47 protein-coding genes and 2 pseudogenes (1 of these 49 running past the window's edge) are annotated in these 57,671 nt (G+C 52.0%); 9 read left to right on the top strand and 40 right to left on the bottom strand.

The features are described from left to right. The 4 genes in view from argB to argC are tightly spaced (at most 28 nt apart) and all read right to left on the bottom strand, a layout consistent with a single transcriptional unit that may run on beyond the window. Window positions 1-319 carry the beginning of an acetylglutamate kinase gene (gene argB / locus OCV63_RS10750; RefSeq protein ID WP_158363800.1) on the bottom strand. 587 nt of this gene lie to the left of the window's left edge, so only the first 319 of its 906 coding nucleotides appear in the window; its start codon is at window positions 317-319; its stop codon lies off the left edge, out of view. A 21-nt stretch (window positions 320-340) separates the two neighbouring features. Beyond that, window positions 341-1,570: a bifunctional glutamate N-acetyltransferase/amino-acid acetyltransferase ArgJ gene (gene argJ, locus OCV63_RS10745; RefSeq protein WP_331485544.1), complete on the bottom strand. Its 1,230-nt coding sequence runs from the start codon at window positions 1,568-1,570 to the stop codon at window positions 341-343. A gap of 16 nt (window positions 1,571-1,586) precedes the next feature. Next, a complete protein-coding gene (locus OCV63_RS10740; RefSeq protein WP_158363799.1) occupies window positions 1,587-2,033 on the bottom strand; it encodes a GNAT family N-acetyltransferase in 447 nt (148 codons plus the stop codon). A gap of 28 nt (window positions 2,034-2,061) precedes the next feature. Then, entirely contained in the window at window positions 2,062-3,102 is a 1,041-nt protein-coding gene (gene argC / locus OCV63_RS10735; protein ID WP_158363798.1) for an N-acetyl-gamma-glutamyl-phosphate reductase, read from the bottom strand. Between the two features lie 298 nt (window positions 3,103-3,400). Here argC and OCV63_RS10730 point away from each other — a divergent pair, with 298 nt between their 5' ends. Next, window positions 3,401-4,633 (top strand): argininosuccinate synthase, encoded by a 1,233-nt coding sequence (locus OCV63_RS10730; RefSeq protein ID WP_158363797.1) that lies wholly within the window; start codon window positions 3,401-3,403, stop codon window positions 4,631-4,633. A 405-nt stretch (window positions 4,634-5,038) separates the two neighbouring features. Here the strand turns inward: OCV63_RS10730 and OCV63_RS10725 are convergent, their stop codons facing one another. The 3 genes from OCV63_RS10725 to OCV63_RS10715 are packed head-to-tail and all read right to left on the bottom strand — an operon-like array spanning window position 5,039 to window position 9,658. Then, on the bottom strand, window positions 5,039-6,940 hold the full coding sequence (locus tag OCV63_RS10725) for a sensor histidine kinase (RefSeq protein WP_158363796.1): 1,902 nt from the start codon (window positions 6,938-6,940) through the stop codon (window positions 5,039-5,041). 1 nt (window position 6,941) lies between these two features. Next, on the bottom strand, window positions 6,942-8,933 hold the full coding sequence (locus OCV63_RS10720; protein ID WP_158363795.1) for a hypothetical protein: 1,992 nt from the start codon (window positions 8,931-8,933) through the stop codon (window positions 6,942-6,944). After that, window positions 8,930-9,658, bottom strand: coding sequence for a LytR/AlgR family response regulator transcription factor (locus OCV63_RS10715; RefSeq protein ID WP_158363794.1), 729 nt, complete (start codon window positions 9,656-9,658; stop codon window positions 8,930-8,932). The genes OCV63_RS10720 and OCV63_RS10715 overlap by 4 nt, the downstream gene beginning before the upstream one ends. A gap of 322 nt (window positions 9,659-9,980) precedes the next feature. Between OCV63_RS10715 and OCV63_RS10710 the strand changes: the two genes are divergently transcribed. The 3 genes from OCV63_RS10710 to OCV63_RS10700 are packed head-to-tail and all read left to right on the top strand — an operon-like array spanning window position 9,981 to window position 17,641. Next, window positions 9,981-10,370 carry a hypothetical protein gene (locus OCV63_RS10710; protein ID WP_158363793.1) on the top strand — a complete coding sequence of 130 codons (390 nt, stop codon included), beginning with the start codon at window positions 9,981-9,983 and terminating at the stop codon, window positions 10,368-10,370. Continuing rightward, complete coding sequence (locus OCV63_RS10705) at window positions 10,345-10,719, top strand: response regulator (protein ID WP_158363792.1); 375 nt, start codon at window positions 10,345-10,347, stop codon at window positions 10,717-10,719. Before OCV63_RS10710 ends, OCV63_RS10705 begins: the two co-directional genes overlap by 26 nt. A 1-nt stretch (window position 10,720) precedes the next feature. Further along, window positions 10,721-17,641: an S-layer homology domain-containing protein gene (locus OCV63_RS10700; RefSeq protein ID WP_262670807.1), complete on the top strand. Its 6,921-nt coding sequence runs from the start codon at window positions 10,721-10,723 to the stop codon at window positions 17,639-17,641. Window positions 17,642-18,015: 374 nt separating this feature from the next. Here the strand turns inward: OCV63_RS10700 and OCV63_RS10695 are convergent, their stop codons facing one another. From OCV63_RS10695 to OCV63_RS10640, 12 genes and pseudogenes are all read right to left on the bottom strand, one after another. Beyond that, window positions 18,016-18,567 (bottom strand): Gx transporter family protein, encoded by a 552-nt coding sequence (locus tag OCV63_RS10695; protein WP_317245880.1) that lies wholly within the window; start codon window positions 18,565-18,567, stop codon window positions 18,016-18,018. A gap of 57 nt (window positions 18,568-18,624) precedes the next feature. Continuing rightward, window positions 18,625-19,023, bottom strand: a complete 399-nt coding sequence (locus OCV63_RS10690; protein WP_262670806.1) for a NusG domain II-containing protein — start codon at window positions 19,021-19,023, stop codon at window positions 18,625-18,627. A 57-nt stretch (window positions 19,024-19,080) separates the two neighbouring features. Continuing rightward, window positions 19,081-20,145, bottom strand: coding sequence for an FAD:protein FMN transferase (locus OCV63_RS10685; RefSeq protein WP_158363789.1), 1,065 nt, complete (start codon window positions 20,143-20,145; stop codon window positions 19,081-19,083). Window positions 20,146-20,168: 23 nt separating this feature from the next. Beyond that, the gene (locus OCV63_RS10680; RefSeq protein ID WP_158363788.1) at window positions 20,169-20,957 is read right to left on the bottom strand and encodes an RnfABCDGE type electron transport complex subunit B; all 789 of its coding nucleotides are present in this window, start codon (window positions 20,955-20,957) and stop codon (window positions 20,169-20,171) included. Between the two features lie 10 nt (window positions 20,958-20,967). After that, the gene (rsxA, locus tag OCV63_RS10675) at window positions 20,968-21,549 is read right to left on the bottom strand and encodes an electron transport complex subunit RsxA (RefSeq protein ID WP_158363787.1); all 582 of its coding nucleotides are present in this window, start codon (window positions 21,547-21,549) and stop codon (window positions 20,968-20,970) included. After that, complete coding sequence (gene rsxE, locus OCV63_RS10670; RefSeq protein WP_158363786.1) at window positions 21,550-22,227, bottom strand: electron transport complex subunit RsxE; 678 nt, start codon at window positions 22,225-22,227, stop codon at window positions 21,550-21,552. Between the two features lie 3 nt (window positions 22,228-22,230). Then, window positions 22,231-22,812 carry an RnfABCDGE type electron transport complex subunit G gene (locus tag OCV63_RS17640; protein WP_262670812.1) on the bottom strand — a complete coding sequence of 194 codons (582 nt, stop codon included), beginning with the start codon at window positions 22,810-22,812 and terminating at the stop codon, window positions 22,231-22,233. 45 nt (window positions 22,813-22,857) lie between these two features. Then, a pseudogene (locus OCV63_RS17635) lies at window positions 22,858-23,778 on the bottom strand (RnfABCDGE type electron transport complex subunit D); the annotation flags it as partial. Further along, window positions 23,775-25,139, bottom strand: a complete 1,365-nt coding sequence (rsxC, locus tag OCV63_RS10655) for an electron transport complex subunit RsxC (RefSeq protein WP_158363785.1) — start codon at window positions 25,137-25,139, stop codon at window positions 23,775-23,777. The gene rsxC and the pseudogene OCV63_RS17635, both read right to left, overlap by 4 nt. Window positions 25,140-25,460: 321 nt before the next feature. Then, on the bottom strand, window positions 25,461-27,329 hold the full coding sequence (locus OCV63_RS10650; RefSeq protein ID WP_158363784.1) for an ABC transporter ATP-binding protein: 1,869 nt from the start codon (window positions 27,327-27,329) through the stop codon (window positions 25,461-25,463). Continuing rightward, a complete protein-coding gene (locus tag OCV63_RS10645) occupies window positions 27,329-29,056 on the bottom strand; it encodes an ABC transporter ATP-binding protein (protein WP_158363783.1) in 1,728 nt (575 codons plus the stop codon). Before OCV63_RS10645 ends, OCV63_RS10650 begins: the two co-directional genes overlap by 1 nt. 32 nt (window positions 29,057-29,088) lie before the next feature. Then, complete coding sequence (locus tag OCV63_RS10640) at window positions 29,089-30,210, bottom strand: M20 metallopeptidase family protein (protein WP_262670805.1); 1,122 nt, start codon at window positions 30,208-30,210, stop codon at window positions 29,089-29,091. A gap of 282 nt (window positions 30,211-30,492) precedes the next feature. On the opposite strand from OCV63_RS10640, the gene OCV63_RS10635 reads away from it, so the two are divergent. Continuing rightward, a complete protein-coding gene (locus tag OCV63_RS10635) occupies window positions 30,493-32,316 on the top strand; it encodes a Na/Pi cotransporter family protein (protein ID WP_158363781.1) in 1,824 nt (607 codons plus the stop codon). Between the two features lie 109 nt (window positions 32,317-32,425). Here OCV63_RS10635 and OCV63_RS10630 read toward each other — a convergent pair whose 3' ends face one another. From OCV63_RS10630 to OCV63_RS10620, 3 genes are all read right to left on the bottom strand, one after another. Beyond that, window positions 32,426-32,659 (bottom strand): hypothetical protein, encoded by a 234-nt coding sequence (locus OCV63_RS10630; protein ID WP_158363780.1) that lies wholly within the window; start codon window positions 32,657-32,659, stop codon window positions 32,426-32,428. A gap of 111 nt (window positions 32,660-32,770) precedes the next feature. After that, a complete protein-coding gene (locus OCV63_RS10625; protein WP_158363779.1) occupies window positions 32,771-33,610 on the bottom strand; it encodes a DegV family protein in 840 nt (279 codons plus the stop codon). 148 nt (window positions 33,611-33,758) lie between these two features. After that, window positions 33,759-35,042: a M18 family aminopeptidase gene (locus OCV63_RS10620; RefSeq protein ID WP_158363778.1), complete on the bottom strand. Its 1,284-nt coding sequence runs from the start codon at window positions 35,040-35,042 to the stop codon at window positions 33,759-33,761. A gap of 204 nt (window positions 35,043-35,246) precedes the next feature. On the opposite strand from OCV63_RS10620, the gene OCV63_RS10615 reads away from it, so the two are divergent. After that, complete coding sequence (locus tag OCV63_RS10615) at window positions 35,247-35,750, top strand: DUF5721 family protein (protein WP_158363777.1); 504 nt, start codon at window positions 35,247-35,249, stop codon at window positions 35,748-35,750. 1 nt (window position 35,751) lies between these two features. On the opposite strand, the gene OCV63_RS10610 is transcribed toward OCV63_RS10615, so the two are convergent. Genes OCV63_RS10610 through OCV63_RS10595 form a run of 4 tightly spaced genes read right to left on the bottom strand, consistent with a single transcriptional unit; the run spans window position 35,752 to window position 39,584 of the window. After that, window positions 35,752-36,891: a DHHW family protein gene (locus OCV63_RS10610; RefSeq protein WP_158363776.1), complete on the bottom strand. Its 1,140-nt coding sequence runs from the start codon at window positions 36,889-36,891 to the stop codon at window positions 35,752-35,754. A gap of 12 nt (window positions 36,892-36,903) precedes the next feature. After that, window positions 36,904-38,295, bottom strand: a complete 1,392-nt coding sequence (locus OCV63_RS10605; RefSeq protein WP_158363775.1) for an MBOAT family O-acyltransferase — start codon at window positions 38,293-38,295, stop codon at window positions 36,904-36,906. A 21-nt stretch (window positions 38,296-38,316) separates the two neighbouring features. Beyond that, the gene (locus tag OCV63_RS10600) at window positions 38,317-38,802 is read right to left on the bottom strand and encodes a DUF4358 domain-containing protein (RefSeq protein ID WP_158363774.1); all 486 of its coding nucleotides are present in this window, start codon (window positions 38,800-38,802) and stop codon (window positions 38,317-38,319) included. Beyond that, window positions 38,799-39,584: a GDSL-type esterase/lipase family protein gene (locus OCV63_RS10595; protein ID WP_262670804.1), complete on the bottom strand. Its 786-nt coding sequence runs from the start codon at window positions 39,582-39,584 to the stop codon at window positions 38,799-38,801. The genes OCV63_RS10600 and OCV63_RS10595 overlap by 4 nt, the downstream gene beginning before the upstream one ends. A 293-nt stretch (window positions 39,585-39,877) precedes the next feature. Here OCV63_RS10595 and htpG point away from each other — a divergent pair, with 293 nt between their 5' ends. Continuing rightward, on the top strand, window positions 39,878-41,929 hold the full coding sequence (htpG, locus tag OCV63_RS10590) for a molecular chaperone HtpG (RefSeq protein WP_158363772.1): 2,052 nt from the start codon (window positions 39,878-39,880) through the stop codon (window positions 41,927-41,929). A 142-nt stretch (window positions 41,930-42,071) separates the two neighbouring features. Here the strand turns inward: htpG and xylB are convergent, their stop codons facing one another. The 5 genes from xylB to OCV63_RS10560 all read right to left on the bottom strand — a co-directional run bounded on the left by xylB (window position 42,072) and on the right by OCV63_RS10560 (window position 46,701). After that, a complete protein-coding gene (gene xylB / locus OCV63_RS10585) occupies window positions 42,072-43,559 on the bottom strand; it encodes a xylulokinase (protein ID WP_158363771.1) in 1,488 nt (495 codons plus the stop codon). Between the two features lie 340 nt (window positions 43,560-43,899). Next, entirely contained in the window at window positions 43,900-45,639 is a 1,740-nt protein-coding gene (locus OCV63_RS10575) for a recombinase family protein (protein ID WP_262670803.1), read from the bottom strand. Between the two features lie 55 nt (window positions 45,640-45,694). After that, window positions 45,695-45,856: a hypothetical protein gene (locus tag OCV63_RS10570; RefSeq protein WP_004797315.1), complete on the bottom strand. Its 162-nt coding sequence runs from the start codon at window positions 45,854-45,856 to the stop codon at window positions 45,695-45,697. An 80-nt stretch (window positions 45,857-45,936) separates the two neighbouring features. Next, window positions 45,937-46,287: a type II toxin-antitoxin system PemK/MazF family toxin gene (locus tag OCV63_RS10565; RefSeq protein ID WP_055200209.1), complete on the bottom strand. Its 351-nt coding sequence runs from the start codon at window positions 46,285-46,287 to the stop codon at window positions 45,937-45,939. A 21-nt stretch (window positions 46,288-46,308) separates the two neighbouring features. Beyond that, entirely contained in the window at window positions 46,309-46,701 is a 393-nt protein-coding gene (locus OCV63_RS10560; RefSeq protein WP_243006311.1) for a hypothetical protein, read from the bottom strand. A gap of 241 nt (window positions 46,702-46,942) precedes the next feature. On the opposite strand from OCV63_RS10560, the gene OCV63_RS10555 reads away from it, so the two are divergent. After that, the gene (locus OCV63_RS10555; RefSeq protein ID WP_049942440.1) at window positions 46,943-47,317 is read left to right on the top strand and encodes a helix-turn-helix domain-containing protein; all 375 of its coding nucleotides are present in this window, start codon (window positions 46,943-46,945) and stop codon (window positions 47,315-47,317) included. Window positions 47,318-47,376: 59 nt separating this feature from the next. Here the strand turns inward: OCV63_RS10555 and OCV63_RS10550 are convergent, their stop codons facing one another. The 7 genes from OCV63_RS10550 to OCV63_RS10520 all read right to left on the bottom strand — a co-directional run bounded on the left by OCV63_RS10550 (window position 47,377) and on the right by OCV63_RS10520 (window position 54,983). Beyond that, the gene (locus OCV63_RS10550) at window positions 47,377-47,802 is read right to left on the bottom strand and encodes an RNA polymerase sigma factor (RefSeq protein WP_025490813.1); all 426 of its coding nucleotides are present in this window, start codon (window positions 47,800-47,802) and stop codon (window positions 47,377-47,379) included. 466 nt (window positions 47,803-48,268) lie between these two features. Further along, window positions 48,269-48,640: a metal-dependent transcriptional regulator gene (locus OCV63_RS10545; RefSeq protein ID WP_055200208.1), complete on the bottom strand. Its 372-nt coding sequence runs from the start codon at window positions 48,638-48,640 to the stop codon at window positions 48,269-48,271. Between the two features lie 11 nt (window positions 48,641-48,651). Beyond that, a complete protein-coding gene (locus tag OCV63_RS10540; protein WP_008791595.1) occupies window positions 48,652-50,388 on the bottom strand; it encodes an ABC transporter ATP-binding protein in 1,737 nt (578 codons plus the stop codon). A 14-nt stretch (window positions 50,389-50,402) separates the two neighbouring features. Beyond that, window positions 50,403-52,148, bottom strand: a complete 1,746-nt coding sequence (locus OCV63_RS10535) for an ABC transporter ATP-binding protein (protein WP_008791594.1) — start codon at window positions 52,146-52,148, stop codon at window positions 50,403-50,405. Further along, on the bottom strand, window positions 52,145-53,659 hold the full coding sequence (locus OCV63_RS10530) for an ABC transporter ATP-binding protein (RefSeq protein ID WP_055200206.1): 1,515 nt from the start codon (window positions 53,657-53,659) through the stop codon (window positions 52,145-52,147). Before OCV63_RS10530 ends, OCV63_RS10535 begins: the two co-directional genes overlap by 4 nt. A 5-nt stretch (window positions 53,660-53,664) precedes the next feature. Continuing rightward, window positions 53,665-54,402: an energy-coupling factor transporter transmembrane component T gene (locus tag OCV63_RS10525; protein ID WP_008791592.1), complete on the bottom strand. Its 738-nt coding sequence runs from the start codon at window positions 54,400-54,402 to the stop codon at window positions 53,665-53,667. Then, complete coding sequence (locus tag OCV63_RS10520) at window positions 54,402-54,983, bottom strand: MptD family putative ECF transporter S component (protein WP_008791591.1); 582 nt, start codon at window positions 54,981-54,983, stop codon at window positions 54,402-54,404. The genes OCV63_RS10525 and OCV63_RS10520 overlap by 1 nt, the downstream gene beginning before the upstream one ends. A 195-nt stretch (window positions 54,984-55,178) precedes the next feature. On the opposite strand from OCV63_RS10520, the gene OCV63_RS10515 reads away from it, so the two are divergent. After that, window positions 55,179-56,171, top strand: coding sequence for a helix-turn-helix domain-containing protein (locus OCV63_RS10515; RefSeq protein ID WP_330375887.1), 993 nt, complete (start codon window positions 55,179-55,181; stop codon window positions 56,169-56,171). Between the two features lie 60 nt (window positions 56,172-56,231). On the opposite strand, the pseudogene OCV63_RS10510 reads toward OCV63_RS10515, so the two are convergent. Continuing rightward, a pseudogene (locus tag OCV63_RS10510) lies at window positions 56,232-56,357 on the bottom strand (TnpV protein); the annotation flags it as partial. A gap of 219 nt (window positions 56,358-56,576) precedes the next feature. After that, on the bottom strand, window positions 56,577-57,671 hold a 1,095-nt coding region (locus tag OCV63_RS10505; protein WP_158363828.1), incomplete at its 5' end, for a relaxase/mobilization nuclease domain-containing protein.

Below are 57,671 nucleotides of genomic sequence, written 5' to 3'. Positions count from 1 at the left end.
CAAGTACCATTTCCGCGATTTCCATGGTTTCCTGATCCGTAACCCGCAGGCCGTTGATGAATTTGGGCTCCATGCCGACCTTGCCCACCCAGCGGCTGATCTCCTTGCCGCCGCCGTGTACGATGATGGGCTTAAAGCCTACCAGCTTCAGCAGGGTCACGTCCTGAATGACGCTCCGCTTCAGGTTCTCGTCCACCATGGCGCTTCCGCCGTATTTCACTACGATAATCTTCCGGTTAAACCGCTGGATATAGGGAAGGGCCTCAATGAGAACCCTGGCTTTCTCCAGGTAGGTGTTCATCTCTTCTTCTCTGCTCATAATCTTCTACTCCTCTGTATCTTAAGAACGGTAATCCGCGTTGATTTTCACATAATCATAGGTCAGATCGCAGCCCCACGCGGTGGCTGTGGCGTCGCCCATCTTCACGTCCGCAATGGCTGTAACCTCCGGCTCGGAGAGGATCTTCGTGGCTTCCTCCTCGCTGTAATTCACTGCCACGCCATTTTCAATAATCTGAAGCTTTCCGGCCGCGCTCTCGAAGAACAGATCCACCTTCTCCGGATCAAACTGCGCTCCGGAATATCCCATGGCGCACAGGATACGGCCCCAGTTGGCGTCGTGACCGTAGATGGCCGCCTTAACCAGACTGGAGGTGACTACGGATTTACTTAAGATCACGGCCTGCTCCTTACTCTCAGCTCCCACGATTTTTACCTCGAACAGAGCCGTCGCGCCCTCGCCGTCGCCGGCCATCTTTTTCGCAAGCCAGGTGTTGACTGTATTCAGAGCCTTTGCAAACACCTTGTAATCCTCGTTTTCTTCCGTAATCTCCGGGTTCTCTGCCATGCCGTTGGCCAGCACCAACAGGGTGTCGTTGGTGGAAGTATCGCCGTCCACGGAAATCATATTGAAGGTGTCTTTTACATCATTGCTTACGCATTTCTGCAGCATCTCTTTGGAAATATTCGCGTCGGTGGTCACGAAGGCCAGCATGGTACACATATTCGGGTGAATCATGCCGGAGCCCTTGCACATACCGCCTACAGTTACCGTCTTACCGCCCAGCTCCACCTGGACCGCGATTTCCTTATTGACCGTATCGGTGGTCATAATCGCCTTGGAGGCTGCGGTTCCGTGCTCCAGGGTGCTGCCCTTGGCTTCCTTTAAAAGGCTGATGCCCTTTTTCAGGCGATCCATGGGAAGCTGCATGCCAATGACGCCGGTGGACGCCACCAGAACGGCATTTTCCGGAACGCCCAGAACCTTGGCTGCTTCCTCTGCGGTCTCTTTACAGTAGCCCATGCCCTCCTCGCCGGTGCAGGCGTTAGCGATACCGGAATTTACAATGACTGCCTGGGCATAGGGAGACTCCTTTACAATCTTCTGATCCCATTTCACCGGGGCTGCCTTGACCAGGTTGGTGGTGAAGGTGCCCGCCGCATGGCAGGGCTTTTCGCTGTATACCAAGGCCATGTCAGTCCGTCCCTGGTACTTGATGGCTGCCGCCGCTGCTGCTGCTTCAAAGCCCTTTGCCGCAGTGACGCCGCCCTTGATTTCTGTGATATTCATAATGCCGTCCTCCTCTTTATTCGTTAAACGCTTCGATATTTTCTTTATTTAAGACAAAATCATAGTAGTTCAGATCGAGCCTTTGTGTCCAGCCGATGCGGTTCCAGAAGGCGTTGCCGATGTCGTTCTGGGTAAAAGCGATCAGGGATACCTTGCTGATCTGCTCCTCTTTCAGGGCATTCATGGCAAATACTACCATGGCCTTGCCGATGCCCCGCATCCGGTAATCCCGATGGACACACACATGATAGAGACAGCCCCGGCGTCCGTCGTGGCCGCAGAGAATGCTGCCTACCACCTTGCCGTCTTCGATGGCCACCACGCTGGTGGTGGGGTTCCGTTTTAAAAACCGCTCCACGCCCACTTTGGAATCATCAATGCTCCGGATCGCGAAGCCCTTAATGGTCATCCAGAGGGCGTAGACGCCGTCGTAATCTTCTATGGTCATTGTTCGGATCGTCATATTTTCTTACCTCGCCAAGTGCTCACAGTCACGGGAACATGGGAACGAGCTCCAGGCCCTCGCTCTCCTTCAATCCGAACATCAGGTTCATATTCTGGACGGCCTGTCCTGCTGCGCCCTTCACCAGGTTGTCCATGGCTCCCATCATGATCACGCGCTTCGTCCTCGGGTCGATCTTAAAGTTCACATCCACGTAGTTACTGCCCTCCACCCATTTGGTCTGGGGGCAAACGTCCTTTTCCAGAACGCGGACAAATTTCTCATTCGCGTAATACTTATCGTAAGCCGCCTTCACTTCCTCATAGGAAACCTCTTTCTTCAGGGAAGCGTAGGCTGTGATCAGGATTCCCCGGTTCATGGGTACCAGATGCGGGGTAAAATTGATCAGCACCGGCTCGCCCGCCGCGTAGGACAGCTGCTCCTCAATCTCCGGGGTATGGCGGTGATTTGCCACGCCGTAGGCCTTGATGTTTTCATTGACCTCACAGTACAGGTTGTCCACTTTCGCGCCGCGGCCTGCGCCGGAGGTGCCGGACTTGGCGTCAATGATAATCGTGCCCGGGTCAATCAGCCCTTCTTTTAGTAAGGGATAAATAGAAAGAGTGCTGCAGGTGGGATAGCAGCCCGGGTTGGCTACCAGTCTCGCCTTCTTCACCGCTTCCCGGTTGATCTCACAGAGTCCGTAGACCGCCTCCGGGATAAACTGGGGCGTCGGATGCTGGATCTTATACCACTCCTCATAGGTGGCCACGTCCTTAATACGGAAATCGGCGCTTAAGTCCACAATTTTTACCTTGGACAGAATCTCCTCATTTACCAGAGACGCGCAGAGACCCTGGGGCGTCGCTGTGAAAATCACGTCTACCTGGTCTGCCAGCGCTTCCATATTATCGTCCATGCATTTGTCGTCTACGATCTGAAACATATTCTGGTAGACTTCCGCGTATTTCTTATCTATGTAGCTTCGGGAACCGTACCATTTAATCTCCACGTCCTTGTGTCCTGTGAGAATGCGGACCAGCTCGCCGCCTGCGTATCCGGTTGCTCCGATAATTCCTGCCTTTATCATTTCTATTTTCCTCTCTTTTTGTGGATATTTGTTCCTATTTTAGATCTGTTTGGCCAGTATTTCAAGCACTTTTCCGCTTGTATGCATTTTTATACACTTTCTTTGCATATATTATCACTTTTATGCATGTTATTCAAGTGCTATTTTATTTTTATTCATATTTCTGTGGAACTTTTTCTGAACTTCCGCTTGCATATTATATGGAAATGATGTATATTAGTTTTCAGTGAACAGAAACGGTATGCATAATCATTCATACCGTATAGAAATCATAAAACACTCAGGAGGATATTTGAATATGAAAGACAAAGTAGTACTTGCCTATTCCGGCGGACTGGACACCACTGCTATTATTCCGTGGCTGAAGGAGCATTTTGATTACGATGTAGTATGCTGCTGTATCGACTGCGGCCAGGGAAATGAGCTGGACGGACTGGACGAGCGCGCGAAGCTGTCCGGCGCTTCCAAGCTGTACATCGAGGATCTGGTAGACGATTTCGCTGAAAATTATATCATGCCCTGCGTAAAGGCAGACGCTGTATACGAGAACAAGTATCTGCTGGGTACTTCCATGGCGCGTCCGGCCATCGCAAAGAAACTGGTAGAGATCGCCCGTAAAGAGAACGCAGTCGCTATCTGCCACGGCGCTACCGGTAAGGGCAATGACCAGATTCGTTTCGAGCTGGGTATCAAGGCTCTGGCTCCGGATCTGAAGATCATCGCTCCCTGGAGAATGACCGATATCTGGACCATGCAGTCCCGTGAGGATGAGATCGCGTACTGCGAGAAGCACGGCATCCATCTTCCCTTCTCTACCGATTCCAGCTACAGCCGTGACCGGAACCTGTGGCACATCAGCCATGAGGGACTGGAGCTCGAGGATCCGGCCAACGAGCCGAACTACGAACACCTGCTGGTTCTGGGCACCACCCCGGAGAAGGCTCCGGACGAACCGGAATATGTAACCATGACCTTTGAAAAGGGCGTTCCCACCTCTGTCAATGGCAAGCAGATGAAAGTGGCTGACGTCATCCGTACTCTGAACGCTCTGGGCGGAAAGCACGGCATCGGTATCGTGGATATCGTAGAAAACCGTGTGGTAGGTATGAAGTCCCGTGGCGTATATGAGACACCGGGCGGAACCATCCTGATGGAGGCTCACCGTCAGCTTGAGGAGCTGGTTCTGGACCGCGCTACCATGGAGACCAAGAAGGATATGGCCAACAAGTTCTCCCAGATCGTATATGAAGGAAAATGGTTCACCCCACTGCGTGAAGCTATCCAGGCTTTCATGGAGGTAACTCAGGAGTACGTAACCGGCGAAGTGAAATTCAAGCTCTACAAAGGCAACATCATCAAGGCCGGCACCACTTCTCCCTACTCTCTGTACAATGAGTCTCTGGCGTCCTTCACCACCGGCGATATGTACGACCACCACGATGCAGATGGATTCATCACCCTCTTCGGCCTTCCGCTGAAGGTTCGGGCTATGAAGCTGGCTGAGGTGGAGAAGAACAAGAACAATAACTAATTTCCATAAGAATCACATAAGGAAAGGCTGAGAGGGTTTTATTTCCCTTTCAGCCTTCCTCTTTTTTTGTTTTAGGAGTGAGACGATCGTATTGGACGATGGTTTCACTGCACAACCCCTCTTGCAAGCTCCGTAAGGCATGCCTACCGGCGCACTCTCTTACCTCAACGCTTTGACAGACACACGCCGTTGCCTGCCTTGTACTATTGTTATACGCGGCAAACGAAAATATGTCAATTTCCATGCACCACCAAAAAAACTTTTGCTATGGCGGTGTCAGCCGCCATCCTTCCTGCGCGGATGTGCGGGAACAGCGACCAGCGGGAGTGAAAAAGCCACGCCGCGGGCAAAGTCTATCCATCAGGTCTTGCCTATGTTATCTGAATGTGCCTCAAAAAACAGTTTTTACATCTGTATTGTAATTCCAACAAGAAAGGATTTCTCACCGGGAACAAGATCGAGATCACCGCCATGGCCTTCAATGATTTTTCGGACAGAGGAAAGCCCGATTCCATGAGCATCAGATGTACCCTTTCGGGAGAGGAATGTTTTTCCCTCCTGCAAGGCCAGACCGTCGTAAGTGTTTTCAATCTTCAAAAAATACATATTGCCTCTGGTTTCGCCTGCAATGAAAACGCGGCGCACCCCTTGCTTTTGGCGGCTGCACGCCTCAACAGCATTGTCCAAAAGATTGCCCAGCACCGTACACAGTTCCACATCGGTAAGCGGCATCTGATCGGGAAGATCGAGCCGCACCTGAAATTCTGTCCCTTGTGTCTGCGCCATGCCGTAGTAGTATTCAATCAGTGCATTTACGACGGGATTTTTGCAGAACTGGGCAGGGGAGTGACCCGATGATGCCGCAACCTGTTCCTCAACCTGTAACAGGAAGGAGCAGATCTCCGTCTGCCCATGTTCAGAGGCCATGCGGTCTATGGTACGCAGATGGTGTTTGATGTCGTGGATCAGCCTTCTGTTTTCTGCCGCTGCCTCAGAAACCTGACGGCTGTATTCGGTCTGCATAGAAAGCTGACGGATGACCTGCTTGCGTTCTTCCTGGAAAATCAGGCTGTTTCCATACCCTTCTATCACATCGCGCCAGAGGGAATAACCGATGGCTGCTGCTATGAAAAAGCTGCCCCATTCCACAAACCAACCGCCGATAATCGGCTCATAAACCGGCAGAAGGCGATCCCATATAAAGGCGCAGGTTGCGGCTACCGCAGCATAGAAGATCGGCCTGCTCCGTTTTTCTCCTCTGTGAATGGCAAGCACAGCGATGATAAGCAGATAGAGCGCAGATGCCGCCTTATAACAAAAGACCGATGCAGAGAAAAAGCGAATGGCTCCAAGGGAGAGATGGGAAGCCATCATGCCATACAAAAACGCATATACCAGGAAGGCAGCGCCCACCCCGTTGCTGATGGCCGCAGGCAGGAAGCCCGGCCTGCATATCCGGTTTTGCAGAACTACGATCAGCCAGGTAACCAGATAGATACAGAACAGTTCCATCGTGTACCAGGGGAATATGGGAACAGCAGCCAGCATATGAAGCACAGGATAGGATGACAGGCCGCACATGGCAAGGCAGATCAGTCCGAACAGGAATGTATTTTTCTGTTTCATCCGGCGGCTGAAATAAAAGGACAGCAGCGCACAGACAAAGGTAACCGTACAGCCAAACAGGCAGAATGCAAACCGGATTCCTCTGGTTGTATTGACCGCCAGCATCGTTCCGAAAGCAGGCGGATAAACAATCCCTCCGTAAAAGTGGTCATAGTTGCTGACCGCTATGGTGAGTGTGACCGGTTTTCCGCCATGAAAAGTGACCATGCGGTTTTGAACCAATGGTGTCCCCTGTGCCGGTTCCCCCATTTGCAGGATCAGGTCATGATCCAGATAAAGGTTGTAAGCAGAAAACACTTCCGGGATTTCCAGCGCATATGTTTCCTTCCATTCCGGCAGAAAGAATGTCATCTGGTAAGTCCCGCAGCCATAGGGAGAAGGGTTTGCAGGGCTGGAGAAATTGGTCTGCTCTCCGATGGAAAGGTAGCGCATATAATGGCTTTCATCCTGTATTTCTTCCGGGGTCAAAAGCGCGTCAGGATAAAATGCCCAGCCGGATACCAGAAAGCGCACCGGTGACTTTTGAAGTTCTTCCTCAGAAAGCGCCAGAATCCCATTTGCCGCCTGGATTGTGTCCTGGCTATATTTATTATTAAACTGATACAGGCCAAGAAAAAACAAGGATGAGCACAGGCAGACCATACATAAGGCAGCATATTTTTTTACCGCAGAAGATACCATCTTATTTTCGCCTCCTCCTTAGGAAAAACACACCGGCAGACAGAAGAAGCAGACAGGCCGGAATCAAAAAGAATATGGGCGACCAGCTGTGCTCTGTGTCGGCAGCCTGTGCCAGGGAAGCGGTATCTTCCTTTCCCACAATGGTGTAAGTCCCTGTATGGCTGATCTGAAAGGAAGCGGCTTTCGCCGTATCGTCATAGCCGATCATGGGAGCTTCCACGCCGCTTTCATCACAAAGGAACCATGTGCCGGCTGCCGGGTCATTTGGATAGGGCAGCATGACAGAAACATCCGGCAGGGAGTTGAGTGCAGTTCCATTGATGGAAAACGAAAAAGAAAAACCGCCATCCGTATCCTTTTGGATGATGACTTCAATCTGATCTTCGTTTTGGATACCTTCCGGCAAGGCGTCTTTGGGTATGCTGATGGTGATTCCCTGTTTGGAAAAGACGGCTCTTTGCTCTCCTGTCTGCAGCATCATCAAAAAGCGTGTGCCGGAAATCCGGTCAGTGGTTTCATCGAAGAATTCTGAAAAAGCGGAGTTTTTGGAATCCGCATCTTCCTCTGTATCACCGTTTGCCTGTTCCGATGGGAAATCGTCTTTATCGATATCTATGGAATCATCCTTTCCAACCCGGGATGGCTCGGAAGGCTTGTGATCCGCAGAATCATTTTCTCCGCTGACCGAAGGTGCTTTTCCAGAATCATCGGAATCTATCCCACCGCCATTTGTTGCAGGCGATCTTAAAGGCTTTGTGGAGGGCCTGTCTGCGAAACCGTCATCCTGATCGTCGGTATCCTCAGGAGGCGGCTGAATGATGGTATCAGGTGGATTTCCGCCTGCATCCCCTCCATCCCGGTCGCCTTCATGATACCCTTCAAGGACAATTTCATCTGCGTAGGTAAAGGACAGGATGCCGGTCTGTCCGCCGTCATAATCAACCTGAAGGCGGTAACTGCTGCCCGGTGTCAGCAGACGGGTGGCAATCGAGAGCATTTCCTGACCCACATAAACGCCACTTTCCAGACGGTTCCATGAACCGTTGTTTTCGGACAGCCATACGCTGATCTTATCCAGCTCTCCCGGCGGTGTGACCCAGGGAAAATGAAGGTTTCCTCTGGCGGCCAGAAAACAGTTAATGTCTGGTCTATCCGAAGCCTGAACAGAAACAGGAATTGAAATTTCAGGAAAATCGACACGCTCTGCAAATATGGTATTTTCCGGCGCGGTCAGCCTTCCTGCTGCATGGTACAATCCCACAGTATTCAGATCAATACCGGAAAAATCCCATTCCACCACAGCGGTGTAGCTGGTTCCATTTTCCGCATAGCATTCCAGATAATACGGGGAGGCGGCGAATAATTTTTCCAGCGCTTCAACTTCGCTGCCCTGTGGGAGCGCAAATGCATTTGTATAAGGATACCATTGCTCTATGGAAGTAATGACAGCAGGCGGCATTTCTTCCACCCGGACGGAAATCTGAAGCTCCTGCAAGACAGCTTCACCAAAGGAATACCCCTCCGGCAGTTCAATCCGGCCTGCTGCGGCATATTCGCCCGGAGTGGTCTGGTCAATGGCCGAAAAATCCCATGCGACAGAAAATGTTTCCTGCCGGATTTCTTCACCTGCTGTTACAGTGGCGCAAACAGTTTGATACGGAAGGGCCAGCTGATAAATTTCCTCCAGGTCATCATCAGACGGTGTGGCTCTAAGGGGCAGGGTGAAATCCGGCAGGGAGAGCAGTTCGTCTTCCTTTTGTATTTCTGTGACAAGGACGAGGGATACTTCTTCCGATGCTTCCGGTTCTTCCGGGGTTCCGATCTCCAGTGTCTCCGAAGCCTCACTTTCTAAACCCGGCGGATTCTCCCTTCTTTCATCGGCATTGGCTGGGGTTGCAGTTTCAGCGGCAAATGCGGGGATGCTGCCGGTGAAGCAGAGGAGGGAGGCCAGACAGCCCCCCAGAATACGCCTGTGTATTTGCTTCATTCTCATACGATACCCACCATTCCAGGGAAAACATATTGACGGTAGGTTTCCCGCAGCTGTTTTCCATTGCGGAGGGCAATCGGAAGATTCTCCCCGTTTATCAAACGGAAGGTCTGACTGTCAACCTGGCTGATATAATCCATGTTGATTAGAACGCCCCGGTAGCAGGGCAAAAAACGCTTGTCCTTCTGCAATGCGGCAGTGACCTCCTGAAAACCTCCGCTTACCGGTATCACGCGTTCCGCCGTATGAATCCGTGTCATACGGTTTTGATAATCTATGTATAGAATTTTCTCTGTGGGAAGTTCCAGCTTTTGACGGTCAGCCATAACCGAAAGTGTCATCACTTCATAGGGCGGTTTTAGCTGGCACAGCTCCATCGCTTCTTCAAAATCTGCCTGATGGAGCGAAAGCGGCTTCAGCAGATAATAGCTGGCGGACAGGCTGTACCCCATCCGGGCATAATCTTCTGTAATGGTCAGAAAAACGATCTTACAGAGCCTGTTTTTCTGGCGCAGCCTTCTGGCGGCTTCAATTCCATCCATGTTCTCCATATAGATGTCCATAAAGACAAGCTGAAAATTGACCTGGGCAGCAGCTTTCAGAAAATTCTCTCCGTCCTCAAATTCTGTCAGCGTATAGTCCAGCTGATGCTTTTTCATATAATTTTCCAGGCAGGCAGACAGTTCTTCTCTGTCCTCTGCTCTGTCATCCACAATCGCAATCTGCATCGCGCCATCTCCTTTGCACAATCATCCAATATTAGTATAACATAAAACCGCAGGAAAAAACTTGCGTCTTAAACAGGAAACCTGCGTCTTAAACAAAGTCGGTTGCATTTCTCTTGACAAGATGCTATCCTAATTATACTACCAGACTTTCCGATGAGAAGGTCTGGTTTTTTTATGTGATAGGAAATTCCTATCACATAAAACGCTCCGCGAGGATCGCACTGCGGCGGTTAGGAAGTATGTCGCAGAAGCGACCCGCCGCAGGCGGAGAATCCTGCGAGCAGGATTCTTTTTTTATTTTTTTCAGGAAAGGAGGCTCAGCATGAAAATCGCACTTTGTACGGAGCTGAGAAATGTGGAATGGTTTGAAAGCAGGCTGCGCTCCCTTTTTGATGGGGATGGGCAGCTTGCGATTGACGAATTGTGGAATGAGAACCAGCTTGCTCAGGCGCTGCGGCGGAGCCGCTACCATGCGGTTGTCATCGCCATGACCGGGGCAAAGGGACTGGAGGCGGTCATACAGGCGAAGCGGCTGGCACCGGAAACACCGCTTGTCTGGTGGAGCGATGATGAAAACTTCGCCCTGATCGCGTATCACCTGCGTATCCCTGTGTTTCTTCCGGCAGACTGCTCCGATCAGGAACTATATGAGGCGATAAAACCCATCATGAAATGGAGGTGCGAAAATGCGAATTGCGCTATGCAGTTATAGCCAGAAAGAAAAAGAAACCGCTTTGCTGATGAAGCTGGGCAAAGTAGACCGCTTTGATAATGGTGTGTTTTGTACCTATGCCATGCAGCGGGATGGGCCTTATGATGCTGTGGTGGTCATGGAGGACGGAGCCAGGGGGATGAATTTCTGCATGAGCATACGAGGGTACAACAGGGATGTCCCTCTCCTGTGGATTAGCGACCAGGCAGAGTTTGAACCCCAAAGCCGCAGGCTGCAGGTGGACACCTTTTTGGTGAAGCCTGTGACGGAATATCAGCTGCGGGAGGCAGTATCCCGGCTGCTTCAGAAAACAACGAGAAGGAACGAACAACGTGAGGAGGATGAATAAAATGAAATGGAAATGGAAACGGCCGGCCGCATTTTTACTGGCGGCGGCAATGATTTTTACGATGCCGGGCGTTCCGGCATCTGCGGTGGAAGCGGGTGTGTCCGCTGTCCATACGGGCTTGTGTGAGCATCACCCGGAACATACAGAGGACTGCGGATATACGGAAGGAACCGAAGGGGCAGCCTATGAACATGAGCATAAGGTGAATGGCGGCGAAGCCGACAGAGAAGATCCCCTGGGGGATACTGAGGATTGCTACACCCTTGTGAAGAAGTGTGTCCATGAGCATGACGAAAGCTGTTATCCTGTTTTGGAAGAAAGCATATCGGAAAATACGGCGACCCTATCTGAAGCAGAGGAGGCCCAGCCGACCGCGTGCACCCACGCATGCAGTGAGGAAAGCGGCTGTATCACAAAAGAATTAAGCTGTCCTCATGAACGCGGCGAGCATAACGATAGCTGCGGCTACATTCCGGCCACAGAGGGGACGCCCTGTGGGTATACCTGTGAGCAGTGCAATTCCCAGGACAGCGGGCTTGTGTCCGCCGTGTCCGGGAATGCTCCGGCGGAGTGCATCTGCGAGACCCACTGTGAGCAGGGGGCGGTCAATCCCGACTGTCCGGTCTGCGCTGCGGAAGATGCAGACCTCTCTGCCTGCAAGGGAACAGAGCAGGCAACGCCCCTGATGGCAGCTGCGGCAAGCACTGAAGAAACCATCTCCGGCAATGTTACCTGGGAGAACCGGACCATAACTACCCCGGTGACGGTGAAGGGCGACACAACAATCACGCTGAAAGGCGAGAATACCCTTACGATTGCCGATACCGCATATACCGCCGCTCTGGATATGTATTCCGCCAATCTGACCATTCAGGGAAGCGGCAGTCTGACGGTCAATGTTCCTAAAGGGAAAGGTGGTATTGAGGACGGCAGTTGGAGCGACACCGCCGGCGGGACGCTTACCATAAAAGACGGGGCAAAGATAACCACCAACGGCGGTCGGAACGGCTTGAGCGCTAAAACCATCGTGATTGAGAATGGAACGCTGAATCTAAATTCCGGTTACGGTATTGACACTGCATCCCTGACCATGAACGGAGGAACCCTTTACGCCACCGGAAAATATGGTGCGATTTCGAATAGTCAGTATGGAAACGCCCGAAACATCAACAGCAAGCTGACCATTCTGTATTCGGAAAATCAGAATGCAAAAACAGACGATATGTCGGTCGGCACAGCGGACGATACGAAAAGAGACGAGGGCGTCAAGACCATCTACATCGCCCAGATGGCGCCCCGCGCAAGCCTGATTGTCGGTCCGCAGCAGGGAACCCTGCAGGAAGGCTTGGGCCGTCAGACGGCGACCTTCTCCGTGAACGGCAGCAAGGTCAAGATGAATACCCTGAACGTGGAATGGGATGGCGCGCACACCGGTCTGACGGCGGAAAAATCCGCTGACAACCAGACCATCACCGTTACCGCCGACAGCACCGTCAAGGAGGGCAGCTATAAGCTGAAGCTGACCGCAGACAGCGAAAATGGTGTCTCTCCCGCTAGGGCGACCGCCACCGCAACGGTCACCGTCGCCGCCGCGCCCAGAAACCCCATTACCATAAGAACGCAGCCGCAGGTCAGCGATAAGAAAGGCGATGGGCAATTTAAGGCGGATGTCTGGGTAAGGGCCCAGCTGGAAGGCGGTACGAGTGGTAATATCACCTATCAGTGGTATGTGAACGGAAAGGAATTTACAGGCACAGGCAGCGGCAGCAATAGAATCACCCTGACCCCATCCGACCTGACCACAACGGCGGGCAAGAACTGGGAGTACAGCGGCCAGGTCTACTGCAAGCTGTCCTATCAGAGCTATACCCTAGATACAAACACTGTCCCTGTTACCTTTAACACCTGCCCCCATGAAAAATACACCAACGAGGGCAAATGCCAACAGTGCGGCGAACCGTGCAGCAAGGATGTGCTCTTTATTCGCAACGGTATCCCCTATACGTTTGAAGGCGATAACCCTGATGTTGGGTTCATTCTGTTCTCCGGCGGAACCGCTTATTTTGTGCGGGATACTAACGCAACCTTGAAAGCGGGGAACGGCGAGCCGGCGAACAAAATGGACATTACGCTGGATCTGCAGGGCCACAAGGTCAAGACGCTGGATCTGCAAAATTTCCCGTACAACAGCGTTACCATCAAAAACGGCACGATAAATGACATTGCCACCAGCGCCCCCGCGGTGTTGATATTAGACAGCGTTACAACAAGCGCGGAATACTTTAATAACCAGTTTACCCTGACGGTAAAGGGCGACTGCGTGTTTACACATCAGATGACGTTCGTCGGGAACACCCAGCTCCATGGCGGCACCTTCCAAGGGGGCATCAGTGTGGATACCGGCGCGCCGGCTCTGGCTCTGCTGGCGGAGGGATATGCCTTTGCAGACACTGATGACAGTGAAATTTTGAATGTTTCCGAAGTAAGCATCCAGAGTAGAAGCGTCAAAGTGGTCGAGCATACCTGCCAATATCAGAACGGTAAATGTGTCTGCGGCAGAAGCTGCGACCATGCGGGCAAGGTGGACAGCGCCGGTTACTGCACCTTCTGCAAAGCGCTGGTGGAGGCATTTGAAACCGGCGGCAAGCGATACACCAGTCTGGAAAACGCGCTGAATGCCGCGCAGGACGGTGACACTATCACGCTGCGGGGGCCTTTGGAGATTGAGAACGCAGAACCTATCGAAATCAGCAAAAATATTACACTGGACCTGAATGGATTCACCCTGAGCAAATCCCGTGAGGAGGCGCTTCTTTGCATCCTCGGCTCCAATGTAGCCATAACAAACGGCAAGGTGCAAAGCACCTGTGTCTCCAAGTCCGCTAATGCGGTGGAAGTTGGAAAATTTGACCACACAGGCGCAAAGCTGACGCTGGACAATGTCACCCTGGAGGGAAGCGTAGGCGGCGGAACTGGCGTCCGTGGATTTGGGCTTTTCTTCCTTACCGGGAACGAAGCCGTGGTAACGAGCGGCACGTTCACCGGCGGCATCTACACGGAGGGAACGCTGACCATGTCCGGCGGTAGCGCGGATCTGCTGAAATTGGGATATAATAGCGGTATTCGTGTGATCCTGTCCGGCGGCTCCTTTGACAGCATCAAAATCGAGAATGGCGCAGATTACCAGTCCCTGCTGGCAGCGGGCTATGCCTATCAGAAGCAAGACGGCGCATGGGTCAAGCTGTCAGAGATGAATGCGAATACTGCCGTCACCGTTGTGGAGTGCAGCCACCCGGATGACCCTTCCGGCGGGAATGTTTGCCCATACTGCGGCTATGCCGCTGAGGTAACAAAGACGGACGGCAGCACTTCCTACCATCTGACGGTAGACGCGGCCATCGCGGCAGCCGGCGGCGGTACGGTGAAGTTGCTGGCAAATGCAGGCGAACTCACCATCGGCAGCCCGCTCAAGCTGGATTTGAACGGGAAAACGGCGGCAAAGCTGACCGTCACCGGAGATGTCACGCTGGCATCCCTGCTGCCGGAGGGCTGCGCCTTCAAGAGCGGCACCACCTGGATAACCGACCTTACCGGCAAGGAGCTGACCAATGTTTCTGTGGCCAGGCTCCCCATCCAGAGCATGAACTATCCCACCGAGATGAGCATGACCTATGGCGGCACGGGGACGCTGATTGTCAATGTGAGGGGCACCGGCGCTGTAAGCTTCCAGTGGTACAAGGTGGAGGACGGCAAAGAGACAGCCGTTGGCGGTGCGACAACAAGCAATCAATTTAATCTCGCCGCACAAAAGCTGTCCGCAGGCAAGCATATCTTCCGCTTTTCCGCCACCTGCAACGGCTACAAGAAGACGAGCCAGGATATTGTTGTAACGGTACAAAAGGCCGACATCGGGTCAAACCGCATCACGCCTCCCACAGCGCAGGAAAACCTGACCTATACCGGCCAGGCGCAGGCACTCATTACCGCGGGCAGCGTGACCAGCGGCGGCACCATGCAGTACAGCCTGACCGAGAACGGCACATACAGCCAGGACATCCCTGTCGGCACCGATGCCGGAGCATATACCGTGTGGTATCGGGTGATTGGCGATGCAAACCACAACGATACCACACCCGCCAGCGTGGCGGTCAGCATTGGGAAGAAGCCGCTGACGCTCTCTGGGGTAACGGCTGCGTCCAAGCCCTATGATGGCACGACAAACGCGGACATCTCCAGCGTGACCTTCGACAAAGTGACCTTGAACCGAGGCACAGACTACACCGTCACCGCCAGCTTTGACGATGCCGGTGTGGGCAGCGGCAAGAGCATCACTGCCACAGTGACCCTGCTGGGGCAGACCGCGAAGAATTACGCCCTGGAGCAGAGCAGTTTCATGACCACTGGCAGCATCACCAAGGCCGCTGCGCCTGACTTCACCAAGGAAACTGCGCTCGTCATTGTAAACGGCCACGAAAAGACCTACACTGTGACGCTCCCCGCCCTGCCCACGCTGGAAACGCCCAAAGAGTACGGTGCACCCACCTATGAGCTTGGCGAGATCAAACTCAATGACGGCTACTACACCAGCGGCGCGAAGGTGGAAAACGGCGAGCTGACCCTGCCCATTCAGAAAAATGACGTGAAGACCACCGGCTCTGTGGGCACAGTGACCGTAGTGATCAAGAGCGCAAACTATGAGGACATCACTCTGACCGTCAATGTCAATGCGACCAACAAGCTTGTCTCCACTGTTACGGCACCTACGGTCAATACACTGACCTACAATGGTGCAGAACAGGCTCTGGTTACAGCAGGCAAGACCACTGGCGGCACAATGCTCTACCGGCTTGGCGATTCTGAGTGGAGTGAGCAGATCCCCACAGCGAAAAACGCCGGGGAATACACTGTTTGGTATAAGGTTCAGGGAAACGCAGAGTACGCAGATGTGGCAGAACAGAACGTGACTGTGACCGTAGCGAAGAAAGCGGTCACCGTTACGGCGCTTGACAAGAGTGCCTACACCGGCAGCACCGCGCCCGATCTGAGAAGCCCGGAAGCAGATAAGGATTACAAGGTGGAAGGTCTGGTTGGTGCAGACACCCTGAGCGGCACGGTAACATTGACTTACGCGCAGACACCGGATATGAGCAAACCCGGCAAAACTGCAATCAACATTGCGGGTACGCTGTCAAATGACAACTATGAGATCACCTATGTTTCTGGAACACTGACCGTTTCCGATCGGCCTTCCAGCGGCGACGGCGGCTCCTCCTCCGGTGGCTCGTCCAGCGGCGGCGGCTCCTCCTCCGGCGGCTCGTCCGGCGGCGGCGGCTCCTCCTCCGGCGGTTCGTCCTCCGGCGATTCCGGTAACTCTGGAAATGCCAGTCAGCCGGACACCGGCAAACCGAACAAACCGGACAAACCGGACAAACCGAACAAACCGGGCAAACCGGACAAACCGGATTCTCCTGTCACCAGAGAAACCAAGCCAGTTAAGCCGGATAAAAACGGTAATGTATCGGTGGACAACAGCTCTGTCCAGTCCGCCATCGGCAAGGCCAAACAGGATGCGAAAAAGAACGGCATAGCCGAAAACGGGATTGCCGTTACCGTTCCCATCACCCCGGCGGCAGGCCAGACCTCTTTTAACGTGACCATCAAGGCGCAGACATTGGATCTGCTGGTTAAAGAAAACGTCCGGCAGTTTACCGTAGCAACAGACCATCTGGTTTCGGTTAATATCGGGCTGGATACTCTGAAGCAGCTGGATACCGCCTCCGCTGGAGGGGACATCATCCTCCGGGCAGATAAGGTGGATGCGCTGCGTTCTACCGAGGCCAAAGCCGCCATAGAAACAAGACCGGCCTATGACCTGTCGCTGGTGTACCTCTCCGGCGGCAAGGAGACGCCGATTACCAACCTAAACGGCCATACTGTCTCGGTGCGCCTGCCCTACACCCCAGCAAAGGAAGAAGCTGCCGGAAACCTGTACGCAGTCTATGTAGATGACGCTGGCAAGGTGGAATGGATCACCAAATCCAGCTACAATGCCAACCTGAAAGCGGTGGTTTTTGAAACCGGTCATTTCAGCGTCTATGGCGTGGGCTACAAGAACCCTGCCCCGGCCTTTACCGATATTCATAACCATTGGGCTGCGGACAACATCCTCTTTGCAGCCAGCCGGGGACTGCTCTCCGGCACCAGCGACACCACCTTTAGCCCGGGCACCGGCATGACCAGAGGAATGTTCGTCACCGCCCTGGGGCGGCTGGCGGGCATCAACCCGGACAGCTACCAGACCGGGAAATTCAACGATGTGAAAGCCGACGCTTACTATGCGCCCTATGTGAACTGGGCGGCGCAGACCGGAATTGTGGGCGGCGTTACCGCCACCACCTTTGCGCCGGATACCAACATCAACCGGGAACAGATGGCGGTCATCATGGCAAATTACGCCAAAAAGCTGGGCTACGACCTTCCGAAAACCCTCCAGGCGGTGACTTTTGCGGACAACGCAAAGATCAGCAGCTGGGCGAAAGATGCGGTCAAGTCCATGCAGCAGGCAGGCATCCTGGCCGGGAAGAATGGAAATAAATTCGACCCCAAGGGAACCGCCACCCGCGCCGAGGTCGCCACGGCCCTGCGGCGGTTTGTGGAAATCGTCATTGACCCGCAGGCCGCAAACGGCTGGCAGCAGAATGACAGCGGCCAGTGGAACTATTACAGAAACGGGGAGCCGGTGAAGGGCTGGCTCTCCGATGAACAGAAGTGGTACTGGCTGGATAAGACTACCGGAATGATGTTTGCCGGCGGCTGGAAGCAGATTGACGGAAAGTGGTACTACTTCTACCCAGACGGGACGATGGCGGTGAATACCACCATTGACGGATATACCATCGGCTCGGATGGTACAAGAAAGTAACCTACAATAAAAAACGATTTGCCCGTATATCAGCGGACAAAAATAAACGCGGTCGGGGATCAAGAAACCCCACCGCGTTTATTTTTTCTCTTGTGTGAGCGACAAAACCAGGCTGCGAAACAGGTGTGGCAGCCTGTGGGCGAGGATGCACAGGCAGGATAATGAGACTCCCGCGTTGAACGCCCTCAAAGCATTGCGCTGCGCACCCATCAGCATGGGCCGGGGTGAACAGGCAGACAGAATTTTCTGCCCGATTTCTTCCACGTCCATACCTCACTACTACCACATAGTCCTGAATTCTCTTCTTTTATGGGTATACTCTTTTATTTTTTTCATTATTTTTACACTAATTTTCACTATTTTTACAGTATTTTTTACTGTCTCCCAAGCCGGTTCAGCACCAGCTGGGCGCACAGGCCCGTAAAGGCTCCTGCCACACAGCCGGCCGTCATCAGAAAGGGCAGGTAAAACAGCATGCCTTTTCCGGCAATTGCCACTGCCACCAGCATCTGGCCGGTGTTGTGGAGGACGGCGCCCAGGACGCTGGCCAGCCAAATGGCGCGGCCGCTGACCATGTGACGGAGAAGCAGCATGCCAAGCAGGCAGAGCAGGCTTCCGGTCAGGCTGTAGAGGAAGGTCATCATGCTGCCTCCAAAGAGGGAGCCTAAGAAAATGCGGACCAGTACCACCATCAGCACCTCGCCGGGGCGGTAGCGGTAGACTGCGTAGACCGTCACGATATTGGCCAGCCCCAGTTTCGCGCCTGGAATCGGGATGGGATTCGGAATCTGGAGCTCCACCACATATAAAATCAGAGCTGCCGCTGTCAGCAGCGCCAGCTCAGTGAGTTTTCCGGTTGTCATTCTTTTTTCTGATGGATGATCCTTCATGACGGCCCTTTCTTTTTTAACTACTAAAATATTCATACCTGCCTAAAGATTATATTATATCTTTTCATCTGGCATTACGAAATATTTACATTTTTAGTTCGCCACCGCGTCCAGCCCGGACGCGCTCTCTCCGTCCGCGTACTGAATGCTCAGCCGGTTCGGCAGACATACGATGGGAGCGGCCTCCAGCCAGTCCATGTGGACACAGATCTGGTCGGGGCAGTCCGCTGCTTTCACGCGGATCTGGTGATCCCGGATCTCGATTTCATTGCTTCTGCCCCCGTAGGTCACGGTAAAGGTCTGATCCCCCGCCTGAGCCAAATCCAGTGTATACAGGATTTTCCCATCCTGCAGAATTTCCACCTGTCTGCCGTGGCTTCGGGTCAGATTCCAGATCATGCCGCCGATTCCCCCAAGGAAGATCAAAGCGCAGAGCGCCGCCACGATGTAAACTGCTTTTCGATTCTGTCCCGTCCGCATCTTCTCTGTCATTCTGAACCATTATCCTTTACAATACTTTCTGCCCACTCTTTTTCACTGCGCAATTCTCTAGCGCTCCACGATCTCCAGCCTCTGCGCCGCGTCCCTCATCTCTATCTTATCACGCAGCCCTTCCGTTGCATAGACCTTTCCGGAAGTATCCACCAGAACCAGCTCAAAGCTGTTCCCTTCGTCATTTCCATGGATCCGCCAGTACTCTGCCGCATCTGCCTCGCCCATGATATAAAGAGAAGTAGACAAAGCGTCCGCCAGCATACCGTTTTCCGATACAACGGTCACGGAAAGCAGGCCGGAATCTGCCGGGTAGCCGGTGCGGGGATCCAGGATGTGGATATAGGTCTCCCCGTTCTCCTCAAAATAGCGCTCATATCCGCCGGAGGTAATCACGGCCTGATTCTCCACCTCCAGCGCCAGCAGCACGTCCTCAGTCCCGCTTCCGGATCCGGACGAAATCTCCGGATTCCGAATTCCGATTTTCCAGTCTGTCCCGTCCGGTTTCGTCCCCAGGGTCTCGATATTGCCGCCCAGGGACACCATACCCGAAGTCACGCCGTACTCCCGGTAAAGCTCCATGACCCGGTCGGAGGCGTAGCCCTTGGCGATACCGCCCAGATCCACCTGCTGCCCCTCGCCCAGAGTCACCTGCGCGCCTTCTATCTGAATCTGCGCAGCGTCCACCAGCGAAAGCGTGCTGGAAATTTCTTCCTGTGTCGGCACCCGATAGTCCCCGGCAGGGAATCCCCAGAGCTGCATCAGCGGATAGACCGTCACGTCAAAAAGACCGCCCGTGGACTGCAGGATGCTTTCCGCTTCTTCCAGTAATTTCAAAGTATCCTCAGATACCAGAAAAGATCCCGCAGCATTCAGCTGCGAGATCTCACTGGATTCATTTCCTGTGGAAAGCAAAGCATCCAGTCGTTCGATTTCCTTCATGGCTGCGTCCACAGCCTCCTCCGCCTTCGGTCCGTAAGCGGTAAAGCTCATAACCGTATCCATGGCGAAAAGCTGTCTGGTACAGGCTGTTCCCCCGTCTTCTTTTCCGTATTGCCGAATACAGAGCGCCGCAATCAGAAGACCCAGTGTTCCCAGAATGACTGACATGATTCGCTTCATTATCATAACCTCAAATCCATATTTTAAAACATTTCGATGATCTTAGCCGGGCACTTCTCCGCGCACTTGCCGCAGCCCACGCACTTGGTATAGTCGATATGGGCCAGATTACCATCCACGGTGATGGCCTCGTGCTCGCACTGCTTCGCGCAGACGCCGCAGCCCAGACAGCCCGCGGTGCAGGCCTTCTTCACAGCAGGTCCACGGTCGCGGCTTGCGCAGCGCACCGCTATCTTCTTGTCCGCCGGTACCAGCTCAATGAGTCCCTTGGGACAGGCCTTGGCGCATTTACCGCAGCCGGCGCACTTGCTTTCGTCTACGATGGCTACGCCGTTTTCTACACGGAGCGCGCCGAACTTACAGGCTTCCACACAGGAGCCAAAGCCCAGACAACCGTAATCACATTCCCAGACAGATATTCCTGACAGGACAGCCGCCCTGCAGTCGTGAATTCCCACATAATTGCACCGGACAGAGGTTTTATCACAGGTTCCCGCGCAGTGAACGTAAGCAACCTTACGCTCTGCAGCTTCCGCCTGCACACCCATGATATCGCCGATTTTCTTCACTGCTTCCGCATTGCACACCGGGCAGGCATTGACCGGAGCCCTGCCCTCCACGATGGCTGCCGCCACTGCGTCGCAGCCTGCGTAACCGCAGGCTCCGCAGTTATTACCCGGAAGACTTTCTCTTACAAGGCCGACGCGCTCGTCGGTCTCCACTGCAAACTTCTTGCTGACTGCCACCAGAGCTACGCCGATCAGAAGTCCGATTACGCCTACTACCAATGTCGCTATAATAACTTCCTGCATATTCTCCTCCTTATGACAGCGCCAGACCGCCAAATCCCATGAACGCAATCGCCATCAATGCCGCGCAAATCAGCACAATGGGCGCGCCCTTTAAGGAAGCCGGCAGAGCCTCATCATCAATACGGCTGCGGATACCTGCCAGCAGAACGATGGCAATGGTATAACCCACTGCGGTACCGAATCCGGCCAGTACGCTCTCGATGAAATTATAACCGTCCTGCACATTGGTCAGGGCTACGCCCAGAACCGCGCAGTTGGTGGTGATCAGCGGCAGATAGATACCCAGTGCCTTATAAAGGGGCGGAGAAGTTTTTTTCGTAAACATCTCTACCATCTGCACCAGAGCCGCGATGACCAGAATAAAGACGATGGTTTTCAGATAATCCAGATTCAGGGGCGTCAGTACGTAAGTATACAGAAGGTTCGCCACTGCGGAGGCTACCGTGATAACGAAGATAACCGCCGCGCCCAGGCTGAAGGACGTCTTGATATATCTGGATACGCCCAGGAAGGAACAGATTCCCAGGAACTGGCTTAATACCACGTTATTAACCAGCGCTGTTGTAATGATAATCAGAAGTAGTGATTTCATTTATTTCTGCGCCTCCTTTCCTTCTTTCTTCGCATGCGCGCAGGTCGCGCAGCAGCCGTCGCAGCCCTGTACCATGGCGTCCGCCCGGTTCTTAATCTTCAGGGCGTTCATGATAATAACCAGAAACGCCAGAACCAGGAACGCGCCCGGAGCCTTGATAAAGATAGCGATGGGCTTATAAGCAGCCGGCATCACCTGCACTCCGAATACGGTACCCGCGCCCAGAAGCTCCCGGATGAAGCCGATGATAGAAAGGGAAACCGTAAAGCCAAGGCCCATGCCCAGTCCGTCCATGGCGGACAGCAGAGGCGGATTTTTGGAAGCGTAAGCCTCCGCGCGGCCCAGAATAATACAGTTTACAACGATCAGCGGAATATAGATTCCCAGTGCGCTGTAGATGGACGGAACATAAGCTTCCATCAGAAGCTCTACCACCGTAACCAGAGAGGCTACGATGACAATATAAGCCGGCAGACGGACGTCGTCCGGAATCATCTTCCGAAGCGCGGAGATAACCAGATTGGACATCACAAGTACCACCAGTGTGGATACACCCATTCCAAATCCGTTGACAGCCGAGGTGGTAACTGCCAGTGTGGGACACATGCCCAGCATCAGAACCAGAGTGGGATTTTCTTTTATAACACCATTATAGATGCGTTCTGTACAAGGTTTCATCGTTTAATTCCCTCCCTGTATATCATTTTCAAAGAAGTCTACGGCCGCGTTCACTGCGTTCACCACAGCGCTGGAGGAAATGGTTGCGCCGGAGACACCGTTGATCTCGCCGGGGGCAGAAGCTCCGCCGGACTTGAACAGGGTGAACTTATCGGTCTTCACGCCGTTAAACTGACCCTTGAAAGCGTCCTCGCCTACCAGGGAACCAAGACCTGCGGTCTCATTCAATACCGTGAAGGAAATACCGGTCACGGTTCCGTCTGCCGCCATACCTACCGATATGGTGATCTCGCCTTCCATACCGTCGCCGCTGGAAGCGCTGATAACATAGCCTGCCACTTTGCCGGAAGCGTCCTTTCCTACGATGACTTCATTGATATAAGCCTTTCCGAAATCAGTGCCGTATACCTCGCCGTTCAGAGCGTCCACCTTGGCGGTCAGTGCATCGTCATAAGTAAACTCTGCCGCATCCGGGCAAACCTCCCGGTAGGAAGCTGCCTTGGCTGCCAGCTGCTGCTCGGCAATCTTGCCTTCCGTCATCTTGTATACGCCGCTTAAGGCCACGCCTGCAATCAGGGTAATCACACAGAGGGCTATGGCTGCGGCCGGAATCTTCTTTCCACCCTCTTTCTTCTTCCGATAGCCGAAAGGAACCGGAATAGAAATCTCGTCAATCAGCGGAACAAACATATTGCAAATGATGATGGCGTAGCTTACGGAGTCTGCGGAGCTTCCATATACACGGAAGACTGCGGCCAGAATACCAAGAACCACACCGTAAATCAGCTGTCCTTTGGAAGCCAGCGGACAGGTAACCGGGTCAGTCGCCATAAAGAAGGCTCCCATCACAATGCCGCCGCCTGCCAGCTGCAGAAGCAGGTACGGAACATCAAAGCCGTGACCGCCGAACAGGGCGATAAACGCAGTAAAGGATACCAGCACGGACGCCGGGATCTCCCAGGTGATGCCGCCCACGATCAGCAGATAGATACCGCCAAGCAAAAGTCCCGCTGTGGAACAGCCAATGACGCCGTTATTGGAGCCTAAAAAGGTCTGTACCAGGCTCACTGCATTGCCTGCCGCCAGTTCTGCCAGCGGCGTAGCGCTGCTGACGCCGTCTACCGTATAGGTGGACATGGCGCTTGCAAAGGAAATCAGCAGAAAACAGCGTCCGGACAGGGCCGGGTTCATAAAGTTATGTCCCAGTCCGCCGAAGCAGCACTTGGTAAACAGGATCGCAAATACGCTTCCGAGAACCGGTATGTAAAGGGGAACGCCGTTCGGAAGGCAAAGCGCCAGGAGAAGTCCTGTGACAATCGCGCTGCAATCTGTAATCGTGTTCTCTCTTCTGGTTGCCTTATCAAATAAAAACTCTGTCAGAACCGCCGCCGCGATGGACACCAGAATCATCATCAGCGCGGAGCTTCCAAAATGATAGATGCCCATGGCTGTAGCCGGTAAAAGCGCCAGAATCACGTCGCCCATGACCCGGCTGGTGGTCAGACGGCTCCGTGCATGGGGGCTGGAGGATACATTCATCAGTTTACTCATTTCTTCGCACCTCCCTGCTGGGCCTGCGCGGCTCTCTTCCTGTTCATAATCTCAGCCTTCGTCTCCTTGAAGGTCTGCATCAGAGGCTGCTTGGCCGGGCAGACAAAGGTACAGGATCCGCAGGCGATACACTCCAGGCCATACAGCTTCTTTTCATAACGGACATAGCGCTTTCTCTTGGCCGCATCCATCATTTCCTGGGGGGACAGTCCCAGAGGACAGACTCTGGTACAGCGTCCGCAGCGCAGACATGACGTCGCCTGCTTCTCTGCCAGTGCCACCGGATCCTCGCCCAATACCGTCAGCGCATTGTTGTTCTTGCAGATGGGAACCTCCAGATCTGCCAGCGCCATTCCCATCATAGGGCCGCCGCTTAAGTATTTCTGCGCTTCTTTTCCTTCCTGTATGCCGCCTGCGGCCTCCAGAACCTCTGCCATATTCGTTCCGATTTTCACAATCAGGTTACAGGGCTCCTTCACCACATCGCCGGACACCGTAAAGCCTCGCTCCATCAGCGGTGTGGACTTGCATACAGCCTGGTAAATGGCATAAATGGTCGCCACGTTATCCACCACGCAGCCCGCGTCGGCCGGAAGCATGCCAAGCTTCAGATCGATGCCTGCGATCACCTGGATTATGGAACGCTCGCCGCCCTGGGGGTACTTGCATTTCGCAGCGTGAACCTTCAGCCTGTCGTCGCCTGCGCAGGCTTTTTTCAGCGCCGCGATGGCTTCCGGCTTATTTTCCTCGATCAGGAAGACACCCTCTGCAGCCGGGAACAGCTGAAGCAGAATTCTCATGCCCTCTGCCAGCTCCATGCTTTTTGTGCGCATCAGCTGGTCATCACAGGTGATGTAGGGCTCACACTCCGCGCCATTGGCGATGACATAACGAATCTCGTCCGCGTTCTTCGGAGCCAGCTTTACATGAACCGGGAAACCGGCTCCTCCCATTCCTACAATTCCTGCTTTCTGTATACTTCCGAGAATTTCTTCTTTACTGAGCGCCTTGTAATCGCGCTCCGCGCCGATGCCCTCTGCAGGTGTGTACTGTCCGTCATTCTCGATCACGACAGACAACACCTTCGCACCGGATGCTGTTCTTCTGTTCTCAACAGCTTTTACCGTACCGGAGCAGGAGCTGACAATATTCGCTGATACGAAACCGTCCGCTTCGCCGATCAGCTGTCCCGCCAGCACCGTATCGCCCTTTTTCACCAGTGGCTTCGCCGGCTTGCCAATATGCTGGCTCATGGGAAATACCAGATCGCCCTGGGGAAGATAGGTACGGTAAGACGCATCCTTGGCGTACCGTTTTCCATCGTCCGGATGCACGCCGCCTTTAAATGTCTTCTTGAACATAAGCTTTTTCCTTCCTTCATGCTTTTGTAGCATTTGTCTCATATTCACTTTATCACACTTATTATTGGGATACAACTTTAGATAAAAAATAGACAATCTCCGAACAATTCCGAAAATTTTTTGACAATATTGTTAAATTTGTGTCGATAGACTTGTATTTGCGATCACTTTATTCTATCGCAGAATTGAACTGTATTCCAGTATTTTTTTCAATACAATCCGGATTTTTCGGACAAAAAACAGGATTTTCGTCCTCCGCGCACTCCAGATTTCGGAAATCCTGTTTGTATACAATTTATCTTTCTTCCAGTTTATTACAGATCATTCCAGCTCAAATTGACCGGTATATAGCTGATAATAGCGTCCTTTCTCCGCAAGTAGCGCCCCGTGATCGCCCCGCTCGATGATTTCCCCTTTTTCCAGCACCATGATGGCCTTGGAATTGCGGACCGTGGAGAGCCGATGGGCGATGACAAATACAGTCCGGCCCTCCATGATGGCGTCCATGCCCTTCTCGATGAGCCGCTCCGTCCGCGTGTCGATGGAGCTGGTGGCCTCGTCCAGAATCAGCACCGGAGGCTTCGCGATAGCAGCCCGGGCAATGGCGATAAGCTGGCGCTGACCCTGGGACAGATTGCTGCCGTCGCTGTAGAGCATGGTGTCGTAGCCGTCCGGCAGACGGCGGATAAAGGAATCCGCGTTGGCGATCCGGGCCGCCTCCCGCACTTCTTCGTCTGTGGCGTCCAGTTTTCCGTATCGGATATTATCGGCGATGGTTCCGGTAAACAGGTGGGTCTCCTGGATCACCATGGCCAGGGAATGGCGCAGATCGTCCTTCCGAATCCGACGGATGTCAATGCCGTCGTAGGTGATGGTACCCGCCTCGATCTCGTAAAACCGGTTAATCAGGTTGATAATCGTGGTTTTTCCGGCTCCCGTACTGCCCACGAAGGCGATTTTCTGACCGGGCTTCGCATACAGGGAGATGCCATTTAAAATATGTTTCTCCGGCACATAGCCGAAGACCACCTTGTCGAATTTCACATCACCCCGGAGTTTTCGCAGTTCCGCCGCGCCGCCCTGCTCCGCCGCCGGAAGCTTCCAGGCAAAGTGTCCGGTGCGCTCATCAGTCTCTTTTAATTTTCCATTTTCTACCATCACATTGCAGAGGGTCACATCGCCCTCGTCCGCCTCAGGCTCGGCCTCCATCAGATCGAAGATCCGCTCTGCCCCGGCCAGAGCCGTCAGAATCTGGTTGATCTGAGCCGTAAACTGGTTCATGGGCAGGGCGCTCTGGCGCACAAACACCAGATAGGATGACAGGCTTCCGATATCCAGAAAGCCGTTCAGGGTAAAGATACCGCCCACACAGGCCGATACCGCGTAATTCAGATAGGAAAGGCTGACCACGGTGGGCACCTGCATCCCCGTGTAGGTCAGGGCATCTGTAGATTCCTTTCGGAAATTCTCATTGAGCCTGCAGAAAATATCAAAATTAATCTTCTCATGGTTGAAGATTTTCTCCACCTTCTGGCCAGCCATCATTTCCTCTGCGAAGCCATTGATTTTGCCAAGCTCCGCCTGCTGCCGCTGATAATATTTCCGGCTTCTCTTGCTGTTGGTCCGGATAAAAATGCCCATGAGAATCAGAAATACCATGACGATCAGGGACAGCCGCACGCTCAAGACCATCATCATGACAATGGTGCCCACCAGGGTCAGAAAGCTCTGGATCGCCATGGCGAAGCTGTTGTTCATGGCCTCCTGCACCGTGTCCACATCATTGGTGAAGCGGCTCATCAGTTCCCCGTGGGTATGGGCGTCAAAATACTGTAACGGCAGGGTCTGTACGTGGGCAAAGAGATCGCTTCGGATCTCCTGCACCACAGTCTGGGCTGATTTGATCATAAGCTGATTGTAAGCCAGGGTTGCGAGAGCACCGCAGAGGTACATGACGCCCATGGCTGCCACGGCACTGACCAGACCCTTCATATTCCCTGGCATGATAAAGCGGTTGATAACCGGCTTCAGAAGATAAGTTCCCATGACACTGGCCCCGGTGCTCACACACACCAGAAGCCCCACCAGCAAAAACATCCACTTGTGGAGGCCCATATAATGAAGGAGGTGCTTCAGCGTATTCTTCGTATTCCTGGGCCGCTTATAACCCACATAACTGTACTTCGCCATTAAAGCTCCACTCCTTCCTTCTGGGATTCGTAAATCTGCTGATAGATTTCGCTGCGGGCCAGCAGCTCCTCGTGGGTGCCGATGTCGCTGACCTGCCCATCGTCCAGAATGATAATCTGATCCGCGTGCCGGACAGAAGAAATCCGCTGTCCGATGATGATTTTCGTCATATCAGGCAGGGCTTTTCCCATCCGCTCCCGGATCTTCGCCTCGGTGGCCGTATCCACAGCGCTGGTGGAATCGTCGAGAATCAGGATCTTCGGCTTCTTTAAGAGTGCACGGGCAATGCAGATCCGCTGCTTTTGGCCGCCGGACACATTGACGCCCCCCTGACCCATCTCAGTCTCATACCCCTCTGGCAGCCGCTCCAGCACCTCGTCCACGCAGGCGATACGGCAGGCTTCCTCGATCTCTTCCATGGAAGCGTTCTCCTTTCCCCAACGCAGATTGTCCAGGAGACTTCCGGAAAACAGGGTATTTTTCTGCAATACCATGGCAATGGCCTCTCTAAGATGCGCCATGGGGTACTCCTGCACCGGAACGCCGTCCACCTTCACCACGCCTTCTGTGGCGTCATAAAGTCTCGGGATCAACTGCACAAGCGTGGACTTGGCCGCGCCGGTCTGACCGATGACGCCCACCGTCTGGCCCGCTTCTATATGGAAGGAAATGTCCGAAAGCACATATTCCTTCGCCTCTTTTTTATACTTGAACCACACATGCTCGAAGTCCACGCTGCCGTGCTTCACTTCGATGTCCCTGGCCTTTTCATCCGTCAGATCCACCTTTTCGTCGATGACCTCCAGAATCCGCGCGCCGGAGGCCATGGAGCGGGTCAGCATCAGAAACACATTGGAAATCATCATCAGGGAATTCAGAATCTGCAGTACATAGCTTAAGAATCCCGTGAGCTCGCCCACCTTCATGCTGCCCTTCTGAATCAGATAGCCGCCAAAGAGCAAAATCGAAAGAATCGTGCCGTACATGACAAACTGCATGGCGGGCATGTTCAGGGCGGCTAACCGGAAGGCTGTCTCCGACTCCTTGCGGAGATTCTGATTACCCTCCTCGAACTTCTCCACCTCGTAACCGCCCCGGACACAGGCCTTGACCACCCGCACCGCCGTCAGATTTTCCTGGACAATCCGGTTCACCGTATCAATGGCGGTCTGCATCCGGGAATAGAGCGGGCCTACCTTCATGGTAATCACAAAAAGGGCCGTCGCCAGCAATGGCAGCGCCACAAAGAACACGATGGCCAGCGTATGATTGATGGAAAAAGCCACGCCCGTGGCCACCACCAGCATCATAGGACCACGGCAGAAGGGGCGCATACCCATGGACACTGCGTTCTGAATATTCGTCACGTCGCTGGTGAGCCGCGTCACCAGGGATGAGGAGCGGAAATGGTCGATGTTGGCAAAGGAATACCCCTGAAGCTTCTCATACTCGGCCTTCCTCAGCTCCGCGCCCAGTCCCTGACCGGTCAGTGCCGCGAATCGGGCGCTTCCCACGCCCAGCATCAGCGCTGTCAGCGCGCAGGCCACCATCTGTAAGCCCTTCCTATAGATGTAGATCCTGTCGCCGTTCGCCACGCCCACGTCGATGAGATCCGCCATGATGAGCGGAACCAGAAGCTCAAAGACGCCCTCTGTCATAATGCAGACCACCGCCAGGGCAGCGTATTTTTTGTACTGCTTCATATAAGAAAATAAGCGTATCAGCATCGTTATGTTCCTCCGAATGTTGTCCTTCTATCTTACAGGAGCTTTAAAAAGCTCTCCGCCGTCCGCATAAGCAGCCCGTCCGGGTACTCGTAAGTCTCTGTGTGAAGCCCCGGATACTCCACACCTGCTCCGATGCCGAAGAACGCCCCCCGGCAATGATTCAGGTAATGGCCGAAGTCCTCACTCCAGCGCATGGGCTCCTGCAGGATGCGGCCGCCACAGACTTTTAATACCTTTTTGGCGCAGGCGCTGTCATTTTCTGCGGCAGGGAAGACGTCCTGCTCCTCTGTCTCCAGGATAAGGCCGTCCTGTACCGCCAGTTCTTCCGCACGGGTCAGTACCATTTGACGCAATTTTTTCAGATCCGCGCCCCGCTCCGCCCGGAGGGTCAGCCAGACCTCCGCTTTCTCAGCCGCCGCGCCGAAGGCTTTTTCTCCCATCTGTACGCCGATGACGGTGCAAAGAGCCATACCGCTGTAGCCGTGTTCTTTCTTATTTAAAAATGACGGAATCCCGGTCAGAATCTGTCCCACAGCCGGGGCCGGGGAGATTCCCAGCTCCGGATAGGCTGCGTGGGTGGGTTTGCCGATAAAACGTAAGGTCAGGCCCTCGGAGCCGCAGGCAAAGGTTCCTTCCTTTGTATACACTTCGCCGAAGGCAAAACCCGGCAGATTATGCGCGCCATAGATTTCTTCGATCTCTTCCTTATCAAAGAGTTCACAGCAGGGCGCCGCGCCCGCGCCGGTCTCCTCGGCGGGCTGAAACAGAAAGTATACATTTCTGCCGGGATCCCGGCCCTCTTTTACCTGCTGCTCCAACAGAAGCACCGCGCCGCAGAGGGCCGACGCGTGGCCGTCGTGGCCGCAGAGATGAGCCGCGCCGCCCTCCGGTAAGGCCAATGCATCATAATCAGCCCGGAACGCGACGCCCTTTTTCGCCGAATCCGCCGTGCTGCTTCGGTAAACCGCGTAAAAACCTCCGCCACAGTCGTGAAGTTCCAAATTGGTACTTTCTTCCAGGAATTGCTTTAAGGCAGCCTTCGTCTTCCGTTCCTGCCCCGAGATCTCCGGGCAGGTATGGAGCCGATGCCGTAGTTCCTTTATCTGATTCTCGATCCGGCTTTTTGCAGTATTCCATTCTTCTGTCTGTTTCATTGCTTCACTCTTCTCTCTTTTTATCCCCTGTCCATCCCGTTTTGCCATGGACTTTTATTTCTTTTCTTCTGATACAGATTTATTTTAGCAGACCCATTTTTCCTTTTCAAGTTTTTAGAGGCTGCGCCTGTTCTTCGGCAGATCCTCCTCATCCTTCCCTGTTTTTGTAAATTTTACATTGAATTTTCATAAAAATGCAGTTAAGGGATTGTAAAACTCGCGTAAACTATCATATAATAGAAATGTTCGTGTAAATGAAAAAAACACTTAGGAGAAAAAACAATGAATGGAATATCAATTATCCTGACACTGTTAAGCGGAGTCGCTCTATTCCTTTTCGGTATGTCCATGATGGGCGACGGACTGAAACGGGTGGCAGGAAATAAGCTGGAGCTGGTGCTCTACAAGCTCACCAGCACGCCCTTAAAGGGTATTCTTCTGGGAACTGCCGTGACCGCCATCATCCAGTCCTCCTCAGCTACCACCGTCATGGTGGTCGGATTTGTAAACTCCGGTATGATGAAGGTGGCCCAGGCCATCGGTATCATCATGGGAGCCAACATCGGTACCAGTGTGACCGGCTGGATCCTCTGTCTGTCTTACATCGACGGCTCCAGTGGCATCGCCCAGCTTCTGTCCACCGCTACCATTTCCGCGGTAGTGGCTATCATCGGTATCATTTTCAAGATGTTCGTGAAGAAGACCACTTATAAAAATGTGGGCGACATCATGCTGGGCTTCTCTATTCTGATGGTAGGCATGCAGACCATGAGCGGCGCTGTCTCTCCCTTAAAGGAGAGTTCCTACTTCGTCAATCTGCTGACCACCTTTGAGAACCCGTTCATGGGTATTCTGGTGGGTATCGCTTTCACCGCCGTGCTACAGAGCGCGTCCGCTTCCGTCGGTATCCTGCAGGCCCTGTCCATGACCGGCAGCATCAGCTTTGCGGCGTCTCTTCCGATTACCATGGGTATCGGCGTCGGCGCGGCTTGTCCGGTGCTTCTCTCTTCCATCGGAACCAACAAGAACGGTAAGCGTACTGCCCTGATCTATCTGCTGAACGACCTGTTCGGTATGATTTTCTGGTCCATTGTATTCTACACGGTCAATGCTTTCGTGCATTTCCCGTTCATGGATATGACTATGCGGCCTGTGACCATCGCGCTTATGAACTCCGTGTTCCGTATGGCGACCATTCTGGTATTGGTGCCCTTTATCGGACTCATCGAGAAATTCGTCTTCTGGCTTGTGAAGGATGACCCGGAGGAGCTGGAGGATCAGGCAGACTTCGATCTGCTGGAGGAGCGTTTCCTGGCTTACCCGGCCCTGGCTATCACCCAGAGCCATACCGCTATGAACGGCATGGCCAAAAAGGCCCGCAAGAATCTGAGCCGTTCCTTCGCCCTTCTGAAGGATTTCTCCCAGGAGAAATACAACAAGATTCAGGAAAAGGAAAACCTCATTGATAAATACGAGGACAAGCTGGGAACCTACCTGATGCAGCTGACCGGTCAGCCCATGAACAGCACCCAGACCCAGCAGGTATCCGAATTTCTGCACACCTTAAGCGACTTTGAGCGTCTGGGCGACCACGCCGTCAATATTTCCAAGGTGGCCCTGGAGCTGGCCGAGAAGAAGATCAGCTTCTCCGAATCTGCCCAGTATGAAATCGGCGTGCTAAGCTCTTCCATCCGGGAAATTACCGACCTGACGGTAGACGCCTTCTGTACCGACTCTCTGGAGATGGCGAAAAAGGTAGAGCCTCTGCGCGAGCTCATCGGTATGCTCTGTAACGAGCTGAAGAACCGTCACATTACCCGTCTTCGGGAGGGCAAATGTGAATTCCAGCAGGGCTTCGCCTTCAACGATCTGCTGACCAACCTGGAACGTGTGGCAGCCCACTGCTCCAACGTGGCCGTAGCCATGATTGAGACCAACAGCTCTGAGTTCGATACCCACGAGTACGTTAAGAGCGTCCGTCATATGCGGGATGAGGCTTATCAGGAGTGTTTCAATGCTTATGCGGAGAAGTATAATATTGCAGCTCCGGAAAAGAACGAGAAGAGCGAGAAGAAAGAGAATAAAGAAGCTAAAAAAGCCAAATAATTTTACCCAAAAGATTCGCACAAAAGTGTGCGAATCTTTTTTTACGCAAAAACCGCATGTCGGAATGGCATGCGGTTTTCTTCATCTTCCATATACGAATATTCTGTCCCTACTGCTGCAATGTGTTCATATACTCATCAATCGCCGTAGTGGTGATCGCTACATCTGATGTATCCGGTTTGTTAGCGCTATCGTAGATGGAATAGCCAAGCCAGCATACCAGCGCCAGCGCCACCAAGCCTGCGCAAAGCTTCACAAGAAACTTTTCCCGCTTTTCCTTCGCCATAATCTGCTTCCGGTTGGCTTTCTGCTCTTTGTAACGATCTACTTTTTCCTGACTCATAATCTCGATTTCCTCTCTCGCTTTTTCACGGAATCCAGTCGGACTTCGTTCTGCTGCTTTTTATTATAGCATAACTTTGTGAAAAAGCTATGAAAAAATTATTCTTTTTCCTTACGCCACCACAATAATGCCGCCGTCGCTGGCATAGAGGCTACTGACTCCGGCTGTATCCAGAATCAGGAAATCCTTCACAGAAATCCGTTTTGCAATCTCTTCTTTCACAAACTGCGCCCGCTCGGGACAATTGCAATGGGAAATCGCCACAATCTTCTCTGCCGGATTCTTTATCTCCTCTGCCACGTAATCGGCCATACGCTTCAGCGCCCGGTTCATGCCCCTGGCCTGATCCTTCTGGCAGATGGTTCCCTGGGGGGTAGCTCCCATGACCGGCTTGATATTCAGGGCATTTGCCACAAAGGCCTTCAGATTGCTCAGACGGCCATTCTTCCGGAGGGCCTCCAGCGATTCCAACACAAAATACGTATGCTGATCCGCAATGTACGCGTCCACGGCAGCAATCACGTCCTCAAAGCTCATGCCGGCCTTTTCACAGGCTTCAATCTTCAGGGCAATCAACGTCTCTCCGATGGAGGCAGAGCGGGAATTAAAGATATGGATTTTCTTTTCCCCATATTCCTCCTCGTACAGCTTCTTACCCAGCTCTGCGCTGTTATAGGAGCCGCTCAGCTCTGCGGAAAGCGTCACCGCGTATACGTGATCCGCGTCGCAGGTGTAGGCTTCCATGTACCGGTGCGGAGACGGACAGGAGGACTTGGGACAATTGGGGCTGGCAGCCACTCTTTTCAGAAAGTCTGCCTGATCAAAGGTCTCATCGTCCACAATCAGATGTCCGTCAATATCCAGGGTCAGCGGCACACGTTCAAAGTGCCCGTCCTTCTTATAGCTTTCCGGCAGTTCTCCGCAGCTGTCCATGACAATCTTATAACTCATAACGTTCCCATTCCTCCACTGTCTCTATTTTCAACCGCTCAACATCTTCACGGTTTCCATACAAAATCTCATGATCTCAAAATTGTTTTATGTAGTTTTAAATACTACATTACATATTAGCACAACGCTATGAGCTTTTCAATACCTTTTATGATAAACTGTAAAATGCCTGCACCAGCCGCACCAGACTCTCCTGATCTGCGGTTCCCATCAGTTCCCGGCTGGAATGCATGGCCAGAAGCGGAACGCCGATATCCACGGTCCGGATGGGCAGAATGGAGGACGCAATGGAGCCCAGGGTACTGCCGCCCGCACTGTCGGAGCGGTTCACAAACTTCTGACAGGGAATCTCCCCGCTGTCACAGATCTGCTGGACGATGGCCACGGCCTCGCTGTCGGTGGCGTAGGACTGACTGCAGGCCTCCTTGATGCAGACGCCCTTTCCCAGCACGTTCTGATTGGTGGGATCATGCTTGTCCGTATGATTGGGATGGATTCCGTGGGCCACGTCCACGGAGAGCAGCATGCTGTCCCCGTAGGCTTCCAGAAACTGATCGCGGCCTCCGTCCAGAGCCAGCAGAATCCGCTCCAGCACCGCCGACAGGAGGGTGGAACCTGCGCCCTGCTTGGTACGGCTGCCGATCTCCTCGTGGTCGAAATAGGCAGCCACGTTGATTCCCCGCTCCCGACCGCCTTCTATCATAGCTGTAGTAATGGCCTGGACGCTGGTCAGATTGTCCAGACGGGGTGAGGAAATAAATTCCTCGGAAAGGCCCAGATAATCGCCGGTATCCGTATTGTAAAGTCCCAGCTCGTACTCCAGGATATCTTCTTTCTTCACCTGCAGCCGCTCCGCCAGACGGGTCAGGAACTCCTCGGAATCCTCCAGGCCGAAGACCGGAAGCATATCCTTCTGGCGGTTCAGCTCCACGCCCTTATTGACCTCCCGGTTCATGTGGATAGCCAGGTTCGGGATGGTCAGGAAAGGTTTTTTAAAGTCCACTAAGCGCATCTGGGGATGGAAGACGTCGTCACTTCGCAGCGCCACCCGTCCGGAAGCAGACAGGGGACGATCCAGCCAGGTATTTAAAATGGCGCCTCCGTAAACCTCCACATTGAGCTGGCGGTAGCCCGCCTTCTTCACCTCCGGCGAGGGCTTGATCCGCAGTCCCGGGAAGTCTGTATGAGCCGCCGCCATGCGGAAGGCGTCACCGGTCCGGTAGCATTTCCCGATGGCAAACGCCACCAGACTGGTTCCATGGTGAACCAGATAGTAACGGCCTCCCTTTTCCAGTTTCCAGTTTTTTCCCAACTGCACTTTTTTAAAACCTGCCTCCTGAAACTGCCGCTCCACGCTGGCGGTCACATGGAAGGGCGAGGTCCCCTCCTCGGTGAGCTGCAGGAGTTTTTCGGCGTGATCAATTTTATTCATAGGGATGTTCCTCCTTTGTCATGTTTTTCTATCTCACAGTATACATGAATTTTTACTTTCTGTGAACTATTTATCGAAAGCTCTGCTACCTATAAAACGAGTATAAAACGATATTTTCAAATCCAGGCTCTGTTTTCATTGAATTACCGGTTCGTTCTGTGTATACTAAAAACAGACTTTATTCTATTTTCACAGGAGGTTTCTATGATTTCTTTTCAGATGGAAGACGTAAAGGCTTTCATGAACCGGCTTTTACTTTCCCGGACCTTCGATGCGTTCCATGTGGTGGAGGGCAGTATCATCACCTACAGCACCTTCCATTTCGACGGGCATCTGCATCCGGACTATTATACAAAAGAAGAACAGGAAGCCCTGGGGCTTTCTGCGCGCCGTTTCGCGCGTTGGCAGGAATTAAAGCCCTTCTGCCTGGAGCTTATCAAGGGGAAACGGACGCCTCTGGGCTTTCGCTTTACCTTCCAGCTCTCACCGGAAAATACGGAAAAATTACTAAACCAGACCGCTTCCCCCTTTTCTGTGGGAGATGTAAACGGTCTGGCCTTAAATATCCGTTATGAGGAGGGTAACATCATCTGTACTACCGCCCTGTCTTTAAATCTCTTTACCATGGATAAATCTCTGGAGCACGCCTGGGATCAGATGGTTCAGCGCTTCTTCCTCACGCAGGATCTGGCCTTTCATCTGCTGTAGCCTATTCCAGTACATAGTGCAGTACATCGTCCTCCAGAAAGGTATTCAGGTTGTACAGAAACAGTACATCCGTAAAGCCATACTGCTTCATCAGCTTCTCTGCGCTGTCATAATAATATCTGGGATCCACCAGCACGATTTCTTCAAAGTCACCAGTCAGGAAGGGAACGAAGCAGTTGGCGTAGGAATCCTTTATAAGAAGCAGCTTCCGTCCGGTAGAAGCCATGGTCCGGATCTCCGTCAGCGGATGATTGCCGTTTAAAAACATTCCATACTTGTCCCTGGTTTTCAGCTTCTCTGCCGCGTACAGAGAGGCTGATTTTGTCTGCTCCTGCACATAGGTGACCACCAGTTCCTCTTCCTGATCCGGCCAGTACACCTCTATGGTATCGTCCGGTACCCGGTATCCGCTCCGGGCGGCCAGGGTTCCCTGAAAGCTGTCCGACACCGGGTACAGCTTCTTTTCCTCCCCGTTTTCCGCGCCCGGAAGTCCCATCTGTCCGGCTGCGCTCTGGTAGGCGTACCGCGCCCCCAGGGTCGTCCAGTGATGATCCGTCCGGTAATAGAGGGATTCCTCCCGGTGCTCCCGCAGCATTTCATACAGCGGGATTTCGGTCACCGGATTTTCCTTTTTCTCAAGATAGCTTCGGATTTCCTCCAGCTGTTCCGCCTGATCCGCCACCGGCGCGTACGCCGGAAGCTTCTCCCTCTGTACCGACGCCGCATCCGGCACCAGCATCAGATAGCATTTCACGCCCGTCTGTTTCCGGCAAAAAGCGCCTATGGCGTCCAGATTTTCCCAGACATTTTCCGAAAGCTTCGACGGCTCCTCCAGAAGCTGTCCCTCGCCCAGATAGACATCCCCGGATTTATTTTTTCCGAGCAGACGATCCGCTGCCGTCTGCAGCCTGATCCACTCTCTGCGGAAAATAAACTGATCCGTCTGATATTTTTCAAAGTTCCCCATAAAACGGCCGTCTGCCAGATCCGCCCAGCTAAAGACCGGCTTCTGCTGCAGCATCCGGTTCTCTGTATCGGAAAATGCCGTATCCTTATGAAAATAATTGGCTGCGGTAAATCCGGCCAGCAATACTGCAAAGCCCAGTCCCAGCAATTGATTCATACGTCTTCTGTCTCTCATACGCAAGCTCCTTTAAAACCGGAAATACAGAAACGGATTGTAGGTATCCCGGATAAGATAGGCCACCGCCAGTAAAAACAGCGCCAGATATCCGGCCAGGATCAGTCCGTCCCACCACTCATTTTCTTCCAGCTTTCTTAAGAGTCCAAAGGGCAGCGGCGTGGAAAAAAGCACCGCCAGAAGGAACAGAACGAGACCGGTCGTCAGATAATAAAGTCCCGCTGTATCCACCGCGCCTGCCGCGCCCTGTCCGAACATCACCGCCAGATACTGTCCTGCCGCGGACAGATTCGGACGGAAGAAAAATACCCAGCCAACCATGACCAGGAACAGGGTATAGAGATGTCCCAGAAGTGGCAATTTTTCTATCTTTCCTTTTAATACATATTTTTCAAAAATCAGCAAAATTCCGTAATACAGACCCCAGACCACAAAATTCCAGCTTGCTCCGTGCCAGAGTCCCGTACAGAACCAGACCACCAGCAGGTTGAAGATATGCCGCCCAGTGGTTACCCGGTTGCCGCCCAGCGGAATATAGACGTATTCCCGGAACCAGGAGCTCAGGGAAATATGCCATCGCCGCCAGAAATCCGTAATGCTTTTAGCGCAATAAGGATAATTGAAATTGGGCCGGAAATCGAAGCCCAGCATTTTTCCGAGGCCGATGGCCATATCCGAATAACCGCTGAAATCAAAATAAATCTGAAGCGTATAGGCAAGAACTCCCAGCCAGGCTGAAAGCACAGACAAGGAGGATAATCCTGTGAGCTCCTGATACATCATGCCCAGGTTGTTGGCCAGGAGCACCTTCTTAGAAAGTCCCGCCACAAAATACCGGACGCCGATTCCAAACTTATTCCAGGACATGTTCCGCTGCTGAAGCTGGGCGTCCACGTCCGCGTACTGAACGATGGGTCCCGCCACCAGCTGGGGAAACATGGAGATGTAAAGGCCGAAGGAAATCAGGTTGGTCTGCCGTCTGGCCTTTCCCCGATACACATCCGCCAGATAGGAAATAGACTGGAAGGTGTAAAAGGACAGACCAATCGGCAGGCTAAAGCTCAGATCCGGAAGCTGCAGGGCGAACCAGTGATACAGATTCTCCGCCAGGAATCCGTAGTATTTGAAAAATCCCAGAATCAGAAGATTCACCAGAATCCCCAGGGTCAGGCTTCCCCTTCCCTGTCTTCCCTTCTCCCGCTGCCTGGCAATGTCCAGACCCATCACGTAATTCCAGAGGATGCTGTAGATCATCAGGCCGATATAGACCGGCTCTCCCCAGGCATAGAAAATGAGGCTCGCAGCCAGCAACACCAGATTCCGGAGTCTTGCAGGCGCCAGATAATACACCGCCAGCACCGGCGGCAGAAACGCAAATAAAAATACAATACTGCTGAAAACCATAGTATGCTCCTAAATTCTCGTCTAGTCTGTCCGAAACAAGTCCTTCCGGTAGGCCTTTTTTATCTCGGCAGCCTGATCGGATACGGCGAACAGCACATAGACGCCATCGCTTCGAAGAACGCTCTGATTCAGAAGCTGCACCTGTTCCGGGCCATAGCCCTCAAAGTTTTTTATCTGGGTGTCCTTCCGCTCCCGGGCAGCCTCCAGCACCTGTTCCGCCTGGCTTTCCGAGCTGCATTCCACCAACAGAAGCTCCTCTACGGACATATTGTCCTGGGCTGTATACAGGATCCAGTGAACCAGTTCCCCGGCGTTCAGTCCGTAGAACCGCCGCAACAGCTGCGCGTTTTCCTGATTTAACCCCGATACCTCCGCGGCAGCTTCCACATCTGCCTGCAGCTTCCCGAAATCCACCTGTCTGGCGGTTCCCTTTACCGCCAGAGAGCCGCCCCCAATCAGGAGCGCCAGCAGCAATAGCTTTGCCAGCTGTAATATCCCGTCTCTCATAGGCCTGCCGCCTCCTCCATATGCGCGAGCCAGAGCGGATAGGGCGCGCTTTTCAGATGCACCGCATCCTTCTGATACCAGTCCTCATGTCCGGCCAGCAGCTGACTGTTGTCGATGTAGGTCAGCTTCCATTTTATACACATCTGTTTCAATGCCTGATTAAAGGTATCCACATCTGCCAGCGCCTGCTTTTTCTCTACCGCCTCCGGCAGCACGGGCAGAATGCCGTTGATGTAGATGGGCAGATCCGGATCCGCATCCCGGATTTCCTGCAGCCGTTCTTCGTAGCGCCGGATAAAAAGCCCGCTGTCTCCCCGGCAGTATTCCAGATCGTTTAAACCAATGGATAAAAACAAAACCTTGGGAGTCAGTTCCAAAGCCTTTTCTATCTCCTTCCCCGCCGTATCCGTCCGAAGCCCCCGCAGTGCCACAATGGAATCCGCGTCAAGAATCTGGTAATCCAGAAAGCCTGTCGCCACCGAATCACCCACCAGAACCGCGCCCTCAAAGCGCTCCACCACCGAGCCTTTGTCTGCCGTTCCCGCTTCGGTCTCCTGTTCCGCCGTTTCCTTTGCCGCCAGCTTCGCCTCTATTGCTTTTACATTTTCCTTTTCCTGCGCCTCAATCCAGGACACTGCCGGGTACTCTTCCGTTTTCTTCCCACTCCCTGCCTGTCCGCTGTATATCAAAATACCGCCTGCCGCCATTACCAGCAGCAGCGTATAAATTCCCCTTATCCTTTGCCGGTGCATTCTTCTTTTCCGTCTCTTTCTTCCTGCCATCTGCCGCATCGTCTCCGTCTGTTTTCTATATAAAATGTTACTTGTTTCAAATTTTATTTATGTATCACAGATATTTTTTTCTTCCTATAAATAGACGGATAACGACATCATTTAGTTTCATCTTTTTTATTATAACATACCCATCTTCTCTCTGTTTATAGATTTTTAAGAAAGTTTATAAATTTTTGTTAGCACTCACCTTGTAAGAGTGCTAATTTTCTATTGACTTTTCAAATCCGCGGCGGTACAATATCTATCAGTATGAAACATCATTATAAAAGGAGTGAATTGCAATGGCAAATACACATGGAAGCCTTTCCATTAACAGTGAAAATATTTTCCCGATTATCAAAAAGTGGCTCTATTCCGACCACGATATCTTTTTCCGTGAGCTGATTTCCAACGGCTGCGACGCTATCACGAAGCTCAAAAAGCTTTCCCTGATTGGCGAATACACCTATCCGGAGGGACATAAAGACAGCGTCCGCGTGGTGGTAAATCCGGAGGACAAAACACTGAAATTCATCGATACCGGACTGGGCATGACGGCAGACGAGGTCGAGGAATACATCAACCAGATCGCCTTTTCCGGCGCGGCTGATTTCCTGGAGAAATACAAGGACAAGGCCAATGACGATCAGATCATCGGTCATTTCGGACTGGGCTTTTACTCTGCCTTCATGGTAGCGGACGAGGTTCATATCGATACCCTTTCCTATCAGGAGGGCGCAAAGCCGGTTCACTGGGAATGTGACGGCGGCACCGAGTACGATATGTCCGAGGGAACCCGCACAGAGATCGGTACCGAGATTACCCTGTTCCTCAATGAGGACTGCCTGGAGTTCGCCAATGAATACCGCGCCCGGGAGGTTATCAGTAAGTACTGCTCCTTCATGCCTGTAGAGATTTTCCTGGAGAAGGCAAATGCGGAACAGGAATACGAAACCATCGACGAGTCCGAGCTTCGTGACGACGATGTGGTGGTCGAGCATATCCATGAGGACGCCAAGACGGAGGAGATCGAAAAAGAGGACGGCACCAAGGAGACCAAAGAGGTATCCCCGGCCCGGGATCGGGTCAAGATCAACAAGCGTCCCGTTTCCTTAAGCGATATCCACCCGCTGTGGACCAAGCACCCCAATGAGTGCTCTGACGAGGAATACAAGGCCTTTTACCGCAAGGTGTTCCAGGATTACAAGGAGCCTCTGTTCTGGATTCACCTGAACATGGATTATCCCTTTAACCTGAAGGGTATCCTGTACTTCCCGAAGATCAATACGGAGTATGATTCCATCGAGGGAACCATCAAGCTGTACAACAACCAGGTATTTATCGCAGATAATATCAAGGAAGTCATTCCGGAATTCCTGATGCTCTTAAAGGGCGTCATCGACTGCCCGGATCTGCCGCTGAACGTATCCCGAAGCGCCCTGCAGAACGACGGCTTTGTAAAGAAGATTTCCGATTACATCTCCAAGAAGGTAGCAGATAAGCTCACCGGTATGTGCAAGACCGATCGGGAAACCTATGAGAAGTACTGGGACGACATCAGCCCGTTTATCAAATTCGGCTGCCTGAAGGATGAGAAATTCTGTGACAAGATGAGCGATTATATCCTGTTCAAGGATCTGGACGGCAAGTATCAGACTCTGAAGGATCTGGTTCCGGAGGAGGAAGCCGCTGATGTGGACGTAGTAGAAAACCCGGACGACAAGCAGGAGGATACCGAGGAGAAGGAGCCGGAAAAGACGACCATCTTCTATGTAACCGACGAGGTACAGCAGAGCCAGTATATCAATCTCTTCCGCGAGGAAGGCAAGAATGCTGTCATCCTGAAGCACAACATCGACGCTCCCTTCATTTCCCATCTGGAAATGAAGAATGACAAGATCAAGTTCCAGCGGATCGACGCGGATCTGACCGAGGACTTTGTAGAGGCTGCAGACGAAGCAGAGCTGAAGGAGACCACCGATTCCCTGACCGAAATCTTCCGGAAGGCTCTCGGCAATGACAAGCTGGACGTAAAAGTAGAGAAGATGAAGAATGAGAATATCTCCTCCATGATTACTCTCTCCGAGGAAAGCCGCAGAATGCAGGATATGATGAAGATGTACAGCATGAACGGCATGGATCTGGGTATGTTCGGCGGCGGAGAAACTCTGGTCCTGAACGCCAATAACAAGCTGGTTCAGTACATTCTGGATCACAAGGACGGCGAACATGTGAATCTGTTCTGCGAGCAGCTTTACGATCTGGCTATGATCAGCCACCAGCCACTGGCGCCGGAGAAGATGACCAAGTTTATCAGCAGAAGTAATGAGATTATGATGCTGCTGGCAAAATAAAAGTGAACCGAAAGAAGGGCTTCTGCAAAACAGAGGCTCTTCTTTTTACTTATATTTCCGCATAAAAAGGAAGCCCAATCCGCTCTGTGAGACAGATGGGGCTTCCTTTTTTAATTCTAAAATACAACTATTACAGATTCACTTACAGTTTCGCAAGCTTCTCATACAGCGGAACCAGGCAATGATATGCCTCATCAAAGACCGGCTTCAGCTCTTCGTAAACCTTCTGGTTCTCTTTCTTCGGTTCTACGTGCTTCTCGAATTTCAGGAAACGCTTGATCTCATCGAAGCTGTCGAAGACGCCCACGCCGACGCCTGCGATAACTGCCGCGCCGATGGAAGTGGCCGCTTCCACACAGTCCGGCATATCAAATTTCACGTTCAGCACATCTGCCAGGATCTGGGTTACCACCTCGCCCTTGGCTCCGCCTCCGGTCAGGTTCATCTGCTCAATCTTCGCCTGCTTCCGGTAGGCCTTCAGAATCAGCTCCATATTCATGGCGATTCCCTCAATCACCGCGCGCACATAATCCTTCTTTTCATGCTCCGGCTTGATTCCCAGAAACGCCGCGCTGGTGTCCGGATTCCACCGGGGGCTCCGCTCACCCAGCATATAAGGCAGGAAAATCAGGTTCTGTGCGCCCGCCGGGGATTTCTCGATGAGCTTGTTCATCTCGTCGTAAGGCATATCGTCGCAGAGAGCCCGCCGTATATACGCATAGGAGCTGCCTGCCGCCTGCATGGTTCCGCAGGGCATGTATTTGCCCGGAATTACATGGGCAAAGCAGAATACAGTCTTATCCGGGTCAATAAAGGGCTCTGTGGTGGTTCCGCCGATCCATGCGGAGGTTCCGTAGGTCAGGTAAAATTCTCCGTCCTTAATGCAGGCTGCGCCCACTGCGGACACCGGGCCGTCGCCGCCGCCGCAGACCACCGGAGTACCTGCGTGAAGCCCGATTTCACCAGCTACCCTGTCCTGAATATAGCCTGCCACATCAATGGAACGCTTTAAGGTCGGCAGCTTCTCCTTGTCAATGCCTGCCGCATTTAAAATCTCGTCTGACCACTCCAGCTTCCGAAGATCCAGCGCCTGGGTGCCGGACGCGTCGGAATAATCGGTCACAAACTCACCGGTCGCTCTCTGGATAATATAATCCTTGGCCTGCAGCATTTTATAGGTCTTCTCATAGACCTCCGGCTCATTGGCTTTCAGCCACATGAGCTTTTCAATGCTGTAGCTGGCCGCTATCCGGTGTCCGGTAATCTGATAAATCCGGTCGGCACCGATGGCGTCCTCCAGCTGCTTCGCCTCTTTGACCGCGCGCATATCCGCCCAGATCATAGAATCCCTGAGGGGTCTTCCGTTCTTATCCACCGGCAGACAGCCCTGCATCTGGGCACTGAAAGACATGGCCGCTACCCGGCTTGCGTCCTCCCCATCCAATACGGCCTTTGTGGCCTCGCAGACTGCGTCCCACCAGTTTTCCGGATCCTGCTCCGCATAATTACCATGAAAAAAATGCACATCATAGGATGCGGTGTAGCTTCGCACCTGCCGTCCCTCTGTGGTAAAAAGCGTCGCCTTGTCCCCCGAGGTTCCCAAATCATGTGCAATCAGAAACTGTTCCATTTTATCTTCTCCTCCTTGTAGTCATAATATTTCCCAATACTTTCTTGCCGATTTCTATTATACTCCCGGGAAGGGGAATCTGTAAACCTCCTGTAACCACCTTTCTGTTTTTATTGACAACTTTTCGTCACTGTACTATGCTTTTTTTAGTATGTTTTTCACAAAAGAAAGGGTTTCTTTTATGGCAAATAACAAGTTCCGCTCCGACCGTGTGCTGTCCTATTTTCAGGCAGAATGGAAGGTTCTGCTGGCTGTCACAGTGTCGGGACTCATCTATAATCTGGGCCTGCTGGCCGGTCCCTGGTTCGAGGGGAAAATGGCGGCCTGCCTCATCGACATTTTAAATGGGAAGAAATTCTTTTCGGATATGCTGGCCCTGGCGCTGGCCTATGTGCTCGCCATCGGCGTAGTGCAGAGTTCTCGCTATATCAAGCGCTTCAACGGTATTCCCTTTGTCCCACAAAAGCTCCGTAACTTCCCCGCCATCCTTGAACACCGGAAAATTCAGACCAATCCGCTTTAGCGGATATTCAGACTCGTCATTCCTGTAAATTTCAATTTCCTTAATCAAGGCTGTGACCACATTTCTCTTTTCTTCGTCATTTATTATATTATAAACGCAGTCGAAATTCACCATGATTTTGTAAATATTCTCAAGAGTAATTGCCTGCTGCTTAATTGCATCTCGCCGAAGTCTGGCATCTTCGATTTTTTCCTCCAGCTCAACAATGACATCATATAGGGAATCTAACCGCAAGGTCATATCATGGAGCTTTCGTTCCCGGTATTTTGCATCAGCAGGGAGACTGTCAATTTCCCGTTCCAATCTTGTTTTATTCAAATCAACTTCCTTCAGCTTTGCCTGATAGCCCTCCAGTTCTTTATCCACTGCTTTCGTGTCAATCTGAACGCCAATCCGTTTTTTAATGGCCTGGGCATATTCCTCATTCCTTACGATCTCACGAATTGCCTCAATGACCATCGGTTCAATATCGGTCTTTTTCAGCATTGCCTTATATTCACAATGCTTACCCCTGACCATCCTATTCCGACTACATACATAATAGTAAATTTCTTTGTAAGTGCCATCTTTATTTGTCCATGCGTGTTTATTCGTATACATGGGACTTCCACAAACCGGGCATTTCAGCAGACCGGATAACAAATGAACTCGATCCCGCCCAATTTTTGACGGTTGCTTTACTCCGGTTCTAAGACGCTTGGCATGAGCCTTTTCCCATACCTCCTCACTAACGATTCCTTTATGCTGTCCCTCTGTCAGAATGTAATCGTCATTTCTTTTCATCTGGTAATCGTTTTTTGTGCCTTTGACTTTTTCCTTCGTTCTCCGTCCATAAGCAATTTTACCGCAATAAACCGGGTTATCCAATATCAGTTTAATAAAATGTCCTGTCCAATCCTCTAATGTGCCATGCTGCCTCGGAATTTTCCGTATACCTTGTAAGTTCAACTGATTCGCAATACCACCCAAACCGATTTCCGATGAAGTATATAATTCAAAAATCTTCCGTATTGCCACAGCCTCTGTTTCTTCAATCATCAGCTTGTTATCTTCCAGTGTATACCCGTAGGGAGCAAAGCCACCATTCCATCCACCTTGCCGTGCCTTTTCGCGCCGCCCGTTCATCGTCTGCTCGATAATATTCTCACGCTCAATCTCAGCCACAGCAGATAGTACAGAAATCAAAAGTTTTCCGCTTGTCTGAGAGGAATCAATCCCTTCTTCTATGCAAATCAGATTTACACCATAAGATTGAACCAACTCCAAAGAGTTAAGTATATCTGCTGCATTACGGCCAAACCGTGACAGCTTATACACTAAAATATAGTCAATGTCCAAGCCATCCTCAATATCTCTGAGCATTTTTTGAAAGGCAGGCCGTCCCTCAATGGATTTACCGGATTTACCGGCATCTTCATAAGTATCAACAACGATCATTTCCTCACGATCCGCAAATCGTGTCAGCATATTTTTTTGACCTTCCAGGCTGTATCCGTCCACTTGCATCTCTGTGCTGACCCTCGGATACAAAACACAGCGTTTTCCATATCGGTTCATAATTCATACCTCCAAAATTTACTTTTGGAAAATATCCTATGTAAAGCTGCGATTCTCACGCAGCTCCGTCAACCTCGCCCAGCACTCTCATACCATATTTCTCGATGATATGTGCCAGCGAAGTAATAAACGCTTCAAATTTTTGTTCCGCCAGAAGTTCTTCTGACCGGATTTCATCTGAAGGAATCAATGCGCTTTTATTCTGGATATTCTCCATTCAGAATCACCTCCGCAATTCCTAACGAAATTATAACTCTACTTGCACAGCCTGAAAATGATACGAGCCTTTCGGCACTTTTATGTAATCCCCAGACTGCACAAGAGCGTCTTGTTTATATTTTCCATGTCATCCTTGTTTAGATGACCAATATAGTTTTTTAACCTCGACTTGTCGATTGTTCTGATCTGTTCCAGCATAACAACAGATGGTTTCACCAAACCGCATCTGTCATTTAAGTGGTAATGCGTGGGGAACTTTCTGTTTTTTTTGCTTACACTGGTAATTGCTGCAATAATAATCGTAGGACTGAAACAATTTCCCACATTGTTTTGAAGAATGAGTACAGGACGAGAGCCACTTTGTTCGGAGCCGATACCAGGGCTTAAATCAGCCGAATATATGTCACCTCGATGGAATTTTTCAAACATCACTCTCGCCTCCTTAATATCTTAATACTTAAACAGCCGCACCAGTCTGAAAGAAATCTTCGGATAAAAACCTGGTGCGGCTACTGTTATTCTGTTCGGATTACTCGTCATATTTGCCACGCATCCCTGACGCCGGGGACAGAACAGGTCTCCGCTGGCGCGGCTGTCATAACTCCGCAGCGTCGTTCGTAGCGTGCGCCGCAGGGTTCCCCCCAAGTCTTTGGCGGGCCGTGAGGAAGTATCTTTAAGCCCCCGCGCCCTCATCGCGCCGGATGTGCCACCATCCGGGTCACAGGGACGTTGATCGCTCCGAAACAGCTTGTCCATCACCTCCTGGCTGCTCCATCTTCGCGGCGTCCTGCACTCGCTCATGCGCGGGTTATGTACCTGTTCTGCCGTGTATTCAGTTGTCAAAGGTCAGCGAAAGAAAAGCTCCTTCTTGACAGCCATGACAAAAACAGGCGATTTGTCCTGTCTGTACTGCGATTTATTTGAAAAAATATGTTGCCTTGTCCCTTCATAGAAGCTGCGGACAGCGCAAGCTCCTTATAAGCACAATAAAATAGGTACTATCGTGCCTAAAAACGCCTTTTATGAGGTTCTTCCTGCAAGGAAATGGGCACGATAAAATATAATTAAGGAGACGATAGTGCCTATGGAACTGATAAAAGAGCTGGGACGAAGGATACAAAAAGCGCGTAAGGAAAAAGGATTGACGCAGCAGGAACTCGCAGATCTGAGCCACGTTTCTCTAAAGCACGTTCAAGGCTGCGAAAGAGGGGTGAAGAATCCTTCTTTTGAGGTTCTGCGCGCTTTTTGCAAAGTCTTGAATTTATCTTTAGATTCCCTGATGAATCTCGATCTGCCCGAAGATGAGCAAGCCGCCAACGATATGCGGCAGCTTTACCTTTCGTGCCCTCCGGCTGCCAGAAAAGTGCTGTTAAACTCGACCCGCGCGTTGACTGATGAGCTAAAAGAGATGGTGCAGACGGCTGGGGTTGACCCATATGAACATTTAGAGAATAAGTAAGCCGGTGGAGGAATAAAAACCCCCACCGGCTCTCTTTTTGCCGCTATGCGGCGGTCAGGTTATTGGGCCGTATCCAGCAACCACGCCAGCTTCTTCAGTCCGCGCCGGATGCTCTCCCACACGCGGCGACGGTCAGCACCCTCGATCCGGGCGATCTCGGCCACCGTCATGCCCAGGTAAAACCGGGCGTAGATACGCCGGGCCTGGATGGCTGTCAGCTGCATCAGCGCGGCATACACTTCCTCCCGCAGCAGCTTCTGCTCCAGGACTTCCTCCGGGGTGAGTGGCCGGTTGAGGGCATCGTTTTCAATGCCATCCTCCCGGTTCAGAGAGTAGTGAGCCTTGTGCCGGAACTTCCGGCGTTCATAGGCGGCATCGTCCTGCTCCTGGCCCCGGATCGCGGCCACGACTTCCTCGGCCACGTCTACAAAGACATCGGTTTTATACACATCGGGATACAGTTCCCGAAGATTGATCTTCTGCATTATGTACCTCCATTTCGATTCACGGGTTGACGGGTGAACCGAAATGAAGGCGGTGAGCGACACCTTTCGGGGAAATTCCCGAAAAAACGACAAACAAAAGCGCCAGCATCCGAAGAACGGCGGCTGGCGCTGCTAAAAGAGGACTTATGACGCTTATGGACCAGCCACGATAGTGCCTGTTCATAAGCAGATGGGGGCCGATTGACGGTCAGGCTTTTTTTGACAGGTAAATTCCTGCCGAATTATGTCGAAGCGGTCTTTGCTTCACGGCGGCTCCCTCCTAAAGCCGCCGTGTCAGCGTGTAGTCGTCACTCCTTTGTCGAGGGCATAAGGAACGGCGGCCTTGATGTACTCAAAACCGCCGCAGTACCCGGAAAATCCATTTTGGGCGCACAAAGCTGCCTGCCCTGCAACGGTTTTTTTCTTTCCCCGTCTTGCGGGGCAGGATCGCTTGGCTTATTCGGTTTTAGTCTTGCTCTTGTTCGACTGCTTCTTTCAGCCGGTCAAAACTCTCATCGCTGATGATGTGTTCAATACGACAGGCATCGGCCTCCGCAGTTTTGGGGTCAACGCCTGCGGTGATAAGCTGCTCGGTAAAGAAGCAGTGACGCTCGTAGATTTTTTCGGCTACCTCGCGGCCCACATCGGTCAGATGGAGAAAGTGATCTTCGTCCATCATAAGAAAGCCGCCGTCCCGCAAGGTAGCCACTGCATGGCACACGCTGGGCTTTGACACCTCCATGTGCCGGGCCACATCTACGGAGCGCACCATACCGCGTTTCTTTTGGAGAACAAGGATGGTTTCCAGGTAGTCCTCCCCGGACGCATGAAGTTTCATCTGAACCTCCTTTACTGAGCCAGCTTCCAGCCGATGGCCTCCTGTCTGGCCGATACAAAATCGGCATACAGGCCCTTTTGCTGGATCAGCTCCGCATGAGTGCCGCGCTGGACGATATGAGCGTTGTCCAGTACAAGGATCTGATCGGCGTTGCGGACGGTTTTCAGACGGTGGGCAATCATGATGATGGTCTTGTCATGGGTCAATGCCTCGATAGCCCGCTGCAATTCATCCTCATTCTCCGGGTCAACGCTGCTTGTTGCCTCGTCCAAAATGATGATAGGTGCGTCCTTCAGCATGGCGCGGGCGATGGAAATCCGCTGTTTCTCGCCGCCGGACAAAGTACCGCCTCCCTCGCCAATCACAGTGTCATAGCCATCCGGCAGGGCAGAAATAAAGTCATGGCAGCAAGCCTTCTTCGCCGCCTCAACCACCTGCTCATGGGTGGCGTCCGGGCAGCCAAACTTGATATTGTTCTCAATCGTATCTGCAAAGAGGTATACGCTCTGGAACACCATCGAGATATTCTTCATCAGGCTGTCCAGCTTAAAATCCCGTACATCCGTACCGCCTATGGTAATCTTCCCGGCATTCACATCCCAAAAACGGGCAATCAGGTTGCACATCGTTGTCTTTCCTGCCCCGGAAGGGCCGACAATGGCCGTAGTCGTTTTTTCGGGAATGGTAAAGCTGACCTGATCTAATATCTTACGGTCTGCGTAGGAAAAATCCACCTTGTTAAACACGATCTCGCTGGACTTCGGCGTAATATCAGCGCCTTTCTCGTCCATTACCGGCGTGTCATCAATGGAGTTTGCCGTATCCATCGAGGCCGCCAGCATTTGCAGCAAAGAGGCCATATTCCCGGCGTTCTCCAAATCGTTGAACACCATGAAAGAAGCAATCACCAAAATCAGACCGTAGGCCAGCGGCAGGGAGCCGTCCAGCCAGAACCAGACCGAGGCCAAAAGCAACAGGACGCTGAACACCCGGACAACAGCCTGTTTGATAGCGTCATAGGGAACGCTGGCCTTTGTCAATTTCAGGTTATCTCGGCAGCTCGCCTTAATTGCACTGCCGATAGACTGCGTGCTGTCCCGTTCCAGTCCAAATGCTTTGACAATCCCCATCCCCTGAATGTACTCCAACACAGACTCCACAAGGGACTCCTGTGTGTGCTGGCGTACCCCGCTAAGCGCGGCAGATTTGCGAAGCGCCAGTTCCGCCGCCGCAAGGTAAATCAGGACACCGGCAGCGGCCACAAGACCGATCCGCCAGTCAAATACCAACAGGACGATGACGAGGGCAACCGAGTTGAAAAAACCGCCCAGCACTGACACCAGGACACGGGCTGCTGAGTTCTCTACATCACCCAAAGTTGTTGTGACAATGGCGGTAATATTCCCGATACTATTCTTGTTGAAGTAGCCCATCGGGATGTAGCGCAGCCGATCTCCGATGTGGATACGCTTTTCCGCCACCATGCAATAGCCGGTTTCCGTCTGCTCCATCGTGGAAAAATAGGTCGTGATGATACGCCCAATGAGGGAAACGGCCATAATCCCCAGCGAAAGCCAGATAAACTTTCCGTCCCGGTTGTCAGATACCAGTGCACCAATTACCACAAAGAGGGCGGCAAACTGCATGGCTGAAAACAGCCCGGACAGGAATGAGAATAACAGGGATTTTTTTAGAAGCTCCTTTTTGCTGCCTGCAAAAGCAAAGATTTTTTTCAATGTTCCATACATCTGACAACACCCCCTTACATCTGGTCTTTCGCGCCGATGTGCGCCTGCCACATATCCCGGTAGAGGGGGCAGGTTTCCAGCAGCTTCTCATGCGTACCCTGTGCGTGGATGGTTCCATCCTTCACCACAACGATGTTATCTGCGCCAACAATGGTAGACAGCCGGTGTGCGATCACAATCAGGGTCTTGCCGACAGTTAAAGTGGAAATGGCTTTCTGCACCAGCGCCTCATTCTCTGGGTCGATATAGGCAGTTGCCTCGTCCAAAATGACAACCGGCGCATTTTTCAGCATGGCGCGGGCGATGGCAATCCGCTGGCGTTCACCGCCGGAAAGATGGGAACCGGCGCTGCCGACAACCGTATCATAGCCATTATCCAGCTTGCGGATAAAGGCGTCGCAGCCGCTTTGTTTGGCTGCCTGCTCCACCTCTGCGTCCGTGGCACTGGGTCTTCCCATGCGGATATTCTCCCGGATACTGCGGTTAAACAGGTAGTTATCCTGAGATACATAGGAAATCTGGTCTGCAATTTCAGACAGCGGCATATCCTTCAGCTCATGGCCGCCGAGGGTAATGCTGCCGGATGTAACATCCCAATACCCGGCAATCAGCTTCGCCACCGTAGACTTGCCGGAGCCGGATGGCCCTACAAGGGCGGTCATGGTTCCGGGGTGGATGGCGAGATTCACATCATGCAAAACCTCTGTTGTCCCGTCATAGGAAAACGACACAGACCTGAGAGAAATGCCGGTATCTTCCAGCTTGATCGGCGTTTCTTTATGGTTCAGTTCTTCGGCGTTCAGAAGCTGGCTGATTTCTTCCACATTTGTCCCCAGTACAGCCAAATCGTCCGTAAAGGTAAAGGCCGCAATAATCGGCCCGATCAGCCCCAGCGAGAAAATCACAATGGACAGGAAGGTGGAAAGCTCCAGACTGCCGGAGAGCCAGAACGCGAAGCCGCAGGGCAGCACGCAGATTAGCACTGAGGGCAGGATGGCGTTGTAGGCGCTCATGGTTTTCTGGTTTTCACGCATCCAGTCCACATAATAGTTGGCGTTATAATTCACCGCGTCAGAATATTTTTTGTAGGAACCGGCGGACTGGCTGAACGCTTTTACCACCTCAATCCCGCCGATGTATTCTACAATGGCGTTTGCCATCTGCTTTCCCGCTTTAACCGCGCCCTCCCATTTGACGGGATAATTCTTCATACCGGCGGACATGACAGCAAGGCCCACCACCAGCGTAACAAGGGACAGGAGCGCCATGCGCCAGTCCATAACGAACAGATATACGACAATCACCAAAGGCACCAGCACATTTGCGGTCATTTCCGGGAGCAGGTGTGCGAAGGTCGATTCCATGCCTTCAACCCGGTCAACAATCGTCGTTTTGTACTGGCCGGACGGAGTATCTAAAATCGTCCCCATCGGGACGCGGGCCAGCTTTGCGGTGATATTCTCTCGCAGATCGCGCAGCGTGTAATAGGTCGCCGTGTGGGAAATCGTTGTAGAAAGACTGGAAAACAACACTTTCCCAAAGTAGCCGCACAATGCAATAATACCAGCGGTCACATAGCGGGAAAAATTCTGTTCCCCAGACAACATCATTGTGACAATATTCGCCACGCAGAAATAGGGCACCATCTGGCAGGCCACGCCTAATACCGCAAGGATAACACTGCCGATGAATTTTCCATGATAGGGCTTGCCCCATCCCCATAAGACGCCTATGGGCGACTCTTTCTTTTCCTCCTTCATTCTGTGGACACCTCCTTCTTCATATCACTCAGAAAAAACTTTAGTAGGCGTTTTCGGCCATCGCTGTCCTCTATGGAATAACTTTCCTGAATTTGCCCGTTTTCTAAGTGAAGGACATAATTGCAGCAGCGTAGAATAAATTCCGGGTCATGCGTTACCACAAGCGCAGTTCTTCCAGTATTCGCCACCTGATTAACAACATTGGCAACCTGCCTCATGTGAAACAGGTCAAGGCCGCTGGTCGGTTCATCGAATAAAATCAAAGGGCGCTCCGAAGCAATCGCAGAGGCAACCGCCACGCGCTGCTTTTGGCCGCCGGACAGTCCCATCGGGTGGCAGTCCTCATAAGGCAGCAGGTCCATCTCCTGCAAGATTTCTCTTGCCCTCTGCTTATCCTCAGTTCTCATACTGAGCAGAATTTCATCCAGAACACTTTCGGTAAAGAGCTGGTGGTTTACATCCTGCATGACCATATAACAGAGTTTCAATCGTTCTTTTCTGGAATAGTTCTTGCTCTGATCCTGCACCGTTCCTTTGAAGTGCTTTTCCAACCCGCAGAGGCACCGGGCAAAGGTGGATTTTCCCGCACCATTATGTCCGATGATGGCCGTGGCGCTGCCGGATGGGAAAGAGGTTTCCGTTATATGCAAGGTTTCCGGCTCATGCTTATAGGCGAAGGACACATTCTTTATCGTCCAAACCGCCTCATTCATTCTCTGCGGCGTGCCTACAACTTCTGAAAGCCCCGCAAGATCAAGAGGGCGCAATCCCATATCATCGCGCTGTCTTGCCGACAGGCCGCAAAATTCCTCTGCTGTATAATCACCTTCGATTTCTCCATCTTTTAGGTACAGGACACGGTCAAAGAGGCCGGACAGATAATACAGCCGATGTTCAGAGATGATGATGGTCTTTCCCTGCGATTTCAAAGTAAAGAGTAGCTGTCGAAAATCAGCGATAGCGTATGCGTCAAGGTTGGATGATGGCTCATCAAGCACATAAATATCCGGGTCAATCGCCGCTGCCGATCCGCAGGCGATTTTTTGCTTTTCACCGCCGGACAAAGAAAAAATACTTCTATCAAGCAGCGGCTCCAACTTTAGCTGTGCAGCTACACGCTTTACACGGTCACGCACAAGATCTTCCGCTATGCCGTGATTCTCTGGGCCGAAAGCCAGTTCGCTGGTCGTGTCCACATTGAAAAACTGAGAACGCGGATTTTGAAATACAGAACCGACTTTCAGAGAAATATCAAACAGTGACAGGTCACGGGTATCCTTTCCATCCAGATAGACGGAGCCGGTATAAGTCCCCTCATGATAATGGGGGATCAAGCCGTTAAACAACCGGGTCATGGTTGTTTTCCCACAGCCGGAAGTCCCGCAGAGCAGGACAAAAGAACCGTCCTCAATGGTGCAGGAAATATGTTTCAAAGCGCCACCGGCCTGCCTCTCACTGTCGGGAAGGGTACTGGCAGGATAAGAAAAGGACACATCTTGACATTCAATCATTTCCTTCACCCCCTTGCGGCAAGCACATAGATTTGCGCTGCAAATGCTCCCAGACAGATCAGCAGGAAAATAACATCCTGCACATGAAAACCCAGCTTACAGATATTCGTCCGTTTTACCGGGCCTCCCAATCCCCGCGTAAGGGCTGCCTGGGACAGTTCCTCCCCGATTTTGACGGAGCAGATCATCATGGGAACAATCCGATACTCTAAAATCGTACCAGCTTTACCACCGCCAAAGCGGACGCCACGCATCCGCATGGCGTCCCCAATGGCGCTCCATTCTTCCGCAACCGTGGGAAAGAAACGGAACATCACGGACATGGGAATGGTAATCTGCTGCGGCAGGTGGAGTCGTTCCATCGCTGCAACAAATTCGCTGACCGTGGTTGTAGTTACCACGAAATATCCCATGACCACGCTGGGGGTGAACCGCAGAAGAATACCAACGACGGCTACTGCGATGTAGTTTGCTACGCCGGTCAGTCGGGACATGCCGAACATTTCCAGGCACAGACTGCCTCCAAAAATCAGGATATAGAGAACAGCGCCTTTCCATTTTCTGGCCGCTGACAAAAGTAACAGCGGGATCGCCGCCAACACGATGATGTAATACTGCATGATACCTTCATACGAACCGCCTAAAATAAAGACAGCTATGGTAATCAGTACCGCCAGTTTTGTCCGGGGGTCTAATAAAATTCCGCTATTGTTTTTTTGACTTGCAAGAAGTTCGCGGCTCATTACACAATTCCCGCCCGCTCAAAGTGCTTTTTGAAAATCTTCTGTCCGATCAGGCCGCCGACAAGACCACTGACGAAAGCAGCAATAAGCAGTGCCGGCAAAATCCAGTCTGGCATATAAGCCATGAGCGTGTCGGCATATTCCTGACCGTAGCCGGGGAGCAGGCTCTGGTAGTAAGCGTCACGCGTCACAACGATGGGAATAAACGCCCCGATTACCCACATGGAAAAAACGCCGTGGATCAGCACTTCACGCTTGGCGTTCTTGTAGTCACAGGCTTTCATCATAAAATCGGAAATCAGCCCGAAAATCAGCCCGGTAGGGATGCACCACCAGCCCATGCCGGTCAGCAACATAATGATACCGAGCAGCACCCCGCAGATGGTAAGCATACCGAATTTTTTGATTTTGGAGAAGAACAACATCATCGGAATACCGCCCACAAGCGGCACGATCACGCTGATAAGCGGAATGAAAATCGGGATAAAACCGATGGACGCCGCAGCGAAAATGACGATAAAATAAATCGCCGTGAAAATACCGATATTGATGAGATCCTTTCCTTGCAATTTGTTGTTCATTGCGAAACCTCCTAACATGATTGCTTTCTCGGTTAGATCTCGCTAACCAATTCTAATGGTAGCACATATTCAATTATGCTTCTATGCACATATCAGTATTTTAGGCCCGTATAGCAAGGAGTTTTTTCGTTTTGCCAGCATATCCATTGACCGTGAATTTTCTCGCGGGTATAATAATATTAACGATTTTGTGTGATGAAAGGGGCGAAGCAGTTGCGTGATATGATATACAGCATTTTAGAAAACAGCGATACTGTTTCTGATGTGACTTTGAAAAACAGTCCAAATAGCAGCACATTGCTTTTGGATCGGGCAGATGGCAAGGGACGCATGACATTCCATACGCTCTTTCCGGGGCTGACTTTGGCTTTTATTTTTGTAAATGCTCCCGTATGGCCGGAGTCGGATGAAAATTCAAATCTAAAGCCTTTGCTGATTAACTATTGCGTTTCAGGCAGAAGTGAATTGCTTCTGGATGACGGCTCTTACATTTACCTGAAGGAAAATGATTTTTGTGTCAGTGAACAGACCGCACAGAAAGAATATATCTTTCCTACGAAGCAATATCAGGGGATAAAAATATATTTTGACCTGTCACTTCTTTTACAGTCCTGCGGTGAACTTTTGAAATCTTTTTCACTTGACCTCCCTACGCTGGAAAAAAGTTATTGTGGCAACCATAAAACATATATCAACGAAGCGGACAGCGAGCTGGAAAATATATTTCAAAAACTCTGGCGGCTATCCGAAAGACCCTCGGCCTTCCATTTGCAAATCTATACTCTTGAACTTCTCCACCGGCTTCTTAACATGGAAATCCGGCCTCCGAAAACTTGCGGCTTCTACACGGAAACACAGGTTGAAATTGCAAAAAGGGCGGCACAAATCCTTTCTGATGACCTTCGCCAGCACATCCCTGTAAGACAGATTGCAGAACGATTTTCGGTCAGTGAAACCAGCCTGAAAAATTATTTTAGAGGCGTATATGGACAGAATATATCCACCTGGCTGCGGGAAATCCGCATGAACGAAGCCGCAAGACTTCTTTCGGACACAAAGCGTCCGATTGCCGAAATATCAGAACAGGTCGGCTACTCTAATCAAGGGAAATTTGCCGCCGTGTTCAAAAAGCAGTTTGGCTTTTCTCCGCTGGAATACCGGCGGTCAAAGAATTTGGAAAACCGATAAGAACAAAGCCGGGATTTGCCACTTGTCAGCAAAATCCCGGCCTTTCTTATGCCTAAAATCTCATGCGGAAATCAACTCTTGAAAAATAACTTCCTCCGCCTGCGCCTTCAGCATGTTCATCAGCCCCACCCAGCGCATAGGGTCACAGGCTTTCAGTTCCTCGGTGACGCCCGCTACCTCCATCATGCGGAATAGCGAGAACGGTGGTTATTCCGAAATTATTCTGATTCGGGATAATACTGGCAAGCAATGCCTGTGTTAATACACACAGGCCCGCAGAGAAGAAAATCCCTCCGTGATTTTCCTCTCCGCTTGCTTGTTGAGGGCAGCGCCCCCAAGCCCCTTTGAACACAGAATTTCATTCTGTGGCTGCGCGTTCTGCGAACGCTTTTGACCAGGACCAGCTTACCGCTGGCCGTGGTCTTTTTCTTTTTCAACATCCTGTTCTACCTCCATTTTCAGCACTCGATCTACATTTGCCTTTGCCGTTAAAAGCTCCCGCATTTCTTCACGGGAGCGCCGGTACTCGGCATAGGTTTTCTTCTTTTCCTCCAGCAGTTTGGAATACTCAGCTTGCAAGTCCTTAACCTTGGGCAGCTTCTTCACCCCCATCTCGTCAAAGGCATTTTTTGCCGCCTGATGGAGCAGGATTTCTTCCTCATGTTCCTCCCGAAATTTTCGAGAATAACCCGCCTTGCGGTATGCCACATAGGTCTCGCGGGTCTTGGCATAATTTACGATGTGAGTACGCAGAACAGCGATCTCTGCCATGCGCTTTTCAGCCGCTTTGATCTGCGCCGAAAGATCATTGTGATGTGCCGTGGCAGCCGCAGCCTTTTCTTCCAAAACCGCATACTCCAGCAGATTGTTCTCTGACAGGTAATTCATGGTCTGCGCCATTTGTTTCAGATTAAAAACTTTAGCCCATCGCGCATACCCAGCGCCTTTCCCAGCCTGCAATTTTGCCTGAATGTCCACCAGCAGATTGACCTTTGGCGGCTCCGGCTGCACGATGGATTTCTTACGGGGCGTGTGCTGTTTTTCACCGGCCAGCACCGCACGGATTTCTGCTTCACTGTACCCGGCCCCCAGCTTGTCATCCATGCGGGCTACATTCTTCCAGCCGGGCGCTTTGAGCCGGATTGCTTTCCCGCGCCGGGATACTTCACAGCCCATTTCTATAAGCAGTTTCAACAATGCGTCAAAATCAGCGGGCTTTTGCTCCAGCGCACGGTCAATCATCACCCGCAACTGTTCCCGATGGGAGGGCTTAGCCTGTTCGCCCAGCCACTTGTTGTAGCTTTTTCCGTGGGGTTTTGGATTCTCCACAATGGACAATCCGTTCTCGATACAGATGGTATCACTCAAGCGCCGGACGGCTCTGGTGCTGCCCCAAAAGTTGCGGAATTTTCGGTCACAATCCGCATTGACCGCCGACCAGATAATGTGATTATGAATGTGCGACTTGTCTATGTGGGTGCAGACCACAAAGGCATGATT

The sequence above is a fragment of the Laedolimicola ammoniilytica genome, assembly GCF_025567165.1.
In the GTDB taxonomy this organism is placed as follows: domain Bacteria; phylum Bacillota; class Clostridia; order Lachnospirales; family Lachnospiraceae; genus Laedolimicola; species Laedolimicola ammoniilytica.
Note: the sequence above shows the minus strand (reverse complement) of the source record. Positions and strands in the feature narration are given on the sequence as shown.

Excerpts from the sequence above, each read along its gene's own strand:
- OCV63_RS10620 (WP_158363778.1), bottom strand. The coding sequence starts at position 35,042 with ATGAATAAAATTGATCACGCCGAAAAACTCCTGCAGCTCACCGAGGAG.
- OCV63_RS10525 (WP_008791592.1), bottom strand. The coding sequence starts at position 54,402 with ATGAGCCGCGAACTTCTTGCAAGTCAAAAAAACAATAGCGGAATTTTA.
- OCV63_RS10705 (WP_158363792.1), top strand. The coding sequence starts at position 10,345 with ATGCGAATTGCGCTATGCAGTTATAGCCAGAAAGAAAAAGAAACCGCT.
- OCV63_RS10610 (WP_158363776.1), bottom strand. The coding sequence starts at position 36,891 with ATGAGAGACAGAAGACGTATGAATCAATTGCTGGGACTGGGCTTTGCA.
- OCV63_RS10515 (WP_330375887.1), top strand. The coding sequence starts at position 55,179 with ATGAAAGGGGCGAAGCAGTTGCGTGATATGATATACAGCATTTTAGAA.
- htpG (WP_158363772.1), top strand. The coding sequence starts at position 39,878 with ATGGCAAATACACATGGAAGCCTTTCCATTAACAGTGAAAATATTTTC.
- argJ (WP_331485544.1), bottom strand. The coding sequence starts at position 1,570 with ATGAATATCACAGAAATCAAGGGCGGCGTCACTGCGGCAAAGGGCTTT.
- OCV63_RS10545 (WP_055200208.1), bottom strand. The coding sequence starts at position 48,640 with ATGAAACTTCATGCGTCCGGGGAGGACTACCTGGAAACCATCCTTGTT.
- OCV63_RS10555 (WP_049942440.1), top strand. The coding sequence starts at position 46,943 with ATGGAACTGATAAAAGAGCTGGGACGAAGGATACAAAAAGCGCGTAAG.
- OCV63_RS10530 (WP_055200206.1), bottom strand. The coding sequence starts at position 53,659 with ATGATTGAATGTCAAGATGTGTCCTTTTCTTATCCTGCCAGTACCCTT.
- OCV63_RS10640 (WP_262670805.1), bottom strand. The coding sequence starts at position 30,210 with ATGAAACAGACAGAAGAATGGAATACTGCAAAAAGCCGGATCGAGAAT.
- OCV63_RS10570 (WP_004797315.1), bottom strand. The coding sequence starts at position 45,856 with ATGGAGAATATCCAGAATAAAAGCGCATTGATTCCTTCAGATGAAATC.
- OCV63_RS10615 (WP_158363777.1), top strand. The coding sequence starts at position 35,247 with ATGATTTCTTTTCAGATGGAAGACGTAAAGGCTTTCATGAACCGGCTT.
- OCV63_RS10600 (WP_158363774.1), bottom strand. The coding sequence starts at position 38,802 with ATGAGAGACGGGATATTACAGCTGGCAAAGCTATTGCTGCTGGCGCTC.
- OCV63_RS10635 (WP_158363781.1), top strand. The coding sequence starts at position 30,493 with ATGAATGGAATATCAATTATCCTGACACTGTTAAGCGGAGTCGCTCTA.
- argC (WP_158363798.1), bottom strand. The coding sequence starts at position 3,102 with ATGATAAAGGCAGGAATTATCGGAGCAACCGGATACGCAGGCGGCGAG.
- OCV63_RS10730 (WP_158363797.1), top strand. The coding sequence starts at position 3,401 with ATGAAAGACAAAGTAGTACTTGCCTATTCCGGCGGACTGGACACCACT.
- xylB (WP_158363771.1), bottom strand. The coding sequence starts at position 43,559 with ATGGAACAGTTTCTGATTGCACATGATTTGGGAACCTCGGGGGACAAG.
- OCV63_RS10645 (WP_158363783.1), bottom strand. The coding sequence starts at position 29,056 with ATGCTGATACGCTTATTTTCTTATATGAAGCAGTACAAAAAATACGCT.
- OCV63_RS10690 (WP_262670806.1), bottom strand. The coding sequence starts at position 19,023 with ATGACAGAGAAGATGCGGACGGGACAGAATCGAAAAGCAGTTTACATC.
- OCV63_RS10720 (WP_158363795.1), bottom strand. The coding sequence starts at position 8,933 with ATGAGAATGAAGCAAATACACAGGCGTATTCTGGGGGGCTGTCTGGCC.
- OCV63_RS10725 (WP_158363796.1), bottom strand. The coding sequence starts at position 6,940 with ATGGTATCTTCTGCGGTAAAAAAATATGCTGCCTTATGTATGGTCTGC.
- OCV63_RS10535 (WP_008791594.1), bottom strand. The coding sequence starts at position 52,148 with ATGAAGGAGGAAAAGAAAGAGTCGCCCATAGGCGTCTTATGGGGATGG.
- OCV63_RS10565 (WP_055200209.1), bottom strand. The coding sequence starts at position 46,287 with ATGTTTGAAAAATTCCATCGAGGTGACATATATTCGGCTGATTTAAGC.
- OCV63_RS10695 (WP_317245880.1), bottom strand. The coding sequence starts at position 18,567 with ATGAATATTTTAGTAGTTAAAAAAGAAAGGGCCGTCATGAAGGATCAT.
- rsxC (WP_158363785.1), bottom strand. The coding sequence starts at position 25,139 with ATGTTCAAGAAGACATTTAAAGGCGGCGTGCATCCGGACGATGGAAAA.
- OCV63_RS10740 (WP_158363799.1), bottom strand. The coding sequence starts at position 2,033 with ATGACGATCCGAACAATGACCATAGAAGATTACGACGGCGTCTACGCC.
- OCV63_RS10605 (WP_158363775.1), bottom strand. The coding sequence starts at position 38,295 with ATGGTTTTCAGCAGTATTGTATTTTTATTTGCGTTTCTGCCGCCGGTG.
- OCV63_RS10540 (WP_008791595.1), bottom strand. The coding sequence starts at position 50,388 with ATGTATGGAACATTGAAAAAAATCTTTGCTTTTGCAGGCAGCAAAAAG.
- OCV63_RS10630 (WP_158363780.1), bottom strand. The coding sequence starts at position 32,659 with ATGAGTCAGGAAAAAGTAGATCGTTACAAAGAGCAGAAAGCCAACCGG.
- OCV63_RS10710 (WP_158363793.1), top strand. The coding sequence starts at position 9,981 with ATGAAAATCGCACTTTGTACGGAGCTGAGAAATGTGGAATGGTTTGAA.
- rsxA (WP_158363787.1), bottom strand. The coding sequence starts at position 21,549 with ATGAAATCACTACTTCTGATTATCATTACAACAGCGCTGGTTAATAAC.
- OCV63_RS10575 (WP_262670803.1), bottom strand. The coding sequence starts at position 45,639 with ATGAACCGATATGGAAAACGCTGTGTTTTGTATCCGAGGGTCAGCACA.
- rsxE (WP_158363786.1), bottom strand. The coding sequence starts at position 22,227 with ATGAAACCTTGTACAGAACGCATCTATAATGGTGTTATAAAAGAAAAT.
- OCV63_RS10685 (WP_158363789.1), bottom strand. The coding sequence starts at position 20,145 with ATGAAGCGAATCATGTCAGTCATTCTGGGAACACTGGGTCTTCTGATT.
- OCV63_RS10700 (WP_262670807.1), top strand. The coding sequence starts at position 10,721 with ATGAAATGGAAATGGAAACGGCCGGCCGCATTTTTACTGGCGGCGGCA.
- OCV63_RS10650 (WP_158363784.1), bottom strand. The coding sequence starts at position 27,329 with ATGGCGAAGTACAGTTATGTGGGTTATAAGCGGCCCAGGAATACGAAG.
- OCV63_RS10520 (WP_008791591.1), bottom strand. The coding sequence starts at position 54,983 with ATGAACAACAAATTGCAAGGAAAGGATCTCATCAATATCGGTATTTTC.
- OCV63_RS10715 (WP_158363794.1), bottom strand. The coding sequence starts at position 9,658 with ATGCAGATTGCGATTGTGGATGACAGAGCAGAGGACAGAGAAGAACTG.
- OCV63_RS10680 (WP_158363788.1), bottom strand. The coding sequence starts at position 20,957 with ATGCAGGAAGTTATTATAGCGACATTGGTAGTAGGCGTAATCGGACTT.
- OCV63_RS10625 (WP_158363779.1), bottom strand. The coding sequence starts at position 33,610 with ATGAGTTATAAGATTGTCATGGACAGCTGCGGAGAACTGCCGGAAAGC.
- OCV63_RS10550 (WP_025490813.1), bottom strand. The coding sequence starts at position 47,802 with ATGCAGAAGATCAATCTTCGGGAACTGTATCCCGATGTGTATAAAACC.
- OCV63_RS10595 (WP_262670804.1), bottom strand. The coding sequence starts at position 39,584 with ATGGCAGGAAGAAAGAGACGGAAAAGAAGAATGCACCGGCAAAGGATA.